A 55,947-nucleotide genomic window follows, 5' to 3' on the forward strand; every position below is an offset into this window, starting at 1 on the left:
CGCGCTGCTCGTCCTCACCTTCGTGCCGTTCCTCGGCTTCGGCATGCAGTCGTACGGCGGCGAGATGGCGCTGCGGGTCTTCATGTTCGCCCTGCCGGGCGCGGGCCTGCTCGCCGCCCTGGCGCTCTTCCCCCGCGCCGGTGTCACCGCCGAGGAGCGCGAGAAGGACCGGGTCAGTCTCGCCCCGGTGGCAGCGCTGATGGCGGGTCTGCTGCTCATCGGCGGCTTCCTGGTCGCCCGTTGGGGCAACGAGCCGTTCGAGCGGATCCGGCCCGGCGAGGTCGCCGCCATGGACTACGTGTACGCCCATGACGATCCGACCGTGCGGGTGCTGTGGCTGTCCAACGACACCGTGAACAACGTGACCCCCGCGATGCCGTGGGGTGCGAAGGACATGGAGAAGGTGTCGTACGTGCCGACGTTGGCGCCGCCGGACCCGGTGCTGGTGTCGGGCCTGGTCAAGGCGCTCAAGGACGCGGGCCCGAACTCGTATCTGATGGTGAACGTCAGCCAGGTCACCTATCTCCGGCTCGACGTGGGCTATTCGACGACGTGGGAGCCGCGGCTGCTGGACAACCTGGACCAGCGCAAGGAGCTCAAGCGGGTCTTCACCAACGCCGACGTGACCATGTACGCCCTGCGGGACCGGCCGGCGGGGAAGGTGCCGCAGCCCGATCCGGGTCCGATCGGACCGCAGATCACCTGGACGCCCTGGTCGGTGGTGGGGGCGCTGGCCGCGCTGGCGCTGATCCTGCTGCTGTCGGCGCGTGAGGTGGTCCGGGTCGCGACGCGGCCGGGGGTGCGTCAACTGCGGTGGCTCCAGAGCAGTTTCTGGTTCTCGCTGCCGCTGCTCGCGGTGTTCCTGGCGGCGCTGGTGCAGCGGTTCATGACGATGAAGTGAGGTCCTGCGGGGCCGAGTGGCTCAGCGGGTGAGCCACTTGACCTCGTAGGCCCGCATGTCGAACCGCTTGCCGTCGACGCTCGCGCTGATCGGCCGGTTCAGGGTGTTGACCACCAGGACCGTCCGCTCGGTGGCGAGGACCCGGACGTTGGGCACGTCGTCGGCGGCCACGGAGACGTTCCCGAAGGTGCTCCCCGATGCGAAGGCCTTGCCGAACCTGCTGACGAGCTCGAACATCGGCAGCTTCCGGCCGCCGCCGCTGCCGCTGGTCGGCGTCCACAGGCAGCCCGCGCAGTCCGTGCCGTGCTCGTTCTCCGGGTTCCAGTAGAACGCGGAGGTGGTACCGCCCTTGGCCAGCGCGATCATCCCGGCGGCCTGCACGGCGACCCGGCGGTCCTCGGACCAGCCCTCGCGCTCGTCCCTGCTGTCGGCGGGTTCGACGTAGTACTCGGCCCACCACAGCGGCAGGTTCCCGGTCCGCTGCCGCACCCACCGGCTCACCGCGGTGAACTTGTCGGTGGCCGCGAACTCGTTCGGCAGCATCTCGTCGTCGTTGGTGTAGCTGGAGCCGTCCACGACCACGAAGTCGGCGCCGGCCCTGTGCCGGTTCCAGTAGTCGAAGGCGTCGAGAATCCGCTGGTCCATCGCGCCCCAGGGACCCCTGAAGGTCGCGGAGGCGTCGGTGGAGCGCGGGTCGACACTGTCCATCACGAGATACGGGCCGCCGACCATGATGTCGGGGTTCACCTTCTTGAGCGCCTTGTAGACGAGGTTGTACAGCCGGGTGTACCCCTCGTAGTCCCAGCGGCCCTCGGCGTCGTTCCAGAAGCCCTTGAACTCGTTCCAGACGATGAAGTGCCGTACGTCCGGGTAGCGTTTGGCGACGGTCGCGGCGAGCGCCGCGTAGTCCTCGAAGTGCGCCGGGTCCGGGGCCTTCTCCAGCGACGCCTGGCTCCAGTCGGTGTTGCCGACGCCCGCCCTGCCGCCCTTCATCCAGTCCGGCGCACAGCACAGGGTGAGCGTCGGGGTGGAGCCGGAGGCGCGGACGAAGTCGACGCGCCGGTCCAGGTCCTCGAAGTCGTAACGTCCCTTCGCCGGCTCGGGGTTGTCGGCGCCCCAGCCCATGATGTGCTGGTTCTGCGGGATGCCGCCGGCGTCCCTGATCTCCTGCTCGACCCGTTCGGTGGCCGTGGAGCTGCCCTCGTCGGCACTGAACCGGGTGTGGGTGAGGCCCCAGCCGACGTCCGGGGTGTCGGCGTCGGGGGTGGTCGTCGGGGTGCCGTGCACCCGGTCGCCGTTGCGCGAGGTGCCGTCGGTGCCGGCGCCGCTGCCAGGAAGCGTGTTGAGGAGGGTCACGACCAGGGCCAGAGCCACCGCGCCCACGCCGAGCAGTGCGGTGAGCCGCCACCGCCGTGCCCCCGAATACCACCCATGACGTCCCATTGAGGACAACGGTATCCGCGAACACACCGGTGCGGGCAGACGCCGTGGACAAACAGATGAGCAACAGGACGTGGAGGACGGGACAACCGCGACACGACCGCCGCGCCCCGGAAACCGGGTGCGTGCGGGGGTCCCGTGCCGGATCATGGGCCGCATGTCCCCGAACCCACACGACGCGCTGCCGATCCGGCTCAACGTCGACGACAGCGACTCGCCGTCCGACGTCGTCGACGCGCTGTTCCTCGGCCGCTTCGCGACGGGCGAGCAGCCGTACTCCCACGCGGCCAACATCGACCGGGTCCGCAGCGGCGCCAACCTCCTGCCGGCGGGCGCGCGGGTGCTGCGCGTGGCCCGCGACGACGACCGCAGCGCCACGCTCGCCGAGGGCGACGGCTGGACGCTGCTGGTCTCCCGCTGGAACCGCGGCGCCGACGTCACCGTCACGGCGACCGACCCCGAGCTGGCCAAGACGATCCTCGCCCAGGCCACCGACGGCGCCGCCGACGAACCCGAACCCCAGCCGGAGAACGTGACCATGGGGTTCTGGTACGTCTCCCCCCGGCGCGGCCCGCACCGCACGACCCGGCAGATCGCGGCGGGCACCTGGGACGAGGTCCGGGAGAACTACACCGCGCCCGTCGCGGACGCGATGGACCGCCTGATGAAGACGACCCCGGAGGACATCGCGGGCCGGCTCCTGCTGCTCCACGGCCCGCCGGGCACCGGCAAGACCTCCGCCCTGCGCACCCTGGCCCGCTCCTGGCGGGACTGGTGCCAGGTGGACTGCGTCCTGGACCCGGAGCGGCTGTTCAACGACGTCGGCTATCTGATGGACATCGCGATCGGCGAGGACGACTCCACGGGCAAGGGCCGCTGGCGGCTGCTGCTCCTGGAGGACTGCGACGAACTGATCCGCGGCGAGGCCAAGCACACCGCGGGTCAGGCCCTTTCCCGGCTGCTCAACCTCACCGACGGCCTCCTCGGACAGGGCCGCAACGTTCTGGTGGGCGTGACGACCAACGAGGACCTGGAGCGCCTGCACCCCGCCGTGGTCCGCCCCGGCCGTTGCCTCGCCCGGATCGAGGTGGGCCCGCTGACCCGCCGGGAGGCGGTGGGCTGGCTCGGCACCGAGGAGGGCGTGGGCCGCGAGGGCGCGACCCTGGCGGAGCTGTACGCGCTGCGCCGGGGGACGTCGCCGACGGCAGTGCCGGAGCCCCGGCCGGGGGCGGACGCAGGGCTGTACCTGTAGTGCTTTGATGGATGCATGACCCTGTTCGTCGGCACTTCGGGGTGGCAGTACAAGGACTGGCGGGGCGTGCTCTACCCCGAGGGCGTGCCCGTGCGGCTCTGGCTGGAGGAGTACACCGGGCACTTCCCGACAGTCGAGATCAACAACGCGTTCTACCGGCTGCCGTCCCGGGAGACCTTCGAGGCGTGGCGGGCCCGGGTGCCGGACGACTTCGTCGTGGCGGTGAAGGCGAGCCGGTACCTGACCCACATCAAGCGCCTGAAGGACCCGGAGGAGCCGGTGCGGCGGCTGATGGGCCACGCGGAGGGACTGGGGTCCCGCCTGGGTCCGGTCCTCCTCCAGCTGCCTCCGACCCTGCGGGCCGACCCGGATCTGCTCGACGCCTGCCTCGCCTGCTTCCCGTCGTCGACGCGGGTCGCGGTGGAGCCACGCCACGAGTCCTGGTGGACGCCCCGGACCCGCGAGGTCCTGGAGAACCGCGGCGCGGCCCTGTGCTGGGCCGACGTACGGGCCCGTCCGGTGACCCCGCTGTGGCGCACCGCCGACTGGGGGTACGTCCGTTTCCACGAGGGCCGCGCGCAGGCGTGGCCGCACTACGGCAGACGGTCCCTGGAGACGTGGGCGCAGCGCATCGAGGAGACCTGGACCGGTGGCGAGGACGTGTACGCGTACTTCAACAACGACCCGAACGGGGCGGCCGTGAAGGACGCGATGACGTTCGAGTCCCTGCTCTGATCCTGGCGCGCCCGGATCGGCTCCCCCTCCGGCTCCCCCTTTCAGCTCCCCCCGTAACCCGCCCGCAGCGCGTCCCGTACTGCCGCCAGGGCGTCGCTCTCCGTGAGCCCCAGCCGCCGTACGCGCTCGACGTAGGCCTGAGCGGCCGACGCCGCCTCCCGCTCGGCGGCCGAGCCCGCCGCAGCGACGAACGTGCCGTTGCGCCCCCGCGTCTCGATCACCCCGTCGCTCTCGAGAGCCCGGTAGGCCTTGGCAACGGTGTTCGCGGCCAGCCCGAGCGACTCGGCGAGCCCCCGCACGGTCGGCAGCCGGTACCCCACCGGCAGCGCGCCCGCGCGCGCCTGCTCGGAGATCTGCACCCGTACCTGCTCGTACGGCGGTGCGCTGTCGTCGATGTGGATCTTCAAGGTCACCCGCCGATTGTCCCGTACGGGCCGGAAAATGAGAGGCATCCGGCAGGGCCCCGCACGTAACGTGCGCCTTCATGACCGTGATCGTGCGAGATCTGCGCCCCCAGGACCCGGGCGACGTCGAGAACTTCACCCGGGCCCGCCATCTGGCCCTGCCGCATGTGCTGTGGACGCCGGCCGGTGTCATCCACCGCACGCTCCACACCGACCCGGCCGCCCGCTACCGTTCCCTGGTCGCGGAAGAGGACGGCGAGGTGATCGGCACGGCCCAGCTCGGCCTCGCCGAGGACAGCCAGGAGCCCGGCCACGCGTACCTCAACATCTATGTACGCCCCGACCGCACCCGGCGCGGGGCCGGCGCCCTTCTCGTGCGGACCGCGGAGGACCACCTGACGGCCCACGGGGCGACCAAGCTGTACTCCTGGGTCCTCGACGAGCCGCAGAACCTCGCCTTCGCCCGGCGGCACGGCTACCGGCCCACCCGCCCCGCCCACTTCCTCCACCTGGACCTGGCGCACACCGCGCTGCCGCCGGTCCAGCCGCCGCCCCCGGGTGTCGAACTGCGCACCGCCGCCGACTTCGCGGACGACCCGCGCCCCTTCTACGAGCTGGACGCGGAGACCGCCGTGGACGAACCGAGCGACGGGGACGCCACGTTCATGGCGTACGACGCCTGGATCGAGGAGAACTGGAAGCACCCGCTCCTCGACCGTGACCTGACCACGATCGTCCTGGTCGACGGCCGCCCCGCCGCCTTCACCGCGGTCCACACCGACGGCACCGGACGCTACGCCACCGCGATGACCGGCACCGCCCGCGCCTTCCGCGGCCGCGGCCTCGCCAAGCTCGCCAAGAACGACTCCCTGCACCGCGCCCGCGCCGCCGGCTGCACGGAGGCCCTGACCGGCAACGACGCCGGCAACGAACCGATGCTCGCGATCAACAAGTGGTTCGGGTACGAGATCCGCGCCACGGAGGTACGTCATGTCCGCGAACTCAGCTGAGTCTCTCCGGCGGTTGGAAGTCGTCCTGGTCAAGGCCGGCCGCACGAAGATCCGTTACGAGGCCGAACTCCTCACCGACGACGGCACCCGTGTCACGGTCCGCGCTCCCTGGGCGGGAGAAGGCGTCCGCGACTTCGGCTTCGTCCGCTTCGAGCCCGGTGACGTCTTCACCGAGCACTACTGGCGGGACCGGTGGTACGCGGTGAAGGAGGTCCGATCGGGGGAGGGCACGCTGAAGGGCTGGTACTGCGACATCACCCGCCCGGCCGTCCCGAACGGGGCCGAACTGGTCGTAGAGGACCTCGACCTGGACCTGTGGGTCTCGGCCGACGGCAAGGAAGTGCTCCGCCTGGACGAGGACGAGTTCGAGGAGAGCGGCCTGGCGCAGACGGATCCCGAGGCCGCTTCAGCGGCATGGGCGGCTCTGAACGAACTGGAGCAACTGGCACACACCAGGGGCGCGGGGAACGGCGCGACAAGCCACAACGAATCCGCAGCCGACACACCACACTGGCTCCCGAGCTCTTAGTCGCCCCGCACCACCACCGCATACCGCTCGTCGTCCACGTCCTTCCCCCACAACAGGGAGTCCTCCGAGAGCCGCTCCACCCGAACACGCCCCCCGAGCGGCTCAGCCAACGCGCTGACGACCTCGGCGGATATCCCGAACGCCCCCCACACCCCCTCCACCAGCACCAACCGCCCACCCGGCCGCAACAACCCCCACCACCGCCGCAGCACCCGCCCGGGATCCGGCAGCGCCCACAGCACATGCCGTACGAGCACGACGTCGAACCGCTGCTCCCCCACCGGAGGCTGCACGGCGTCACCGACCAGGAACGCCGCGTCACGCCCCGCGAGCTTGGCGCGGGCGCGCTCCACCATGGCCGGAGACAGGTCCACCCCGGTCACCCGGTGCCCCTGCTCGGCCGCGAGGAGCGACAGGCTCCCGGTGCCGCATCCGAGGTCGAGGACGTCGGAAGCCCGCTCCGGGAGCCACTCCCGGAGCCGCCGAGCCCAGGCCCGCCGCACCTCGGGGTCGCGCAGTCCGTGGTCCGCCTCCTCGTCGAACGTCGCCGCCTCGGCGTTCCAGTCCACGCCCCCACCACCACTGTGTTCCGTCATGTCCCCCAGAGTGACACCCGCCACTGACACTCGAATCGTGACACCCGCCACTGACAGACCAGGAGCGATGAGGAACTCTCCCCGAAAGGGTCTACCTCCGTGAGAACGCGGAACTCGGTAGGCACTGAAGGAGGCAGTCATGCGCCGCACGACCGTGCAGAAGCCCCTGAAGAGGACTGACGCCCGCCGGATCCGCGAGGAGGCCGAGGAGCGCCCCGCGGGACGACCCGAGGTCCGCAAGGACATCGCCCGGACCTGGTGGCCCGACGGCTGACGGCGGCAGGCATGCTCCGTCTCAGACCAACCGCTTGCGGTAGTGGACGCGGTCGTAGGGCCCGTCCACTCGCCGTTCCACGACCTCATAACCGAACTTCGGGTAGATCTCCTGGTTCTCCCACATCTTCGCGTTGGTGCAGAGCCTGACCTCGGCCAGGCCCCGCGCACGCGCGTGTGCCTCGACGAACCGCAGCAGCCGTCCGCCCACGCCCTGTCCCTGGGCGTCGGGACGGACGGCGATGTTGTCGAGGTACAGATGGTCGGTGCGCTCCTGCACCACGACGAGCCCGACCACGGGAGCGCCGGTGACGTACACCTGCCCCGCTGCCACGTTCGCCGCGTGGTCCCGTCGCATGGGCTGCGGCACCAACCCGATGCGCTCGATGTAGTGCTCGTAGGCGGCGTCGGTGACGGCCTTCACGGCTGGTACGTCGGCCGGGCCGGCGGGCCTGATCTCGTCGTTCGTCATGCCCTGCACGCTAGCTACCTGATCTCAGTCTCAGCACTCCCTTAAGACAGCCATAAAGATCGTCAGCGGCCGTCACAAGCGGGGAATTCCAGGGTTTCTTTGATCCGGCATCCGTCAGTTCCGGTTCCGAGGAGATCCCCCATGCCCGCACGCCGCAAGGCCGCCACGGTCGCCGCCGTCGGCCTGGCCCCGCTCGCCCTGACCGCGCTGGCCGGTTCGCCCGCGGCCGCGCACGGCTCGATGGGCGGCCCGGTCAGCCGCGTCGCGCAGTGCTACGCGGAGGGCCCGGAGAGCCCGCGGTCGAGCGCGTGCCGGGCGGCGGTCGCGGCCGGCGGCACCCAGGCGCTGTACGACTGGAACGGCATCCGCATCGGCGACGCGAACGGACGGCACCAGGAGCTGATCCCGGACGGCAGGCTGTGCAGCGCGGGCAACGACGAGTTCAAGGGGCTGGACCTGGCCCGCGCCGACTGGCCGGCGACGAGCGTGCGCAGCGGTTCGTACACCTTCGAGTACCGCGTGACCGCCCCGCACAAGGGCACCTTCACGGTGTACCTCACCAAGCCCGGCTACGACCCCGCGCAGCCGCTGGCCTGGGACGACCTGGATCTGTCGCACCCGGTCGCGACGGCCACGGACCCGGTCGCGTCGGGCGGCTTCTACAGGTTCTCCGGGACGCTTCCGGAGCGCTCGGGCAAGCAGCTCCTGTACGCGGTCTGGCAGCGCTCGGACAGCCCGGAGGCGTTCTACTCCTGCTCGGACGTGACGTTCGGGGGTGACTCCGGTGCGGTGAAGGGCGCTTCGTCTCCGGAGCCGAGCGCCTCCGCGCCCTCCGACGAGCAGATCGAGGAAGGCACCGGCAGGTCGACGGTCGAGCATCACGGGCACGGTGACGACGACGCCGGTACCTCGGCGGAGCCGGTGGCCGAGACGGCGAGCACCGGCCCTGCCGAGGACGCCAAAGCCCCGCAGGCGGCGGGCACTTCGCGGCGTCTCGCCGAGACGGGTGGCGCCGGTCTCACGCCGTATCTCGCGATGGGCGGTGCCGCCACGCTCGCGGCCGGCGCGGCGATCGTGTTCGGGTCGGTGCGCAGGCGTGCCGTGAACGGGGTCGGACGGCAGGGCCGTTGACCGCATGAACTCCGGGGCCTGACCGGCGGCTCAGGCCGGACAGGCCCCGGCGACGCTCAACTCAGCGCCTCAACTCAGCGCCTCAACTCAGCGCTGACGCGCAGGTGGTGGGTGTGGCGTGGGCCGGGTCGAGGGCGTTGGCCACCTCGTGGAAGGCGATCCGGTCGAAGAGGCCGATGGCCACGTGCTCGGAGAGATCGAGCGGGCACAGGTCCTGGAGCAGGACGTTGTGGACGCCGGATCCGCTGAGGAACTGGCTCTGGTACGGCGTGACGACCTCGTCGTACTTGGTGGCGAGGACCGTGTACTTGACGCCGGGGACGGTGTCGCCGCCCGCGTTGAGCTTGGTGAGGAAGGGGGAGCCGACGACCTGGTCGGCGAGGGCGGGGGTGTTGGTGGTGAGGAGGTCCTTGATTCCCGGGAAGTAGGGCAGCAGGTCGGTCAGACCCGAGAGGGTGGTGCCGTGGTTGTCGGGGGCGATGCCGACGAGGGCGTTCACCTTGGCGGCTCCGCCGAGGAACTTGAGGTAGTAGCGGGGCATCAGGCCACCCTGCGAGTGGCCGACGAGGTCGGTCTCGGTCGTTCCAGTGGCGGCGAGGACCTTGTCGACGAAAGTCCTCAGCTGCTCGGCCGACTTGTCGATGGGGCCGAGGCCGTAGAAGAGGGACACTCCGGACAACTGGCCGTAGTCGAAGGAGAAGACGCAGTAGCCGCGGTCCTCCAGGTAGGGGGCCAGGGCCAGCCAGTTGTCGGTGGAGTTGGCGAAGGTGCCGTGCACGAGGACGACGGGGCGGGGGTGGGCGGCGGAGGGCTTGCAGGACCAGTCGTTCCAGCCGGAGGTCGGGGCGGTGGCCGCCTGGGCGGCTCCGGCGGCGGGGACGACGGCGACAGCGGCGGTCAGGAGGACGGCGGCGAGGGGTCTGAGCACTCGTTTCCAGGGCAGCATCGGGTGATCTCCTTGCGGCTCAAGGGAGGTGCGATGGCCGTACGCCCTGTGATCCGGATCACGAGGATGCTGTTCAATTTGAAAGTTACGGTTGAGTAGCGAACTTGTGAAGTTACGCGTCAGTAAAAACTTCCAGTGATAACCGCGCCGCGCGCGCCCCTACTGACGAACCGTCACCAGGCAGGCTTGATGGGGCCATTGGGAGCAATGCTCCCCAACCGCTCGCGCAACGCGTGCACTTCACCCTCGCCGAGCACATCGACCCACGTCCGCACGGCCTCCGCGGCAGCCTCTTCCGCCGCCCGGGTGCAGGCCCACCCCCGCTCGGTCAGCACCACGAGCCGGGCCCGGGCGTCCTCGGGGTGCGGCCGCCGCTCGGCGTACCCCTTGCGCACGATCTCGTCGACCAGCTGACTCGCCGCCTGCTTGGTCACCCCAAGATGCCCGGCGAGCTCGGTGACCGTGGCCCCGTCCGGCGCGAGCCTCGCGAACGCGAAACCCCAGGCGGGCCGCGCCTCGAAGCCCCGGGCGACCACGCCGTCGTTGATGCGCTGGGTCAGGTCACCGGCCGCGGCGAGCAGGGCGGCGGCCAGGGCGAGGGCTTCGGAGTTCTGCACCCAGGCATTGAAACACCCTTGACGGATTGGTCAAGCAGCTTGACGATGAGAGCACATAGTCAAGTTGCTTGACCATTTCCGACCGGAGGTCCCGCATGCCCGTCGTCCGCTCGTCCGAAGCCGTCACCCATGAGATCCACGGCGCCCGTTTCGTCTCGTACGCCACTCCCCTCAGCGGCGCCAAGGAGCTCTGCGCCTGGCGCGGTGAGATCCCGGCGGGGACGAAGGCACCGGCTCACACCGTCAACCGCGAGGAGATCTTCCATCTGCTCATCGGCGAACTCCTGGTCGCCCTCGACGGCGCCGTCCACCGGATCACCGCGGGCGACACGGTGATCGTCAATCCCGGGGTGACCTTCGCCGTCGAGAACCCCACCGATCACACCGCCCTCACCTGGGTCACCACCTCCATCGGCCTGGAGGCGGAACTGACGGACGGCACCCGCATCACTCCCCCGTGGGCCAACTGACCCCTACGCCGCCAGCGTCCCCGGCAGCACCGCCAGCGGTCCGAACTTCGCCCGGACGCGGTCCGCAGCCTCCTCGATACGGCGGAGCTTCTCGTCGGTGGGGTCGAAGGTGAGCTGGTGGGAGGCCTGTTCGGCGGGGTCCAGACCCTCGGCCCGCAGAGCGAGGGAACGCACCCGGGCGCGCTGGAGGCCCAGCGCCTCGTACATGCCGTAGGCCGCCCTGGTCAGGGCCGCAGAGTGGGCGGTGGGCTCGCCGAGGGTGCGGCTGCGGGTGGTCGCGGTGCGGTCGGCGTAGCGGACGGTGAGGGTCAGGGTGCGGCAGACCTTGTCGAGGGCGCGCAGCCTGGTGCCCAGTTCCTCGGCGGCGGAGAGCAGGGCGCGGCGGTGCCGGTCGGGATCCAACTCGTCTCGTTCGAAGGGGCGTTCGGTGGCGAGGGAGCGCGAGACGCCGTTCGGGACCACCCGGCCGCGGTCCACGCCGTTCGCCTTCTCGTGCAGCTCGCGGCCGGCCCTGGCGCCGACCAGGCGCTGGAGGGTGGCCGGCGGCGCGGCGGCGACCCGGTCCAGGGTGTCGAGGCCGTACTCGCACAGGACACGGGCGGTCGCGGTGCCGACGCCGGGGAGCGCGGCGACGGGCCGGTCGGCGAGGAAGTCCGCCACCGCGCCCTCGGGGACCACGCGGGTCAGCCCGGGCCGGGCGTCCTTCAGCGCCATGCGGGCCAGCATCGGTCCGGGTCCGGCGCCGATCGCGCAGTCCACCCCGTGCAGGGCGAGGGCGCGGACCCGGATCACCGAGGCCAGTTCGACGGCGCCACGCTTGAAGTACCGTTCGGCGCCCCGCAGATCGGCCAGCGCCCCGTCCGGCGGGAGCGCCTCGACGACCGGGGTGAACTCCTCGAGGAGGCCGAGCAGTTCGGGCAGGGCCGCCTCGCGCGTCGGCGGCAGCTGGAAACGTACGCAGAGGATGGTCATCCCGCACTCCCCGGGCTCTGGTGCCACAACTTCCTTACCTGTGAAGCCTCTTGACCCGCCGGCCGCAGATCGGCCCAGGGATGCAGTTCGTATCCCGTCGGCAGATGGATCCGCCGGCCGCCGGTCGGATCCCCGGAGCGCTTTTCCGGCGCGTCCCCGGCCGACCGCTCCTCCGGCCTGTCCCCGGCCCGCCGTCCCGCCGGGTCTCCGTTCTCGTCACCGGCCCCTTCCGAACCCGAACTCGGCGCCTCCCCCGGCACCGGGCCCCGCACCGGCTCCGCCAGCCGCGCCGCCACCGCGTCGAGGCCCTCCCCGTCCCGCAGTTCGACCAGTTCGGCGAGGTTCCAGGCCACCGCGCCCACCACGCTGAGGCTGCGCGGGCCGCGCCGCTGCACCACTCCGCGCACCAGCAGCAGCCAGGAGTGGAAGACGGTGTGCGCGCAGGCGTCGTGCGAGTCGTCGAAGAAGGCGAGGTCGACCAGGCCGGTGCCGTCGTCCAGGGTGGTGAAGATGACCCGCTTGCCGGACCGGATCGGCGGTGTCTGGGTGGCCACCTTGGCCCCCGCGACCAGCACGGTCTCCCCGTGCCGTGCCTCCCGCAGCCGCCGCGCGCCGACCACGCCCAACTCCCTCAGGAACTCCTGGTGGTCGTCCATCAGGTTGCGCGAGACGTCCATCGCCAGCACCCCCAGCTCGGCGCTGAGCCGCTCCACGGAGGACAGGTCCGGCAGCCCGGCCGGAGCGGTCCTGCGCCCGCCGGCCAGCGGGAGCTGACCCCCGCCCGCACCCCGGCCGCCCCGGTGCAGCTCGGTCAAGTGCAGTTGCAGATCACGCCGGTTGGCGCCGAAGGAGTCCAACCCACCGACCTGGGCGAGCCTTTGGGCCACCGGTCGGTTCGGCCGCGCCCGCTCCCAGAAGTCCAGCAGCGAGGCGTACGGCTGCCCCTCCGCGATCCGTGCGGCCTCGGCCTCGCTGATGCCATGCACGTCGGAGAGGGCGAGCCGCAGACCCCACACCGAGGGGTTATCAGACACCAGTTCGATACGATGTTCGACCCCCGACGCGTTCACGTCCAGCGGCAGGATCGGCACCCCGCGCCGCCGCGCGTCCGCCAGCAGCAGCCGCTTCGGGTACATCCCGGGGTCGTGGGTGAGCAGCCCGGCGTAGAAGGCGGCGGGATGGTGCGCCTTCAGCCACGCGGACTGGTACGTCGGTACGGCGAAGGCGACCGCGTGCGCCTTGCAGAAGCCGTACGACCCGAAGGCCTCGACGATCTCCCAGGCCCGCTGAATCGTTTCCGCGCTGTAGCCCTTCGCCGCCGCGTGCTGGGCGAACCAGAACCGGATCCGCCCCTGCGACTCCGGGTCGGACAGCCCGCGCCGGACCTGGTCCGCCTCGCCGCGCCCGCACCCGGTCATGATGTCGACGATGTCGATGATCTGCTCGTGGAAGACGACGACCCCGTACGTCTCCTCCAAGGGTCCCGCCAGATCCCGGTGCGGATACCGGACGGGCGCCCGCCCGTGCCGTGCCTCGATGAACGGCCGCACCATGTCGGCGGCGACCGGCCCCGGCCGGAACAGCGAGATGTCGACGACGAGGTCGTGGAAGGTGGCCGGCTGGAGCCGCCCGACCAGGTCCCGCTGCCCCGGCGACTCGATCTGGAAACACCCCAACGTCTCGGTGGAACGGATGAGTTGATACGTCGCCGGATCGCCCGGCGGCAGCGCGTCCAGGTCGATCCGCTCCCCTGTCCCCCGCTCCACCTCCGCGACCGCGTGCGCCATCGCCGACTGCATCCGCACCCCGAGCACGTCGAGCTTGAGCAGCCCGAGGTCCTCGACGTCCTCCTTGTCGAACTGCGACATGGGCAGCCCCTCCCCGCTGGTCGGCACGACCGGCGTACGCCTCAGCAGGGACGCGTCCGAGAGCAGCACCCCGCACGGGTGCATGGCGACCCCGCGCGGCAGCGCGTCGAGGGCCTCCACCAGCCCCCACAACCTGCCGTACCGCTCCTTCTCCCCCGCGAGCGCCTTGAGTTCGGGCAGCTCCTCCAGTGCCGCGCGGACGTCCCGCGCCCGGATGTGCGGGAAGGACTTGGCGATCCGGTCGATCTCGGCGGGATCCATGGACAGGGCCGCCCCCACGTCCCGGACGGCGTGCCGCACCCGGTACGTCTCCGGCATGGCAACGGTGGCGACCCGCTCACTGCCGAACCGCCCGATGATCGCCCGGTAGACCTCCAGCCGGCGCGCGGACTCCACGTCGATGTCGATGTCGGGCAGGGCGAGCCGGCGCTTGGACAGGAACCGCTCCATCAGCAGCCGGTGTTCGACGGGATCGGCGTGCGCGATCCCGAGGAGATGGTTGACCAGCGACCCCGCCCCGGAACCACGCGCGGCCACCCGGATCCCCATGCCCCTTACGTCGTCGACGACTTGAGCCACCGTCAGGAAGTAGGAGGCGAAGCCGTGGTGGGCGATGATGTCCAGTTCGTCGTGCATCCGCTCCCAGTACGCCGCCCTGCCCGCATACCCCTTCAGCACCATCCCGGCCGCCGCCCGGGAGGCCAGCGTCCGCTGTGCGGTACGGCGCCCGGCACCGACGAGATGCGGCTCGGGGAAGTGGACCGTGCCGATGCCGAGGTCGTCCTCGGGGTCGACGACACACTCGGCCGCGGTCGCCCGCGTCTGGTCCAGCAGCCGGTGCGCGGTGTCCCGCCGGAAGCCCGCCGCCTCCACGATCCGCTCGGCGGCCGCCAGCATGGCCCCGGCGTCCTTGAGCCAGGCCTCACCGGAGTCCAGTTCCTCGACCGCGCCGACGGGGACGAGCCGGCGGGCGGAGTCCAGCACGTCGGCGACCGGCCCGAGGCCCACGTCGGCATACCGCACGGCGTTGCTGAGCACGGGCCGGATCCGCTGTTCGGCGGCGAAGCCGACGGTACGGGCGGCCAGCCGCAGGGAGCCCGGGCCGGTGCCCTTCCTCCCGTGCCAGACGGCTTCGAGCCGCAGGGCGTCGCCGTACACCTCCCGCCAGGGCACGAGCAGCCGGGCGGCCCGGTCGGGACGGCCGGCGGCGAGAGCGCGGCCGACGTCGGAGGCGGGCCCGAGCAGCACGGTCAGCCCGTCCCCCCGGTTCTCCGCCCAGGGCAGCAGGGGCGGGCCCTCGGCCGCCCTGTCGGAGTGCGCCGCGGTGACGAGCCGGCACAGGTCGGCCCAGCCGTGGGCACCGTCCCGGGCGAGGAAGGTGACCCGGGGGGCCGACTCGTCGACGAAGGCGCCTCCGCGCACGGGAGCGCGGCGCCGCTCCCGCCGTACCGGCTCGACCTCCTCCACGGCCAGCTCCACCCCGAACAGCGGCCGCACCCCCGCCTTCGCACAGGCCTTGGCGAACCGGACCGACCCCGCGAGGGTGTCCCGGTCGGTGAGGGCGAGGGCGTCCATCCCCCGCTCGGAGGCGCGCTCGGCCAGGCGCTCGGGGTGCGAGGCGCCGTAGCGCACGGAGAACCCGGAAACGGTGTGCAGATGAGTGAAGCCGGACATCCACACCTCCCGTATCGAACATCAGTTCCCTATCGCCTCTCCTCCACCATAGACCAAAACTCGAACATGCGTACGACAGCAGTACGACCGCCTCCCACCTGCGGAAACGGTCGCGGGGCCGACTGCCGGGACCGGTCTAGAGGGGCCCGGCGGTGTCCGTCTCCGGGGGCTCCTCGGTGCCGTTCTCGGCCGCGACGGCAGGCTGACGGGAGGCGCTCGTCGTACGCTGCGCGGTCTCCAGCGCGTGCAGCCGGCGCTTGATGTCGCGCAGCTCGGTCAGCAGGGTGTCGGGGCGGTTGATCCTGGTCACGGATGCTCCTCTGGTTCAGGGGGGCCGGTTGGTTCAGGGGGTGCCGGTGGCGGGTGTCACGGTCAGCTGGACCTGTTCCTCGCCCGCGTCGTTGCCCGGAGTGACCTCGATCCCGGTGATGCGCACCCCGAAGCGGGTGCCCTCGGGAAAGAACACGTCCTTGATGACGACGAGGGCGTCGTCGCCGACCTGGTAGGACCCGAGCACCGGATCCAGGTCGGCGCGCACGGTCAGCTCGGGCAGGACGACGGGGGCCGAGACGGCGGCGAGGGCCGACCGGGCCTGGGAGTGCAGGAGGCCCGCGTCGGTGAGGTGGACGTAGGAGACCTCGGTCTCGGTGAGCGGGCGCCCGGTGTCGTGGCCGGGATCGGGATCGGCCTCGGCGACCGCGACGAGCTGGCCGTCCCCGCCCTGCTCCCCGAGGGCGAAGACCCGGGTCGCGGTGGAGGCGCCGTCGGCCGGCCAGGCGTAACCGATGAGGTTGGCGCCGTACTCCCACACGTGCGGGGTGCCCTGTCGGCCGAGCTGCGGGGTACCGACGCGGAGCCGGCGCATGGGACGGCCGTCGCTGCCGTACGCCATGTCGATGACGAAGTCGGGGCCGTGCTCCAGGCTGGCCAGCTCACGCAGGGCCTCGCCGGTGCTCTTGAGGTCGCTGCCGGGGTAGACGAGGGTGCGGGTGATGCCGGAGAGGGCGGTGGACTCGGGGCGGATCCCGATGTCGCCGTGGGCGTGCTCCTGGGCGAAGGCCACGAGGGCGCGGGCGATGTCGCTCTGGTCGCGGTCGGTGAAGGTGACCTCGGCGGAGGCCAGGTCAGCCCGGTCGAAGCCGGCGGGCAGGACGCGACGGTGGTCGAAATAGGAGAGGAATCCGGCCGCGCCGATCTCCAGGTGCTGGTCCGCGGAGGTGTACTTGACGGTCCACACCACCCCGCCCCACACCAGCACCCCGTCCCGCTCGACGTAGAGGGCCGCCCGTCCCGGTTCGGTGAGTTCGCGGGGCCGATGGACGGTGATCCTCGGGTCACCGAGGGGCAACCGGGCCCGGAACTCGCCGGCTTCGTTGAGCTCGGTGCTGAACGTGACGTCGTGCAGCGGGAGTTCGTCGGTGATGACGCCGGTGGCGAGGTCGGCGGTGTAGTAGGTGTAGCGGGTCGGTCGGGCGGCCACTAGCCCACCAGCCAGGTGGTGTCGAGGTAGATCAGCTGGCTGGCAGGCAACTGAGAACCCTGGGGGAACAGCACCACGGAACCGTCGGTGCGGAGCATGAGTTCAAGCCCTCGGGGCACCCCGCCGAGCGCCGTGAACCAGTGGTGTCCCGTGGTCGGTCGGAAGGCGGCGGGGACGGTGATGATCTGGGTGCCGTTCGTCGAGAGGGCGACCGTGGTCTGTAGGGCGCCGCGTAGGTGGACGACGGAACCGACCTGGCGTACGGACGGAGTCTCGTTGTTGTAGACGGTCCAGTTGGGCAGAAGCGAGAGCGTGACCCAGCCGGTGTCGTTGTTGACCGCCCGCCAGCCCGCCGTGCTGTCGTACCACTCCAGGTGGTTGGTGTCCCAGCGGTGGATGTACATGCCCGAGTACGGGTAGGTGGGCCGGCCGCCCTCGCCCCAGACCCGCAGGATGCCACCGGCCGCCGCGGTCCACGGGCGCAGGTCGTCGATGTCGGGGGCGGTGACGGACGAGGCGTTCTTCGCGACCCTGATCCGGGCGAGCGGGATGAAGTCACCGGTCACCGCGGGGTCGACGGGGGTGGCTGCGGCGGTTCCCTTCACCAGTTCCACGGTCATGCCGGTGGTGGCGTCGCCGTACTGCGCGTCGCGCTGCCGGGCCACCACCAGGTCGTTGCGCGGGTTGCTGGAGTCGGCCGGGTTGGTGCCGAGGACGTCGAGGGTCTTCTGCTGGCCGAGGGTGACGAGGTAGGCGCCGGTCGCGCTGGCCCGGGTCCCTTGGATCACGCCCTGGAAGGGGGCGACGGTGACCTTGCCGGAGACGGTGGCGGTGGCCTGGACCCGGCCGGGGTCCCCGGTGGCGGGCCGTATCCCGCTGCGGGCCTGCACCGGGCTCGGCCCGGGCGCGGCGAACACGCCCGTGGCCAGCCGGGCGTCCTCGGCGTCGACGACACCGCCGGAGATCCAGCCGGAGTCGCGTTCTGGTGTCGGCGTGCTCATGGGGATGCCTCTTCCGATCGGAGTGTCACGGGACGGGGAACGCGATCACGCGCAGGCCGGTGTAGAGCGCGGCGTCCGAGCCCACCCTGCAAGAACCGGTCGTCATGCCGCCGCCCCGGGCGACGTACTGCGTCAGCGTCAGCTGTGTCGCGGCGGGCAGCAGGTAGTGCCCCTGGGCGACGCTGGTGGTGATCCTCGAGGGGCCGCCGTGGAAACAGGCAAGGGACAGGGCCGTCCCGTCCGGCTTGCGCACCACGTGGTCCCACCGCTCGTCGGGGCCCGAGGTCACCGCGAACATCTGCCCTGTGATCAGCAGCATTCGGGGGTACGGCGCCGCGGGCACGGTGACCTGGTTGAAGGTGAGGCCGGTGGCTTCGGCCAAGCCGCCGATCTGCGGCCAGCCCGGGTCCGCCGGGCCGAAGAACTCCACCGCCCCCGCGGCCGCTGGGCGCCAGGCCGTGCCCGCACGGACCAGGTCGAGGCCGGTCTTGACGTCGTACAGCCGCTGTCCGGCGTAGCCGTTCGCCGGGAGCGACTCGTGGCTCTGCAACGGCAGTACTCCGCCCGTGGCCACGGTGAACACCCGCAGGTCCTTGATGTCCGCCTGGGTGATGGACCCCGCGTTGGGCCGCACGGTGATCTGGGCGAGCGGCAGGAAGTCGTCGGTGAGCCTCGGCGCGGCCGGAGTCGGCGCGGGCGCCCCGGCCTCCACCTGCACCACCATGCCGTCGCCGGCGTCGCCGTACTGCCGGTCGGTCTGCCGGGCCACGACGAGGGCGATCCGGGCGTAGGAGGAGTGGGCCGGGGCCGCGGTGAGCACGTCGAGGGTCTTCATCCGACCGAGCGTGATCAGATACGCGCCCGCGTACGACGCACGGGAGCCCTGCACGACACCCTGGAAGGGCTGGACCTTCACACTGCGCGAGGGGGTCGCCTCCGCCTCGACGCTGCCGGGGTTGCCGGGGCCGGGCTTGATGCCCGTGCGGGCCGCGATCGGGTTGGTGGAGTCGGTCGCCGCCGAAGCGAACACGCCGGTGGCGAGCCGCGCGTCATTGGCGTCGACGACACCGCCGGAGAGCCATCCGGAGTCACGCTCGAGGTCGGGGTCAGCCATGCGGGTGCGTTCCTTCTGTCGGCGGAGGGCGGGCGGGTTCAGAGCCAGGCGTCGCGCCATTCCGCGGTCAGCCGGGCGGCCGGTTCGTAGTCGCGGGCGCGGAAGAGCACGGGCGTCGCGCCCGGCCGGAGCGGGAACCAGTCCGAGTCGGGCAGCAGCGTGGCCCGTCGGGACGCCGTGCCCTGGAGCAGGACCGACCGCGCGTCGGTGTCGACGACCAGGAACTCACCTTCTTGGAGGGTGAGTTCGAAGGCGAGTTCCTCACCGGTCGCGGTGTTGCTGATCACCGGCTGGACGCAGGGCCCGCTGATCCGCCAGACCGGCCAGGTGGGGACGGTGCCCTTGTTCTCCAGGAGCAGTCGGCCACCGGAGGAACCGGACCCGAAGTCCAGGGGGAAGGAGAGCGGGAAGGAGACTCCGCCGCTGGAGGAGGGCAGTGGACAGGTGCTGGTGTTCAGCCCGTAGGAGTACCGCAGCGGGTCCGGCGCGGTCATGGTCAGGGAGAACTCGAAGACACCGGACTTGCGGTCGGCGATCTTCGTCTCGGCGGTGAGGCGGACCAACGCCCGCCGTACGCGGTGCGGTTCGGTGACGACGAGCGGCAACAGCGCGCTGCCGTCGGCGAGTACGGCGGCCAGCCGGTCCTTCGCCTCTTCGCGTACGGCGCGTTCCGGGGCGATGGCCAGGCCGTCCAGGGTGATCACGCGGGGGCCCCGGTAGGAGGGGGCGTCGAACGCGCCGTGCCGCTCGGGGCGGTCGGTCAGGGTGAGCCGGACGGGCGGGGTGGCGGCCCAGCCCTGTTCGCTGGTGACCCACCACTCGACGCCGTCGTCGTCGACGGTGTTCCCGGCCCAGCCGTCCACCTCGAACACCGGCTGCTGGAGCTGGCGGGCGCTCATCGCTTGGCCGCCCAGGCGAGTTCGCGGGCGGTGATCCGGCCGATCTCGTACTCGGACTGTCCGGGCCGGGGGTGCACGTTGACGGTGACGGGCCCGGTCGCCGGGGTGGCTGCCGTGCGGGCCGATGTCCCAGCCGCTGCTCCGGCGAGGCTGTAACCGGGTCCGACGACGCTCCGCGCGGTGGCGGTGGCAAGCCGTCCCGCAGCACTCGCGACCCTGTTTCCGGCCCCCTCCATACCGAGGGCGAGCCCTTCGCCGACGTCCCCGCCGAACCCCATCATCACCTTGGACGGGGAGGCGATGCCGAGGATGCTGCGGATGGGGCCGGGGATGGTGTTGACGATGAAGTTCTTCACGGTGTTGAGAAGGGCACCGGCGGAGTTCTTGATGCCGTTGATGAGGCCCTGGATCAGGTCACCGCCCAAGTGCATGAGTTTGTCGGGGAGTTCGGAGAAGAATCCCCAGATCTTCCCGGGCACTCCGCGCAGGAAGTCGACCACGGCGTTCCATTTGTCGACGATCCAGTCCCGCACCGACCCGACGGCGTCCTTGATCTTGTCCCAGTGTTTGACGATCGCGAGCACGGCGATCCCGACGGGGCCGGTGAGAATGGCGACGAGCAGGGGCCAGTTGGCCTTGAGCCAGTTGACGACGTTCTTCCCGGCGTCGATCAGCCAGTTGATGGCGACCGACGCCCCTTTCATGACGGTCCCCACCACCTGTCCGATGATCTTGAACGCCGCCTGCATGACGGCCTGCACGGTCTTGGACTCCATCGCCATGTCGATGAGCTTGGTGATGAGCGGCATGATGAGGGCGAGGATGGCGCCGAGGATGTTGGCCTTCATGGCGGTGTTGAGCCCGCGCTGGGCGGTGGTGGCGGTACGGAGCCCCTGACTGAACCGCGAGAACAGCCCACCCCCGGACGCGGCGCTCCGCCCGGCCCGCTGCACGTCGGCGGCGGCCCGGGTGGCGGCGGTACGCACCTGGTTCAGCCCGGCGCTCGCCTGAGTGGCCCCGGTCCGGAGCCGGCTGGTGGCGGTACTTGCCTGAGTGGCCGAGCTCCTGAACCGATCGACCGAACTGGTGGCCCCGGTGGCAGCGGTGCGCAGTCGACTTCCGGCCGCGCTGGTCTGGGTCATGGCGGTCCGGAAGCGGGTGAGCGCGCTCGTTGCCTGGACCAGTGCGGTTCTCATGGTCGACTCCTGTAGGGCGGGCGGGGCGGGGTGCTCATTTGTTCAACTGCCGGTCGATCCTGGCCATCTCTTCGGCGAGGGCCGCTGTTTGGGGAACCGCTCCCTTTACTACTCGGACAAAGTCAGAGATGGCCTTTCTGAGTTGCAACTCCTGCTGTTGCAACTGACGGAGACTTGGGACAGGTCCGACCTTTCCCCTCACCTTGGGAATATCATCGCGAGGGTTGCTTGAGCCATGTATTTTGTCGATCCGTCGATTGACCGATTTGAGGTCTGCCTTCTCATCGATTTCCGCCTGCATCTTGGAGAAATTCGGCAGCCCCGCGACGTCACGCTTCACCTTGTTCAGAGCATTCTGGGTTTCTCTGATTTTCGTCAGGAGGTTCTCGGGCTGAAGGTCGACAGTCCGATGATCGGCTTTCTTGAACCGGAGGACAAGATCCTGAAATATTTGATCATAGCGGTCCTGGAGGCCGAGTATCTTGATCGGGTCAAACGCGTTGAACTCGGCCTTGATTCCGTTGACCGCGAGATTGAGGCCGGCGACTTCAGTTTTGAGCCCGGTGATCGGCATGGGCGTAACCCATTCGGGCGTGATCGCCCGACGGACATGCGTGACGACGGCCTGGGCGAAGGAGGGCGATTCGATAAATTCCGGTAACCAGCTGGGGATTTGGGGATCGAGAAGCGAGGCCATGATTACTGTCCTGTCATCCTGGAGAACTCAGAAACGCCACGATCTCGACTGGGGTCGCTCCGCGTTCCTCCCCGGTGAACGTCAGGTCGCCCCCCGGAGCTGTAGCGGATACAGGGGTGGGGGCCGAGCCACCCCCCGGCCGCGGTACCGCCTCCGGATACTCCGCCGGTTCCGTGTCCTCGTCGCGGTGGACCGTTGCGAACATCCAGTTGGCGACCGCCAGATGGTCGACGACCGCCGCCAGCAGATGGTCCGTGACCGTCCACTCCGCCTGTTCGCCGTGGACCGCCCGGGCGAACGACGAGTCCGAGGGAAGGTGTTCGACCAGGACCCGAAGCCGGCGGGAGGAGAGCCGGCCCCGGTGCCAGTCGAGGAGGTCGACCCCGTAATGGCGGAGCAGATCCGCCTCCAGAGCCTCGGCGTGCTCGTCGACCAGCGCGCCGAGGCTCAGCCTTCCCCCAGCGACATGCCGGTGTCGTTGCCGTACGCCTCAAGGATCGCGGAGACGTCCTGCACACTCGTGTCGTACTTGCAGAACCGCTCGAACTGCTCCGCACCGAGCAGCAGCGCGAGCAGCCCGTCGATGTCGTTGTCGTCCAGCGCGGCGATCTGCTTGGCGATACTGCGCGGGAACTCGGTGGGCAGCCGGAACACATCCCCGTCCACCTCGAACTCCCAGTTCTTCCCGACCGCTTCGAGACGCTGGGCACGGGCGGCGTTGACGTTGAAGGGGGCCATGTCGGTGGAGCTCCTTGCTGAGAGAGGCGATTGAGACGAGAGAGGGTCAGGCCGCGCTGAAGCTCGGGTCCTTCATCAGGAAGGTCGCCAACGGAGCACCGTCCACCGTGGCCAGCGCGGTGAAGGTGACACCGAGCTTCACCGGAGCGGTACGGACGAGAGCGAGCTCCTCCGTCTCGGTCACCTGACCGCGGGCGACGATCAAGCGGTACTTGACCTCGTCGCCGTCCACGAACTCCAGCCCGAGCATCCGCTCGTCGAACTTCGGCTCGGCCGCCAGCTCGTACTTGTAGAGACCGGACCCGGTCGCCGTCTCCTTCACCTGCCCGCCGCCGAAGAAGAACGGCAGGGTGTCCTCGTTCAGCTGGAGCAGCTGGAACTTGAAGCTGAGATCGCGGTCGGAGTAGACGAACCTCGCCGAGCTGACGCTCTGCCAGGTGTCCACGGGGTCCAGCTTGTCCTTCTTGGAGATCTTGACCCCGTCGGTGGTGGTGTAGCCGAGGTCCTTCCACCCGGCACCCCACGCCGCGGCGGTGTCGGCGGGCGGCGCGGTCGCGAGCGGGGCGATGAGGACACGGCCATTGCCCGCGACCCGGATCTCCTTGGCGTTCGTTCCAGCCATCACTGCTCCTTGCTGGGAGATGGACATGACGTGCTGCTGTGGGAGTACGGCGAGGCCAGGCCGCCCGTGCGGCGAAGCGATGCCGGTGACAAGGCCGTTCACGCCGGTGATACGGCTGTTCAGGCCGGGCGGACCACCAGGCGGGTGGTCGAGACATAGCGGTTGGCACTGGCGTGCCGGTAGTCGGGCAGCCAGCGCGGCCCGTCCTCCTCGACGACGTCCACGACGGTCGCCCCGCCGTGCCGCACGCCTCGGAGCTGAAGCATCAGGGACCGGGCGACGAGGGAGACGGTGTGCGCCGACGCCTTGGAGGGGCCGTAGACCTCCAGGTCGACCAGCGGGTTGTCGAGCCGCGGGTCCTCCGCCCAGGCACCGCCCATCCGGGAGACCAGTACGGCGCGCTGCGAGCCGTCGAAGCCGGCGGGCGGCGCGACGTCGACGACTACGCCCGAAAGCTCGCTGCGGTCCTTGAGCAGGTCGACGACCAGCTGCTCCACGTCCGGGAAGGTGATGTACGGCTCACTCATCGGAGTCTTCGGCGTCCACGGCGCCTCCGGACTCCTCGACGGACTCCGCGGGCCGGGCGATGACACCGAGCAGTTCCCGCGCGGCGAGGTCGTCGACATCCACGACGTCACCGGGCTCGTGCCCGTTCCACCAATAGGTCAACTGGATCTTCTGCACAGCGTTTCCCCCGAAACATGAGGCTGTGAAGGCGCCTGAAGAGATCAACTTCCGTCGGTCAAAGGGAAGTTGATGCCCCAGGAACCGCAAATGTAACGGGCACCCCAAGCACAGCGTGAGCAACTTGCGGTCTCGAACGGATAACGATGACCGGAGGTGATGGCCAGGAGGCGATCGTGCGGGAGGACGAGAGGGGACAACAGCGGGAGACGCGAGAGCCCCGCCCCCACACACCCGGGGGACGGGGCTCCTCACACACCCGACCTGCCGTCAGCCGATCGACGTACCCGTCGCCGACAGCGCCTCCGTCACCGGCTGGAAGAACGTCTCGCCGCCGGAGGTGCAGTCACCGCTGCCGCCGGACGTCAGCCCGATCGCGCTGCTCCCCGAGAACAGCGAGCCCCCGCTGTCCCCCGGCTCGGCGCAGACATCGGTCTGGATCAGCCCGTTCACGATGTCGCCGTTGCCGTAGTTCACCGTCGCGTCCAGGCCGGTGACCTTCCCGGAGTGCACCTGGGTCGTGGACCCGCTCCGCGTCACCGACTGCCCGACCGTCGCCGACGCCGCCCCAGTGATCGCCTGCGCGGAGCCGTTGTAGAGGTCCACCTCACTGGGGTGATCGACGTTCGCGGTGTACTTCACCAGCCCGTAGTCGTTGCCGGGGAAGCTCGACGCCGCGTTGGTCCCGATCGTCTGGCCGCCGGCCGACCACGTAGGGATCGCCTCGGTGCAGTGCCCCGCGGTGAGGAAGTAGGGCTCCCCGCCCTTCACCACGTTGAAGCCCAGCGAGCACCGCCCACCGGACCCGTTGATCGCGTCGCCACCGGCGATGAAGGGCCTGAACTCTCCCTTCGTGCGCTGGAGTTGTGCCACCGTCCCCAACCCGTCGACCACCTTCGTGAGCTTGGCCCACTCGGCGGAGGACACCGTGCGGTCGGCCGTGACGACGACCTTGTTCGTCGTCGGGTCGGTGACCCAGGACGTCCCCGGGACGGTCGCGTCGCTCGCCAGCGTGGTGCGCGCGCTCTTCAGTTCGGCGAGCGAGTGGGACACGACTCTCGCCGAGGCCCCGGCCGCCGTCACGGTCCGCGCCGCGTCCTCGTCGAGCACGTTCACCACGAGAGTTCTGGTCTTCGCGTCGTAGAACGTCCCGGCCGCGTCCGCGCCGAGATCCGCCCCGAGGGTCGAGGCGAGCTTTCCGGCCGCGAGGGCTGAGAGGGTCTTGGCCTCGACCGGGGTCGTTGTCTCGCTGGCGTTCGCAGTCTGCAAGGTGACTCCCGCCGCGACCAGCGCGGCAACACCCGCACCCGTCACGACGATCCGCCGCCTGGGTATACGTCGGTGCTTCAACTCGGTTCCTCCGGTGGGGGGTCGGTCCGCGGCTTGTGGGGAGCTCACGGACCGGAAGGATGGCTGACGAGCGACCACTCTTCCGAAACCCACAGGGGGCGCACAAGGTTGACTTCCGGACGCGCGTAGAGCGCGACTCCACGCTCCCTCGGAGTTGACAGTGCACGATCATGCCAGGCGGGTTCACAGAGCAAACACAACCCCCGCGCGATTCATCACGCCCGCGTGAGGTCTAGTCCTGTCCTGAATCCGCCCCTCCGGAGACGACGTCCAACCGGGACGGAGGAGAGGCAAGTTGCTCCTGCATCGGTTGCTGGACCATCGGCACCACCGGTTGCTGAACCGACTGCCCCACCGGTTGCTGAACCGCCGGCACCACCGGTTGCTGAACCACCTGCTGCCCCTGCTGCGCCTTCTCCAGGAACCGCAGCAACTCCACCGGAAACGGCAGCACCAGCGTCGAGTTCTTCTCCGCCGCCACCGCCACCACCGTCTGCAACAGCCGCAGTTGCAGCGCGGCCGGCTGCTCGGACATCTCCTTGGCCGCCTCGGCCAGCTTCTTCGACGCCTGGAGCTCCGCGTCCGCGTTGATGACCCGGGCCCGCCGCTCCCGGTCCGCCTCGGCCTGCCGGGCCATGGACCGCTTCATCGTCTCGGGCAGGGACACGTCCTTGATCTCGACGCGGTCGATGGTCACCCCCCACTCGACCGCGGGACTGTCGATCATCAACTCCAGCCCCTGGTTGAGCTTCTCGCGGTCGGACAGCAGATCGTCCAGCTCGCTCTTGCCGATGATGGACCGCAAGGACGTCTGCGCCATCTGCGAGACCGCGAACCGGTAGTCCTCCACCCGCACGATCGCCTCGGCCGGCCCGGTCACCTTGAAGTAGACGACGGCGTCCACCCGCACGGTGACGTTGTCCCGGGTGATGCCCTCCTGCGCGGGCACCGGCATGGTCACGATCTGCATGTTGACCTTCCGGAGCTTGTCGACGCCCGGAACGATCATGGTGAACCCCGGCCCCCGCACCTCCGGCCGCAACCTGCCGAGGCGGAAGACCACGCCCCGTTCGTACTGCTTGACGACCCGCGCGGCCGCCATCGTGTACACCGCTCCGGCGGACACGAGCGCGACGCCCGCCGCCACCAGCTCCTCGACCATCGCGACCCCCAGGGTCCGAACCAGGCGCTCAAGGTGTGTACTTCGACGGTAACTCCGGCATGTACACAATGGGGAGACGGAGGACGCAGGTGACCCTAGGCACAAGGACACAGGACGGTCGCGGACTGACCGTCGAGGAGTACGGCGACCCGGACGGCACTCCGGTGGTCCTGCTGCACGGCACTCCCGGCGGCCGCTTCGGGGTCGTACCCGAGGACGTGCTGACGGCGCGCCCGCGCACCCGGTTCATCTCCTACGACCGCCCCGGCTACGGCGGGTCCGACCGGCAGCCGGGCCGACGCGTGGCCGACGCCGCCCGGGACGTACGGGACGTGGCCGACGCACTCGACCTGGGCTCCTTCTCGGTGCTCGGCCTCTTCGGCGGCGCCCCGCACGCCCTGGCCTGCGCCGCACTGCTGCCCTCCCGGGTCCGGCGGGCGGCCGCCCTGGCCTGTCCGGCGCCCCCGGACGCGCGGGACCTGAGCTGGTTCGACGGCATGGCCGACTCCGCCGTCGAGGAGTTCACCCTGGCCCTCACCGACCCGATCGCCTATGCCGACCGGCTCGCCTCCCGCGCCGCCGACATCCGCCGGGACCCCGCCCAGCGGCTCGTCGCACTGCGCGACGGGCTCACCGACTCCGACCGGCGGATCCTGTCCACCCCGGCGATCGGCGAGCCGTTGCTGCGGGGCTACCGCGAGGCGCTGCGGGATTCGCCGTACGGCTGGCTCGACGACACCCTCGCACTGCTCAGCAACTGGGGCTTCGACCCGGCGACCGTGACCAGGCCCGTCCTGCTGTGGCACGGAGCCGGGGACACCCTCTCCCCGGTCGGCCACTTCAAGTGGCTCGCGCATCACGTCCCGCGGGCCCGCCCCGTCCTGGCACAGGACGCCGGCCACTTCGGCGCCCTGGAGGCACTGCCCGCCGTACTGGACTGGCTCGCTCCGTCCGCCCCGTGACGGGACCGGACCCGGCAGCGAGCCCCCGCACGGCGCTCGCGTGCGGGGGCTCACCGGGTGTCGGCCGGGCTCCAGGGGTGCGAAAGGTCCCCGGGGGTTCCAGAACCTAGAAGACGCTGACGCCGTACGCGCTCAGTGCCTCGGTGACCGGCTGGAAGAAGGTCGTGCCGCCGGAGGAGCAGTTGCCGCTGCCGCCGGAGGTCAGACCGTAGGCGATACCGCTGTTCGAGTAGAGCGGGCCGCCGGAGTCGCCGGGCTCGGCGCAGACCGTGGTCTGGATCATGCCGTAGACGACGTCACCGCCGCCGTAGTTGACGGTCGCGTTCAGCGCGGTGACCCGGCCGCTGTGGATGCCGGTGGTGGAACCGCGCCGGTAGACCGTCGTGCCCACGGAGGGCGTGGCGGCGCTGGTGATGTCGACGCTGCCGACGGTGCCGGAGATCGACGAGACCGGGTAGCTCGACGAGTACTTGACGATGCCGTAGTCGTTCGTCGGGAAGCTGGACCCGGCCGTCGAACCCAGGGTGCTCGTGTGGCCCGAGTTCGACCACCAGGTGCCCGCGCCGTCGGTGCAGTGACCGGCGGTCAGGAAGTAGTAGGTGCTGCCGCTGCGGACGTTGAAGCCGAGGGAGCAGCGCCAGCTACTCGCATAGATGGCGTCGCCGCCGGAGATCAGCTTGTTGAACTTGCCCGGCGTCCGCTTGATCGTGAGCGCGTCGGCGTTGCTGCCGGCCTGCTCCTTGATCTTGGCGATCTCGGCCTGCGAGACCGTGCTGTCGACGGTGACGACGACACGGTTGCCGCTGACGGCCCAGGCGGTGCCGGGGATGTCCGCCTTGAGCACCGAGTTGCCGGCGCTCTTGAGCTCGGCGGTGCTGAACGGGGTCGCAGCGGTCGCGTTCGAGCTGGGGACCGCGATGGCGGCCGCGGCCACGAGGCCGGTGGTACCGGCGATCAGCCGGGTGCGTCTCGTGATGCCACTGCGGGGGGTGGTGCGCTTGATCCTCACGTTTCGTTCCCTCCCAGGGGAATTCGGGGGCCCGCGTGGGGTCGGGGCCCGTGAGGCGCAGTCGGAGGCATGTCCCGTCCGGGTTTCGAACACGTCGTGCCCCTGACAAGCGCTGAGGGGGAGTATTCGGCCGAACGACCGGTCGCCGCAAGGGCGCGTTTCGGCCGCGACTTTGACACACCTTTGCGATCCGGAGGGAACCTGGAGCACTCGGATCACGTCTGGCTCCCCCGCCGCGACGGCGACGCCCGGAGTCCTCCCCGGCGGCGGGAAAGGGCAGCTGAAGTGGTCGGCGAAGGCGCACGGCGGCAGGAGCGCCCGATGGAAGTAGATCGTCGTGCCGCCCTCGGCGTCCGGCGCGGCCGGGTACAGGAACCGGAATCGGTGACTCCCGCCCCTGCTCGTCGCATCGCCGAAAACCGCCCACGGCGAACCGTCGTGCGATCAGCCTGTCGACACGGGGGCGGGGAGCCCGAGGTGGGAGCGCAGGGTGGTGCCGCGGTACTCGGTGCGGAACGCGCCGCGCTCCTGGAGCAGCGGGACCACCCGGTCCACGAACTCGTCGAGTCCGCCCGGGGTCAGATGGGGGACGAGAATGAAGCCGTCGGCGGCCTCGCGCCGCACGTGCTCGTCGAGTTCGCGGGCGACGGCTTCCGGGGTGCCGGTGAAGAAGTGCCGGCCGCCCGCCTCGATCACGGTCTCCCGGATCGACAGCCCCTTCTCCTCGGACAGGGCCCGCCACTTCTCGGCGATCGCGACCGTGTCGCCGCGCCGGGTCCGCCCCTGGGTGAGCGCCGGATCGACCACCGGGCCGATGTCGGGGAGGGGGCCGTCCGGGTCGTAGGAGGACAGGTCGACACCCCAGATCTGCTCCAGGGTGAGGAGCGCGTTCTGCGGCGAGGTCTGCTGTCTGCGGATCTCTGCGGCGCGTTCCTGGGCCTCGGCCGCGGTGTCGCCGAGGACGACACCGACTCGGGGCATGATCTTCACGTCATCTCGCGCACGACCGTACTTGGCGAGCCGTCGCTTCACGTCGGTGCAGAAGGCGCGGCCGTCCTCCAGCGAGCTCTGCCACGTGCTGCGTCTTCCTGGCGGGTAACCCCCAGACCCCCAGCCGGAAAAGATCACGTCGGCGGCGGAGGCGGCGAACTCCCGTCCCTCTTCGGAGTCTCCGGACTGGATGACGACCGGGTGCCCCTGCGGCGAGCGCGGCAGGGTGAACTCGCCCGCGATGTCGAAGTGCCGCCCGCGGTGCGCGAACGGCCTCGGTATCCCGCCCGGCGTCCAGGAGTCCCACAACTCCCTTGCGATGTCGAGGAATTCGGCGGCCCGCGGGTAGCGCTCCGCCCGGTCCAGGTAGCCGCCGCGCCGGAAGTTCTCCCCGGTGAAGGCGTCGGAGGAGGTGACCACGTTCCACGCGGCCCGGCCGCCGCTGAGGTGGTCCAGGGTGGCGAACCTGCGGGCGAGTTCGTAGGGCTCGTTGAAGGTGGCGTCGACGGTGGCGGCAAGCCCGAGCCGTTCGGTGACGGCGGCCAGGGCGTTCAGGACGGTGATCGACTCGGGACGCCCGACCACGTCCAGGTCATGGATACGGCCCTTGTGTTCGCGCAGCCGCAGCCCCTCGGCAAGGAAGAAGAAGTCGAACAGCCCGCGCTCGGCGGTGCGGGCCAGGTGCGCGAAGGACGAGAACTCGATCTGGGACCGGGAGTCCGTATCGGCCCACACAGTGGTGGTGTTGACGCCCGGGAAGTGGGCCGCCAGGTGCATCTGCCTGCGGCTCACAACCCTCCCCCGGTCACGGCGTACTGGTTGGCGGGCCGGGCGAGGCCCAGGTGCTCCCTGAGCGTGCTGCCCGGGTAGAAGGTGCGGAACAGTCCGCGGTGCTGGAGCAGCGCCACCGTGCCGTTGACCAGCCGCTCCAGGTCGCGGAGCGGTTCGGCGGGGACGAGGTGGAAGCCGTCGACGACGCCTTCGCCGTGCCAGCCGGCGATCAGTTCCGCGAGGTCGACGGGGCCGCCCCGGTACAGGGGCCCCTGTGCGCTCTGCCGGGGGCCGCCCCCGCCGTGCCCCGGCTCCGCCGCGTGCTCACCGGCTCCGAGATCGACGAGCAGGCTCGCGAGGACCTTCAGCTGAGCGGGGTCACGGCCGTACTCGGCCGCCTGCGAGCGCAGTTGTGCGCGTACGTCGGCCGCCCGCCCGGCGCCGGTGACCCGCACCAGGGCCACGTCGGCGTACCGCGCGGCCGTCCGCCGGGCCTGGCCGTCGGTGGCGTCGACGACGCGGACGGGGTGGCCCTGCGGTGGCCGGGGCGCGATCGAGGGGCCCTTGACCGAGAAGGACGTGCCCCGGAAGTCGACGTGGTGGAGCTTGTCCCGGTCGATGAAGCGGCCGGTCGGCACGTCCCGTATCTCGGCGTCGTCCTCCCAGCTGTCCCACAACTTCGCTGCCACTTCGGCGACTTCACCGGCCTCCTGCCACAACGCGGCGGCGGCCGCCTGCCGGCGGCCGAAGAGGCGGGCCTCGCCCTCGGTGGTCGACACGTCGAGCCGCCAGCCGGCCCGGCCCCGGCTGACCCAGTCGAGGGTGGCGACGGCGGCCTGGACGTGGAAGGGCTCGGTGTGAGTGGTGGTGACGGTGGGCACCAGGCCGATCCGGCTGGTGGCGGGCGCGACGCGGGACAGCACGGCAAGCGCGTCGGGGCCGGGCCGGGCGAAGGTGTCGTCCAGCGTCACGAAGTCGAGCCCGCCGCGCTCGGCGAGCCGGGCGAGGGCGACGTGGGAGTCGGCGTCGTAGGCGGACTGCTGGTCCACGGCGACGGAGAGATGCAGCATCACAGCACCGCCTTCTTCTCACGGCCGGCGACCTCCGCGACCTCGGCGAGTTCGGCAAGTTCGGCGACCTCCGCGACCTCGGCGACCTCGGCGACCTCGGCAAGTTCGGCGACCTCCACGACCTCGGCGGCCTCCGCGACCTCGGCAAGTTCGGCGAGGAACAGCAGCGCGGCCCGGGCCGTCGCGTCGTTCTGCCGGAAGGCGGGCCCGCCGGTGCGGGGTCGGGTGAAGGCGCCGGCGGTACGGCCGTCGGTGTGCGGTCCGAGGGCGAAGCGCCGTGGGTGCGGTCGCCCTGACCGGTCCAGGAGCCGCCCGTCGGCCCGGTCCACCCGCAGCAGCCCGTCCGGGCTCTCGGCGACCCCCTCGGCGTGCAGCTCGCGCAGCAGCGGATCGAGGGCCCGCCGGACGGTGGGTTCGGGCAGCCGTGCCTCGACCAGTGCCCGGGCCTCGACCGAGGCCCCCGGCACGGACGGGCTCGACGCCCGGAACACCCCGTCCTCGGCGCGCACTTCCATGTCCGCGCCGACGAACCTGACCACCCCGGCCCGGGACAGCGCGAGCAGTTGCCGCAGCCGGGGCCCGGGCGGGCCGGACGCGAGATAGCTGAAGAAGCCGTGCCACCAGCCGCCGATGTCCCCGAGCTTCACCAACTGCCCGTAGACGGAGAGCAGTCCGAGGAAGACGGCCAGGTCCGGGCTGTGCGCGGGGTCGTGACGGCGGCTGAGATCCGCCTCGACGTACTCGCGCAGCCCCTCCTGGAGCTCCTCGTGCGACCCGAACCGCATGCCCTCCAGCGGGCGGTCGAGCCGGGCGAGGTCGAGCCGGTCGCCGGGGTCCGGCACGGCGGCGGCGACCAGCGCCCCGCGCTCGGCGGGATCCGCCACCGCGTAACTCTCCTCGAAGTCGGCCCAGGACATCGCGGTCCGCTCCGGGTGCACGGTGAACAGCCGGTGGTAGTGGGCGAACCCGAGCTCCTTCTCGACGAGGGGCCACACGTCCTCGCGACTGAGTCCGACAGCGGCTTCGCCGCGGGCGAAGCCCCCGGTCCGGGCCAGCAGCGCGTCGATCCGGTCCGGCCCCAGGAAGCGGGGCAGCGGCGGCTGGTCGCCGGTCCAGTCGTAGCCGATCTTCGAGTGGTACGGCACTCCGCGCCGCGATCCGACGTGGAGCACCGGCTCCCGGCCCGAGGGGACGTAGGTGTCCCCGTCGTACCGTCCGCCCCGGCCCTCGGTGAGCAGCACCATCAGGTCGACGAAGGCGAGCCCGAAGCCGCGGACCAGGACGGGTTCGCCGGGCGCGAGGGCGGACAGGTCGCTGTCGGCGGTGAAGTCGGGCGGCAGATGGACCAGGCCGTGGGTGCGGGCGTACTCGGCCAGGTCGCGCTGTTCCGTGTCGAGTTCGGCGTCGAGGTGGCCGAGCGCCAGGACGACCAGGTCGGCGAGGAGCGGGTGCGGCCGGCCCTCCAGCCAGACCTGCTGCCGACCCTCGCGGGGTCCGCTCACCCGCACGGCGCGCAGCGGGTGGTGGTGCACGGTGACGCCGTCCGGAAGCGCGGCCACCGCCCGTTCGTGGACCCAGCGCAGATAGGCGCCCTGGAGCTGCCGGTCGGCGAAGGTGCGGCCGTCGATGCCGGCCCACTCGTGCAGGGTGGGGCCGGGGTTCACGGGTCCTGCCATGTCCACGGTCTCGTCGGTGAACATGGTGACGTCCTCGGCGTGCGAGTTCATCCACAGCAGCGGGGACTGGGACGCGCGCCAGATGCGTCCGGCGCCGGGCGGATGCGGGTCCACGAGGTGCACGTCCAGGCCGTGGCCGTCGTACAGCTCGGGGGCGTTGGCGGCGATCCGCTCGATCAGACCGGTCCCCCGCGGACCGGCCCCGACGATCACCAGTGAGCGTCTCATCGGGTGCGCTCCCGCATGGCCCGCGGCAGCACGATCCGGCCGAGGCGGCGTCGGCGGACGATCGTCGGGGAATCCGCGTGCTCCGGTATGCCGGGCGGGGCGGGGTCGTGGGCGAGGGTGTCGATGGACATGCGAGGGCTCCGTGGCATCGAGTCGTGAACTCGGACGTTGCCTTCACACGTTGCGGCCGAGCCCCTCAGCAGGGCCGCCCTTCGAGACTACGGGGGCGTTTCCCCTTGCTGTCAAGGTCGTCCACACTGTGAGCCGTACATCTCAAGTCGGTTGACGACAAACCGCATGCCTGTTCCACTTACCCCATGCATCCACAGCAGTGGCTGGTCAAGCGCTCTCACATCGACCTCGGTCGCGTGTGGTCCTCCTCCTGTTGAGCTGACCCACTGCGCGCCCCCGTTCCGCGGGGCGCCTTTCGCGTTCTCCTCGCTTTTCCACGTTCTGCGCCTTCACACGAGCACCCTCCCCTCACCCAGCGCGCTTCCCCTCTCCTCGGGGCGGCGCGAAAAACCTGGACCGCGCCGGAAGCATGTCCGGCCGGTCACCGGGCAGCCGGATTCGAGATCTTCCCACCCCGGCAACAGAACTGACGATGCTTCAGACGACTCTCCGCCTCACCCGTTTGCCCCACCCGTCACCCATACGCCCCGAAGAATCATATTTCACTCACAGTCAGCAGCCGTATGGGAAACGACCCTTGGGGCACCCGGCCTCTCGACGTATTCCCTGTGCACCAGTACCGTCACAAACCCCCCGCGCGGCGGCTATCCACTTGGCGCGCGATCCGCATCATGGATGACCATAGGGATACATAAGCAAGACAGACCGCTGTGAGAGGAGGCGTCCATGGGATCGGTGCGCAAGGCGAGTGCCTGGCTGGGCCTCGTTGACGACAACGATGACGAGCGTTACTACGACGACGACGGCTACTCCGAAGGGACCGAGCCCGGGGATGCCTGGGTCACCGACCCACGGGTCAAGGTGGCCTCGGACGTCGCCGAGGAGAAGGGCCGCCGGATCGGCACGGTGACCCCCGACAGCTTCAGAGACGCCCGGGCCATCGGCGAGATGTTCCGCGACGGCGTCCCCGTCATCATGAACCTCACCGCGATGGAGGCCGGTGACGCCAAGCGCGTCGTCGACTTCGCGGCCGGGCTGATCTTCGGACTGCGCGGCTCCATCGAGCGGGTGTCCACCCGGGTGTTCCTGCTGACCCCCGCCAACACGGAGATCGTGAACGGCGACCCGGCACAGCACCGCACGGACGGCTTCTTCAACCAGAGCTGAGGCAGGGCCGCTCGTCGGCCCTGCCCCCGCGCATGCTCTACCGGAACGCGTCCAGTCCGGTGAGCGCCTTGCCCAGCACCAGCTGGTGCATCTCGACGGTGCCCTCGTACGTCAGCACCGACTCGAGGTTCGTCGCGTGCCGCATCACGGGGTATTCGAGGGAGATCCCGTTGGCACCGAGGATCGTCCGTGCCGTACGGCAGATCTCGATGGCCTCGCGGACGTTGTTGAGCTTGCCGAAGCTGACCTGCTCGGGACGCAGGCGGCCGGCGTCCATGCGGCGTCCCAGGTGGTGGGCGAGCAGGATCCCCTTGTGCAGTTCGACCGCCATGTCGGCGAGTTTGGCCTGGGTGAGCTGGAAGCCACCGATCGGCCGCCCGAACTGCTCGCGCGTCTTCGCGTAGTCGACGGCGGCCTCGAAACAGGACCGCGCCGCGCCCATCGACCCCCACACGATCCCGTACCGTGCGTGCGAGAGACAGCTCAGCGGCCCCTTGAGCCCGGCGACCTCCGGCAGCACCGCGTCGGCGGGCAGCCGTACGTCGTCCAGGACCAGCTCGCTGGTGACGCTGGCCCGCAGCGACCACTTGTGCTTGATCTCCGGCGCCGAGAAACCCTGCACGTCGGTCGGCACCACGAACCCGCGGATCCCGTTGTCGGTCTGCGCCCACACCACGGCGACCCCGGCGACCGAGCCGTTGGTGATCCACATCTTGCGCCCGTTCAGGACCCAGTCCGTGCCGTCCTTCTTGGCGTACGTCCGCATGGAGGCGGGGTCGGACCCGTGGTCCGGCTCGGTCAGCCCGAAGCAGCCGATGACCTCGCCGGCTGCCATGCGGGGCAGCCAGGTCTGCTTCTGCTCCTCGCTGCCGAAGCGGTGGATCGCGTACATGGCGAGGGAGCCCTGCACCGAGACGAGGGAGCGGATCCCGGAGTCGGCCGCCTCCAGCTCCAGACAGGCGAGCCCGTACTGCACGGCGGAGGCGCCGGCGCAGCCGTACCCGCTGAGCGACATTCCCAGCGCGCCGATCTCCCCGAGCTCACGGGCCAGTTCCCTGATCTCCGGCAGCTCGCCCTTCTCGTACCAGTCGGCGACACGCGGCAGGACGCGGTCGGCGGCCCAGGCCCGCACGGTCGCGCGGATCGCCAGGTCCTCCGGCTCCAGCAGGTCGTCGATGCCGAGCGGGTCGGCGGGGTCGAACGGGGGCATGGCACATCCTCCGGCGGGCGAGCGGGTGGGCGGGCAAGCGTGCGGCTCGAAACTAGCAGCGCTAATTAACGAAACTAGCAGCGCTAATTAACCTTCCTGGGCCGACGTTACAACGCGGGTCCACCGAGAGCCAGACGCCCGCCCCGCAGGACGCACGTCAGGCCGAGACGCGGGACTCCGCGACCTCACGGGGCGAGGGCAGCTCGACTGCCGTAGGCGTCTCACCGCACTGCATGGTGCGCGGCAGCCGCAGCGCCATCACCGCGCCCAGCACCAGCAACCCCGCACTGACCAGCAAGGTCACGTGCAGACCGTGCACGAAGGCGTCCCGGGCGGCGCGGCGCAGGGCGACCCCGGCGGATCCGCCGAGGCTGCCGGCGACGTCGTAGGCCTCACCGAGGGAGTGCCCGGCCGACCGGGACGCCGACTCGGGGACCCCGGGCACGCCCGAGAGACCGGGGGCGTAGGCCGCGTTCATCACGCTGCCGAGCAGGGCGATCCCGATGCCGGCGCCCAGTTGGTAGGAGGTCTCGCCGATCGCGGCGGCTCCGCCGGCCTGCTCGGGGGGTGCCTCGCTGAGCATCGACTCGTACGCCCCGAACAGCGTGGTCTCCAGGCCGAAGCCGAGCAGGACGAACCCGAACAGCAGCAGACCGGTGTTGTCGCTGTCGCCCATCGCGGTGAGCAGCAGGACGGCCACGGCGGTGAGACAGAACCCGGCGCTGACCATCCGGCGCGGACCGAACCGCCGCAGCAGACGCGCCCCGGCGAGCCCGGCCGCCATCGCGGCGACGGTGAGCGGCAGCAGTCGCAGACCGGTCTCCAGCGGGGAGAGGTCCAGGACCAGCTGGAGATACTGCGCCGCGATCAGTTCGAGGCCCACGAGGGCGAGCATGGCGAGGACGATGCAGCCGACGGAGGTGCTGAACGCGGGGCGCGCGAACATCCGCAGGTCCACCAGGGGGTGGGTGCGTCGCCGCTGCCGTCGTACGAACAGGACCATCAGCAGCGCGCCCACGATCAGCGGGACCGCGGTGAAGGCGTCGAGCTCACCGCCGCCGAGCCGCTTCACGCCGAGCACCAGGGCGAACAGGCCGGCGGCCGCCGTGAGGGCGCCGACCACGTCCCAGGGGCCGTCCACGCTGCCCTTCGACTCGGGCAGCAGCAGTCGGCCGACCGGCAGACTGACCAGCATCAGGGGGATGTTGACGAGGAAGACCGAGCCCCACCAGAAGTGCTCCAGCAGGAAGCCGCCGAGCAGCGGGCCGACCGCCGCGCCGACCGCGGCGACCGCGCTCCAGATGCCGATCGCGAGCGCCCGCTCACGCCGGTCGGGGAAGACCTGGCGCAGGATCGAGAGGGTCGCGGGCATGATCATCGCGCCGCCGACGCCGAGCAGGGCCCGCGCCAGGATCAGCACCTGGGCGCTGTCCGCGAGGGCGGCGACCGCGGAGGCGACACCGAAGAGGCCGTAGCCGAGCAGGAGGACGCGTCTGCGGCCCACACGGTCGCCGAGCGTGCCGAAGAGGATCAGCAGCGAGGCGCAGACGAGCGGATAGACGTCGACGATCCAGAGCAGTTCTATCGCGCCGGGCTTGAGGTCCTCGGTGACGGCGGGCACCGCCACATGCAGCACCGTCGCGTCGAGGGCGACCAGGAGCAGGCTGACGCAGAGGACGACCAGGACGACCCAGCGGTTTGCACCGGCCCCGGCCGCCCGACGGCGCAGCGCTGCGGCGGCCGTGGTCGTCCCGGACATGTACGTACCTCCCAGAAGTTCCCTCGCGTTCGGCGGGCACACGGGGTGGGGACTCCCCATGATCTCGGCCGGAGAGGAGCGGCTGTCTCCGGCCCGCGCAGCGAACGGCGGGTGACACGTCAGCGTACGCGAGTTCGCGCGTTCGCCCAGTGGTGGACCTCTCAGACATGGGACAGAACTCGTGTGGCGTACACCACTCCGGTTGTCTCCTCGCGCGCCCCTGGGGGCCGGGCGGTCCGGCGTGCGGTCGATAATCGGACCCGTGACCGATCTTGGAACGCGCCCCGGACGGGCCCTGCGCCGAGCCGCCCCGGCACTGCTCGGCTACGCGGCCGTCCGCGCCCTGGGCCTTCTCGCGCTGGCCCTGTGGAGCGCGGTGCGCGACAAGAGCGCGTACACCTTGCTGACGGCCCGGTGGGACGCGCTCTGGTACACCCGGGTCGCCGAACTGGGCTACGGCTACGAGGTGCGCCTGCCCAACGGGGACGTGCACTCCAACCTGGCCTTCTTCCCGCTGCTGCCCTGGCTGGAGCGGCTGCTGTCCGCGCTGACGCCTCTGTCGTACGCCGACGCGGGCTTCGTGGTCTCCCTGCTCGCCTCGCTCGCCGCGGCCTGGGGTGTCTTCGCGGTGACGGACCACGTGTACGGCGGCCGGGCCGGCGTCTGCGCGGTCCTGCTGTGGGCCGTCCTGCCCGTCGGGATCGTCCAGTCGATGGCGTACAGCGAGTCGCTGTTCACGGCACTGGCGGCGTGGTCGCTGTACGCGGTCCTGACGGGGCGGTGGGTGACGGCGGGCCTCCTGGCCTCCCTGGCAGGCCTGACCCGCCCGGTCGGACTGGCGGTGGTGGCGGCGGTGTGGGTGACGGGCGCCGCGGCCTTCCTGCGGGAGCGACGGGACGGGGGCGAGACCGCGGCGGTCACCTTCGAACGGGACCGGAGCGAGGCCTCGGCGGTCACCGGCGAACAGGACCGGAGCGACAAGCGGGCGGTCACCGGCGAACAGGACCGGAGCGAGAAAGCGGCGGTCACCGGCGAACAGGACCGAAGCCGGGCCGGGGGTCCCACCTCGGGGCGAAACCGAAGCGCGGCGGACACGGGCGGCGCCCGTGCGGTCGGACGCGCCCCCGAGGCCGGGACGGCGTCCCTGACCAGGCGCGCGCCGGGCCCCGAGCGCGCACTCGCCCCTTCACACTCCCCCGGCGTCGGAGTCGGCGTGGCCCTGGGCATGGCGCTGGCCCCCCTCGGCACCGCCGCCTACGTCCTGTGGGTCGGTCACCGCACCGGCAAGGGTCCCCTCGGCTACCTCGACGTCCAGGCCGGCTGGCGGAACGGGTTCGACGGCGGGTACGCGTTCGCCCGTTTCGTCGGCGACAAGTTCACGTCGTTCCCGTCGGCGCTCGCCGGAGCCGGACTGATCGTCGGGGTCGCGCTGATCATCTGGCTGTACGTGATCTGCGTGCGCCAGGGCCAGCCGCTGCCCCTGTTGGTGTACGCGGGGGTCGTCACGGCACTAGCCCTGTGCGCGTCGAGCTACTTCGGCTCGAAACCGCGCCTGCTGATGCCCGCCTTCCCCCTGCTGCTCCCCCTCGCCCTGGCCCTCGCCCGCGCGAGGACCCGCAGGTCAGCCGCGGTCGTGGCCGCCGTCGCCGTCGTGTCCGCCCTGTACGGCGCGTTCTGGCTGAACGGCTCAGGTCCGCCATGATCGACGGGTCGGCCCCCCGGGCGTCGATGAGCGGCCGGACAATTCCGCCCCATGATTCGGTGAACGAATTCATAAGGGCCATAAAACCGGAACCCAGAATGATCAAAGGAATTGAAGGGCGGAGCCGCCCACCTTTGCGGATTCGCTGGAAATAAACCCCCGCCTGAGAGGAATCCCACATCACATCGTCATCACAAAGCCGCTGATTCGACAGGGAACAGAGCTCACTCGCTGTAACGTCGATTGGGTGCGTACCGAACGAAACCCCACCCGTCTGGACCGGGTGTTCGCCAGACTGGACCGTGAGCCGGAACGGCCGGCCCACCTCAGCGTGCCGAGGGCGAGCCGTCACCGGACCGTCCTCGTGGTCGCGGCCCTGGCGTTCTACCTGGCGATCGTGTGGCTGGTGGTGACCACCTCGTGGCTGGTCCGCCTCGACTGGCAGGTCATGTTCTTCCGGCCGTACCAGCAGTGGGCGTCCATCCACTGGTTCGTCGACTACTACGTGGTGCTGGGCCAGCGCGGCCCGACCGCGGTGATGGTCGCGGCCTGGCTGGGCTGGCGTTCCTGGCGGCAGCACACCCTGCGCCCGCTGCTGACCCTCGGCACCTCGCTGCTGCTGCTGAACATCACGGTCGGCGCCGCCAAGTACGGCATGGGACGGCTCGGACCGCACTACGCCACCGTCATCGGCTCGAACGAGATGGGCATGGGCGGCGATATATTTCCCAGCGGCCACACCGCGAACGCCGTGGTGACCTGGGGAATCCTGGCCTACTTGGCCTCCACCCCGAGAGCCCGCCGCTGGCTGTCCGCGATCTCCGCGGTCACCTCGCTGGGCGTCGGCATGGCCACCGTCTACCTCGGTACGCACTGGCTGAGCGACGTCCTGCTGGGCTGGGTCGCGGGACTGCTGATCCTGCTGGCGCTCCCCTGGTTCGAGCCGCTGATCGCCCGCACCGAGGTCTACGCCTTCGACCTGCGCGACCGCTGGCGGGCCCGCGGCGGCGTCAGGGCCCCGGCCCCCGTCACCCCGGTCACGGCCCCCGCACCGGCCCGGCTCAAGCCACTCACCGCCCCGCAGAACGAGACCGCGGCCCGCGAGGCCGTCGCTCCGCCGCGCGGACCCAGGACACCGATCCATCTGTCCCCCGGCCCGCACACCAGCCGCTCGGAGCGCACCCCGGTCACCCCGGTCGGCAGCCGCCGTCCACCCCACTCCGACCGCCTCGTACGCGGCACCCCGTCCTCGGCCACCCGCCCGCTGACCGGCGGCTGACCGCCCCCTCCGCAGGTACGCACACCACCTCGCAAGCGGACCACGACGAAGGCCCCGGCTCCTGGAATGGAGCCGGGGCCTTCGTCGTCGTACCGGGCATCTCAGCCCTTCCAGGTACCGGGATCTCAGCCCTTCCAGGTACCCGGGGAGCTCAGCCCTTCCAGGTACCGGGATCTCAGCCCTTCCAGGCCCGCGCGACGAAGCCGTCCTTCACCTCGAAGTTCAGCCGGCCCGCGCGGTACTCCATCGTGATGATCGCCCCCGGCGGCAGCGACCGGACCGTCGGCCAGCCCCGCTCGCGCGCGATCCGCTCGGCGGCTGCGGAGTCGAGGCCGACGTAGGTGTCCGGGCTGTCGTCGGGTTCGGCGGACGGTGTGGGAATGGGTGCCATGGCGCCACGCTAGGCCCTGCCCGGTGACTGCGGAAGTCCGTACCCGGCCCCCCTCCTGTCACGCTTCTGTCACAGGATCAAGGTCCGCGTTTCCCTTGCGGTGCGTCACACGGACGGGCGTTTCCCTAGCCCTTCCGCGGGTATTCGAACGAAATTCCCGCGTGTCCCCCGACTTCCCCGAAAGGACTGTGAGAAGGCTGGGTGGAGAACAGCCGCGGCCCCTTTGCCCGCCTATACCGGACAGGGCCCGGGAAGCTGACGCCGCATAAGAAATACACGGTTCCGGCACAGAACCCCCTTACGCCCCCTGTCGCCGCGCACGACGGCGCGAGCATCATGGCGTGAGCCGAGCGAAGGGGCGAGCGATGGGGACGCAGACCGCGCAGGCGACGACAGGACCGGTGCGGACCAGGAGGCACAGGCGGCGCGGGCGGCTGGTCGTGGACTGGCTGACCACCACCGACCACAAGAAGATCGGCCACCTGTATCTGATCACGTCGTTCGCGTTCTTCCTGGTCGGCGGGATCATGGCCCTGCTGATGCGCGCCGAGCTCGCCCGCCCCGGGCTCCAGATCATGGACAACCAGCAGTACAACCAGCTGTTCACGATGCACGGCACGATCATGCTGCTGCTGTTCGCGACCCCGAGCTTCGCGGGCTTCGCCAACGAGCTGATGCCGCTCCAGATCGGCGCACCGGACGTGGCGTTCCCGCGGCTGAACATGCTGTCGTACTGGTTCTTCCTGTTCGGCGGCCTGATCGTGCTGGGTTCACTGCTCGTGCCGACCGGCCCCGCCGCCTTCGGCTGGTTCGCCTACGCGCCCCTGAACAACTCCGCGCACTCCCCCGGGGTCGGCCCCGACCTGTGGATCATGGGCCTGGCGCTGGCGGGCTTCGGCACGATCCTCGGGGCGGTCAACTTCATCACCACGATCATCGGGATGCGCGCGCCCGGCATGACGATGTTCCGGATGCCGATCTTCACCTGGAACACCCTGTTCACGTCGATCCTGATCCTGCTGGCGTTCCCGGTGCTCGCCGCCGCCCTGCTGGTCCTGGAGGCGGACCGGCGCTTCGGCTCGCAGGTCTTCGAGGCGGGCAACGGCGGGGCGCTGCTGTGGCAGCACCTGTTCTGGTTCTTCGGGCATCCCGAGGTGTACATCATCGCGCTGCCGTTCTTCGGGATCATCACGGAGATCATCCCGGTCTTCAGCCGCAAGCCGATCTTCGGCTATCTGACGCTGGTGGCGGCGACGATGTCGATCACCGGTCTGTCGATCGTGGTGTGGGCCCACCACATGTTCGTCACCGGCGCGGTGCTGCTGCCGTTCTTCTCGTTCATGAGCTTCCTGATCGCCGTGCCGACCGGGGTGAAGTTCTTCAACTGGACCGGAACCATGATCAAGGGCTCGCTGTCCTTCGAGACACCGATGCTGTGGGCCACGGGCTTCCTGGTGACGTTCCTGTTCGGCGGTCTGACCGGGGTGCTGCTGGCCTCGCCGCCGCTGGACTTCCACGTGTCGGACACCTACTTCGTGGTGGCGCACTTCCACTACGTCGTCTTCGGCACGGTCGTCTTCGCGATCTTCGCCGGCTTCTACTTCTGGTGGCCCAAGTTCACCGGGAAGCTGCTCGACGAACGGCTCGGCAAGATCCACTTCTGGACGCTGTTCGTGGGCTTCCACACCACGTTCCTGGTGCAGCACTGGCTGGGCGCGGAGGGCATGCCCCGCCGGTACGCGGACTATCTCGCCGCGGACGGCTTCACCGCCCTGAACACGGTCTCGACGATCGGCGCGTTCCTGCTCGGCATGTCGACGCTGCCGTTCCTCTACAACATCTGGAAGACCGCGAAGTACGGCGTGCCGGTCGAGGTGGACGACCCCTGGGGCTTCGGGCGCTCCCTGGAGTGGGCGACCTCCTGCCCGCCGCCGCGGCACAACTTCACGACGCTGCCGCGGATCCGTTCCGAGTCCCCCGCGTTCGACCTGCACCATCCGGAGTACGCGGCCCAGGCTCCGCAGCCGGAGCCGAAGAGCGAGCAAGCGAGCGAGCAAGCCGGTCACGAACCGTCCTGATCGCCTCGGTCAGCTCGGCGGGCTCCAGCACCTCGAACTCGAAGCCGGTCAGGACCACGTGGATCACCATGACGTCGAGACTGGAGGCCCCGGTGCGCAGTATGCAGCTGCCGGGCCCCTCCGCCTCCAGCACCCCGGCGCTCGGTGAGATCCGCTCGGCGGCCTCCTCGACGGGCACCAGCAGCCGTACGACCGCGTGGGAGGCGTACGCGCGCGTGGAGACGCCTCGCGAGACATAGGCGGCCAGGTCGTCGGCGGGCGGGGTGCGCGGGGTGAAACGGGGGCCGTGCGGCGGCTTCGGAGTGATCCGGTCGACGCGGAAGGTCCGCCAGTCGTCGCGGTCCAGGTCCCAGGCGACCAGGTACCAGCGCCGCTCGCTGCACACCAGGCGGTGCGGTTCGACGGTACGGCGGCTGACCGCACCCCCGTGGTCGCTGTACTCGAAGCGCAGGCGCTCGGCGTCCCGGCACAGGTGGGCGAGCTCGGTGAGGACGGCGGGGTCGACGGCGGAGGGCTGGGGGCCGCGCAGCATCGGCACGGTGAACGCGTTCAGGGCACCCACCCGGCGGCGCAGCCGGCCCGGCAGGACCTGCTCCAGCTTGGCGAGGGCCCGCACCGAGGTCTCGCCGATGCCCTCGATGCCCTGCCCGGCGGCGGTGCGCAGTCCGACGGCGACCGCGACGGCCTCGTCGTCGTCCAGGAGCAGCGGGGGCAGCTCGGCGCCCGCGCCCAGCTGGTAGCCGCCGCCGGTGCCGGGGCTGGCGTTGACGGGGTAGCCCAGCTCGCGCAGCCGGTCCACGTCCCGGCGCACGGTGCGCGGGGTGACGCCGAGGCGGGCGGCGAGGTCGGCGCCGGACCAGTCGCGGTGGGCCTGGAGGAGCGAGAGCAGGCGCAGCAGTCGTGCCGAGGTCTCCAACATGGAGCCGAGTCTGCCAGTCATCGCGGACAGTAGCTGTCCGCAAGTCTTCCTACCGTGGACTCATGGCAGACAACAGCGTGCACAGCCACCGGATCGACATCCCGCAGGCCCAGCTCGACGACCTGCACACCCGCCTGGACCTCACCCGCTGGCCGGACGAACTCCCGGACGCCGGCTGGGCGTACGGCGCCTCCCTGCCGTATCTCCGCGATCTCGCCGGGTACTGGCGGAACGCCTACGACTGGCGCAAGCACGAGGCCGCCCTCAACGAACTCCCGCAGTTCGTCACCGAGATCGACGGCGCCCGGGTGCACTTCCTGCACCTTCGCTCCGCCCGCCCGGACGCGCTCCCGCTGATCCTGACGCACGGCTGGCCTGGCTCGGTGGTGGAGTTCCTCGGGGTGATCGGCTCCCTGCGCGAGGACTTCCACCTCGTGATCCCGTCCATCCCGGGCTTCGGCTTCTCCGGGCCGACGCGCGAGGCGGGCTGGAACGTCAACCGGGTCGCCCGCGCCTGGGCGGAGCTGATGCGCAGGCTCGGCTACGAGCGGTACGGCGCCCACGGCGGCGACATGGGCGCGCTGATCTCCCCCGCGCTGGCCCGTGTCGCCCCCGAGTCCGTGGTCGGCGTCCATGTGAACGCCGCCTCGGTCGGCTTCATCCCGCTCGGCCCGGTCGACGAGGAGGCACGCCAGGGGCTGACCGACCGCGAGCTGAGGAGCCTCGCGAGCATCGCCGACTTCACCACGGACGGCTTCGGCTACAACGTCCTCCAGTCGACCCGACCGCAGACCCTGTCGTACGGCCTGACCGACTCGCCCGTCGGCCAACTGGCTTGGATCATGGAGAAGTTCCAGGCGTGGACGCACTCCTCGGCGACCCTGCCGGAGGACGCGATCGACCGGGACACCCTGCTCACCAACGTGATGCTGTACTGGCTGACCGGCACGGCCGGTTCTGCGGCCCGCATGTACTACGAGAACAGCCATGTGCCGGACTGGTTCCCGACGTCGAACTCCGGGGTGCCGACCGCGGTGGCCAACTTCGGCGAGGACGTGGCGATCCGCCGCTGGGCCGAGCAGGCCAACACCGTGGTCCGCTGGACGGAGTTCGACCGCGGCGGCCACTTCGCCGCCCTGGAGGTCCCGGAGTTGCTGTCCGGTGACGTCAGGGAGTTCTTCGGCGCACTGCGCTGAGGGACACCGACAGGTCACTGCCGGTAGGACAGTTGCGGAACGTCGAAGCAGGTGTCGTTCATGTCGCCCTGGGTGACCCAGCCGCGGCCGTCCTTCCAGCGGGCCACCGAGAGGCAGGTCTCGCGGTCCTCCGGCGGCTCGGAGAGGCGCTCGAACGTGACGGGGACGAGGAGGCCGTCCGCGGTGTAGCCCTGGCTGCGGTTCATGTACGCGTCGACACACGCGCGCGTGATGCCCTGCTCCGCGCACGACCTCGCCGCGTCGGTGAACCACATCGCGGCCGCCCAGCCCTCCAGTTGCCACTGGGAGTGCGTCCTGAGCCCCTTCGTGGCGTCCCTGAAGGCACGTACCGCCGCATTGCCGGTGTCCTCGAAGTTCCGGCTGGATCCGGTGGCCCAGAGGGAGTTGCGGCAGTGCGGGGCCTCCTTGTAGTCGTCCGGCACGGTGGAGGCCCAGTTCTGCACGTTGGTGACCTTGGCGGTGACCTCGACCCCGGCCCCGTCCATCGCCTCGCAGAGCTGGGCGTTGCCGTGGCTGTCGACGGCATCGAAGACCAGGTCGACGCCCTGCTCCTTGAGATCGGCCGCCACGGCACGGAAGTTGGGCAGCGCGAAGTCGACCTGCTCGGTGACCACCTTGTAGCCCTCGGCCCTCAGGCCCTGCTCGACGAGGTCGGCGTAGGCGGCGGAGGCGGCCTGGTTGTACGACACGACCGCGGCCGTACGGGCCCCGTGCTCGCGCTTGAAGTAGCGGTACACCTCGGTGCCGCCGTACTGCTTCCCGCCCCAGCCGGTGGTGCCGTCGCGGGGCGCGAGGCTGCCGTAGATGCCGTAGAGGTGCGGCCAGGTGTCGTAGGCGGCACCGATGGGCTGGCCGCCGATGTCGGGCACGCGCGCGTGGGAGACCCGGGAGGCACCCGCGTAGTCGAGGGCGGTGGTCGCGACCAGGGCGACCACCTTGTCCTCGTCGAGCAGCCGGTGCACGCAGGTGTTGTTGCCGACGCCGCTGCCGCCGTCGTCGCACTCGCGCACCTCGACCCGGCGTCCTCCGACGCCCCCGCGCGCGTTGAGCCGCTCGAAGTACGCCTTGGCCCCGTCGCGGGGGCCGGTGAAGGCGTCGCCGCCGACCGGGCTGGTGGCGCTGGTGACGATCCCGACCCGGATCGGCCCGGCTTCCTGGGCGGGGCCGGCGCGCTCCCGGTGCTCGAAATCGCTCTCCGGCAGCCGGCTGCCGCACGCCGTGCCCACCGCGAGCAGCAGCACCGCGAGGGCGGCCTCAGCAGCCCGGCAGCGCCGACGCCGTGGCATTGCCGCTCAACTGGACCAGCGCGCACAGGGTGTTGACCGACACCTTCCAGTGGCCGCCCTCCTCGACCGCCGTGCCGGAGGCGTCCGGAAGGGCCGTGGCGCCGTTCAGGAGCAGGGTGTACGTCACGGTCGCCTGGTCCGGTTTCGTGAACTGCACCTTGGTGACCTGCGCCTTCACCTGCCCGCCGCGCTGATCGCCGCTGAAGGCCTGGAGCACCGGGCCCATCTCGTCGCCGTTCTCGAGGACGGCCTGCTTGTCCTTGGTCGAGGTCTTCGGGTCGAAGAACTTCTGCCAGTTCGTCCTGATCTCGCGCCGGGCGGCCGCCGCGTCGGCGGGTCCGCCGGTCGACGGGGCCGCGGACGGTGTGCTCCGCTCCACCGAAGGCGTCGGGGGCGGGCTCTCGCTGCCGCCGCCGCTGTCGTCGCTGCACGCCGTGAGGGCCACGGCGAGGACGAATCCCGCCACCAGCCCCCGGCTGCCGTTCCCCCACGTGCGGTCGCTCCCGAGAACCATCTGGCTCACCACCGGGTGTCGGTCCGGGCCACGTGCGCCCAGTGCTTTCAGGGTCAGCTTCAAGAAGGCATAGTGCAAGCGATTGGTGGACTTGCACAGGGTCAGGCACGCGACATGTGGGAGCCAGAGATGCGGACAGCCCGACTGCGGACCGTGCACCCCGTCCTCTGGGCCGGCTGGGCCGCCCTCGCCGCGGGCGCGGTGCTCTGCGTCCTCGGCTGGTACGGCGTCTCGGGCGAGCGTTACGCCGAACGGCAGCTGCCCTACCTCGCCTCCTGCACGGTGCCCGGAGCCGCGCTGATCGTCGCCGCGGCCGTCCTCCTCACCCACGGCCGGGGCGCGCTCGCCGCCACGCGCGTGGAGGAGCTGTACGGCCTCCTGGTCGCCGCGGACCCCGGCCCCGCGGAGGACTCCGGTACGGCGGCCGGGGCGCCCCTCGCGGTGAGCGGGGACCTGCTGATGGTGCCCGGCGGCACGCTCTGGCACCGCGCGGACTGTCCGCTGGTCTCCGGGAAGGCGGAGGCGGTCCCGGTGGACGCCAAGCTCCTGGCGAGCGGGGAGCTGGGCCCCTGCCCGATCTGTGAGCCCGTCGAAGAGACCGACTGATGTCCTCGCTGACCTGGGACCTCACCCTGGCCGGTCTCTCGGTCGGCAGCGCGGCAGCGCTCACCGGGGTCGGCCTGATCGTGACGTACCGCGCGACCGGGGTGCTGAACTTCGCGCACGGGGCGATCGCGATGGTGTGCGCGTACGTGCTCCGGCAGTGCGTGGTGGAGTGGGGCCGGCCGCTGTGGGCCGGGGCGGCGCTGACCCTCCTGGTGCTGGCTCCGGCCCTGGGAGTGGTCCTTGAGCGTTTCGTCTTCCGGCCGCTGTCCGTCCTGGGCCGCGATCCCGCCCAGACCCTGGTGGCCTCCATCGGGGTGTTCGTGCTGCTGGTGGGCGGGGCCGCGCTGCTGTGGGGTCAGGGCGCCCGGGACGACGCCCCGGAGCTGGTGGCGGCCGACCCGTGGGGACAGTTGGCGATCGTCCTGGTCCTGGCCCTCGGGGTGGGCGCGGTGATCCGCTGGACGCGCTTCGGGCGGGAGCTGCGGGCGGTGGTGGACGACCGGCGGCTGGCCGTGCTCGGCGGGATCGACGCCGACCGGGTGGCGGCGGCCGGCTGGGCCTTCGGGTCGTTCACGGCGGGCCTGACGGGCGTGCTGCTGGCTCCCTACGTCCGCCTCGACCCGTACGGTCTGCCCCTGCTCGTCATGGAGGTGGTCGCGGTCGCGGTGGCGGCACGGATGCGGAGCCTGCCGGCGGCCGTCCTGGTGGCCCTGACGATCGGGGTCGCCCAGAGCCAGCTGACGAGGCTGCACCCGTCCGGCCGGGGCGCACCGCTGCTCCAGGCGGTCGGCGCGAACCTCTTCGTCGTGGCCCTGCTGATCGCGTCCCTGGTGCTCCCAGGCGTCGGCACCCGTGACGCGCTGCCGCGTACGGCCACCGCGCGTGTGCCCACGCCGCCGGGCGCGTGGATCGTGGCGACGGTGCTGTTCCTGCTCCCGCTGGGCTTCGCCGGCCCGGACCTGCACACGTCGGTCCAGGTCCCGGCGCTGGGTGTGGTGCTGCTCTCGCTGGTGGTGGTGACGGGCAGGGGCGGCCAGATCTCGCTCGGGCAGGCGGCCTACGCGGGTCTGGGAGCCCTGTTCACCGCGCTCCTCGCCGCGGGCCGTTTCCCGGGCCTGCCCCGGCTGCCGGAACTGGCGGCCCTCGCGCTCGCGGTGCTCCTGGTGGCTCCCCTGGGCCTCGTGACGGGGTGGCCGGCGATCACCCGCCGGGGCCTGGCGCTGGCCCTCGCGACCTTCGCGGTCGGCGTCGGCGTGAGCCGCTTCGTCTTCGCCCAGCCGTACGCCACGTCCGGCCTCACCCTGGACCGCCCCCGGGGCTTCGACGGCGACCGCGCGTACTACGTCCTGGAGCTGGCCCTGCTGACCCTGGCCCTGCTGGCGACCCGCGCCTTGCGCAGGGGCCGCACGGGACGCGCCCTGGCCTCCCTGCGCGACCACGAGCAGGGCGCGTCGGCGGCGGGCGTCCGGGTCCCCGCCCTGAAGCTGCTGGCCTTCGTGGCGGGCGCCGCCCTGGCCGCCCTGGGCGGCGGAATGCTCGCCATGGGCCTGCGCGCCTTCGACCCCGCCGCCTACGACCCCGTCCGCAGCCTCCTCTGGTTCGCCGCGGTGATGGTCCTGGGCGCCGACAGCACCCTGGGCGCACTGGCGGCGGCAGCCCTGCTGGTCGGCCTGGACGCGGGCGCACGGGGCGGGGTGGCGGCGGCCCTGATCGGTGTGCTGGCGGTCCTGGTGGGCCGCTTCCCCGGGGGCCCGTACGAGGCGCTCCGAACCCTGACGGACAGCCTGAAGCCACCCCGCGCGGCAGGGTTGACCCCACTGGGCTCCCGAGTGAGGCAACGCCTCAGGACGACACCCGGCGCACCTGCACAGGCCCCAGCAGGGACACCGGCACCAGGGCCCACCCCGGCACCGGCATCTGGACCGACTCCGGCACCCGCACCCGCACCCGCACCCGCAGGCGTACCCGCCCGGCCCCCCGACGCCACGCCTGCCCCCGACCACACCGCCGCACCCGCCGACGCCGCTGCACCCCCACAGGGGCCAGCACCCGACCACGATTCCCGCACGGGTGGTGCGGGTGGGCACACGAGAACGAACCCGGCCGAAGGCCGGGGAGTCCTCACCGCCCACGGCCTCCACGCCCGCTACGACGGCTTCACCGCCCTCGCCGGAGTCGACCTCACCCTCCCCCCAGGCAGAATCACCGCGATCATCGGCCCCAACGGAGCCGGAAAGAGCACCCTCTTCCACTGCCTGGCAGGAACACTCCGCCCCGCCCGAGGCCAAGTCCGCTACGACGGCAGGAACATCACCCCCCTGTCCCCCCACACCCGCGCCCGCCTGGGAATCGCCCGCACCTTCCAGCAACTCGCCGTCTTCCCCACCCTGACCGTCACCGAGAACGTCCGACTCGGCGCGGAACAGGGCCACATCAAAGACCCGTCGGCCACGGACCGCGCACTGAGACTCCTGCACCTCGACGGCCCCCTCCGAGACACCCCCGCCGCCGGCCTCCCCACCGGCACCCTCCGCCGGGTCGAACTCGCCAGAGCCCTCGCCGGCACCCCGAGCGTCCTCCTCCTCGACGAACCCGCCGCCGGCCTGGACACCGCCGAAGTGGCCGCCCTGGCCCGCGTCCTGAGCGCCCTGGCCGCCGACGGCGCGGCCCTCCTCGTCGTCGAGCACGACCTGGACCTGGTCGCCGGCCTCGCGGACGTGGTGCACGTGATGACCGCGGGCCGCATCATCGCCTCCGGACCCCCGGCCCACGTACTGGACACCCTCGACGCCGGGGAGACGGCCGTATGAACGGAATCTCCCTGCGCCACGCGCGCGTGCGCTACGGCCCCTTGGAGGCCCTGCACGGCATCACCCTCACCGCCTCCGCCCCCGGCCTCACCGTCCTGCTGGGCCGCAACGGTTCCGGCCGTACGACCACCCTGCGCGCCCTGGCCGGAACAGTGCCGCTCACCGACGGCCGCGTGGTGTGGGACGGCACCGACGTGACCCATGTGCCGGCATACGAGCGGGCCCGGCGCGGGCTGTGCCTGGTCCCCGAGCGCCAGGCGGTGTTCGGCTCGCTCACCGTCCGCGAGAACCTCGAACTCGCCGCGTCCGCCTATGACCTCGCCCTGGACGCCTACCCGCAGCTGGCCCCGCTGCTCACCCGCCGCGCCGACACCCTCTCCGGCGGCGAGCAGCGCATGCTCGCTCTTTCCCGTGCCCTCCTGGCACGCGCGCGCGTGGTCCTCGTCGACGAACCCGCGCAGGGCATGTCCCCGGCGGTCGCGGCCCGCACGTACGGCCTCCTCGCCGCGCTGGACGCGTGTGTGGTGGTGGCCGAGCAGCGGCTGCCGCCCGCGCTGCTCGACAGGCAGGCGATCGTGTACGAACTGCGGCGCGGCACGGTCGTGTTCGCCGGCGAGTCCGCTGAACTGCGGCCGAGGTGAAGGAGACGGAGACCCCGCATGCGCCCGGGGCCCCGCGCGGTCGAAGGGCGACCGGACGGGGCCCCGTGCCCGCGACGGGGGGATCTCAGATCTCGAGGCGCTGCCCGGGCACGATCAGATCGGGATCGGCACCGATGACGGCCTTGTTGAGGGCGTAGAGCCGCTGCCAGGTGGTCCCGTGCCGGGTGGCGACCTTGCTGAGCGTGTCGCCGGTGCGGACGGTGTAGTCGCCGCGGGACGCGCTGCGGTTGGTGTGGCCCTCCGAACGGACCGGCTTCTTCACCGGCTTGGCGGGAGCGGCCTTGGTCGAGGACGAGCTCTCCGCGGAGCCGGAGGAGGCGGCGGGCGCGCCGCCGTACGCCCCGGCCCGGGTCGAGCAGGTCGGCCAGGCGCCCCAACCCTGGGCACCCTGGACCTTGGTGGCCACCGCGATCTGCTGAGACCTGGTGGCCTGGTCGGCGGTGGGCGCGTAGGCCGTACCGCCGTACGCGCGCCAGGTGCCGGCGGAGAACTGGAGTCCTCCGTAGTAGCCGTTGCCGGTGTTGATGTGCCAGTTCCCGCCGCTCTCGCACTGGGCGATGCGGTCCCACACTCCGCCGTCCGCCGCCACGGAGTTGCCGGCCGCGGCCAGCAGTCCGAGGGGGGCGAGCAGGGCGGCCCCGGCGAGGGCCGCGGTGGTCCGGGTCTTACGAGCGCTGTCGCGCGTGGTATCGGCACATTCGGACATGTGATTCCCTCTCGAACAACCCGGGGTCCCCCAAGGCGGGGCGCGCTCCCGGCACAGGGGCCGGGTGGTCGCGCTCCGCCCCGTCCGCCGAAGGTGGTGCGAAGTGCTGGCTTGGTGCGTCGGCGGACGTTCCCGAGCGGTGCTCGCTGCACACGGCGGAGGAATGTAGAGAGCCTGTGGAGGCGACAGCAACCAACTCCACGTCGTAGCAGGTCAGTTGACGGTTACCGCGGGTATCGGCATTTTCCGGCCACCCACTTCATCAGTGGATTTCCTGATTTGTCGAACAGGGCCGTTGTCATTCTGTGACCCGGTTCACGCAACCAACTCCCTTGATCTCCCCTCCACTTGACGCTGAGTGCCTGATTCCGCACCCGTGGTGACCCTGCGCGCTGGATGGTTCGATTCCGTTCGCCCTGAAGCGTGACTCCGGCCACAGATCACCCGTTGTCTTCTTCATGAGCCCGGGACCCGCCCGAGCACCACATCCCGAGGGAGCCACCCGTGCCGCGCATGCTCGACGTCAGCGACGAGGTACGTGCCGAGATCGGCGACGAAGAAGCCGACCGGCTGCTCGCCGGCGAGAACGCCCCCGGCAGTTACGACTGCACGTCCTGCCGCACCCAGGGCGACTCCGAACAGGAGCGCACCAGCACCGTCCTGTTCATCGGCGACGAGACCGCCGTCCTGGCCTTCGCCCACGCCACCTGCCTGCCCTCCCAGGTCGTCCAGGTCACCGAGGAGCAGCTCCAGGGCGCGGTGAAGTCCATCACCGGCGACACCGTGGACCTCGACCCGGACAAGGTCGCACCCGAGCAGGCGGTGCTCGGGGTGACCAGCGGACTCGTCCTGATCGCCGGGGAGTTGCACCCGGCGCTGGTCGTGGAACCGACCGGGCCGATCGCGCGGCCGGGCGCGACGGGACTCGGCGACGACTTCCTGCCGCTGCTCATCGAGCAGGGGTTCATGCCGCTGACCACGATCGACTCGGTGCCGTCCGTGCTGCACGGCTGGTCGGTGCTGCTCGCGGTGGGCCAGCTGCACGCGGTGCTCCAGCCGTCGGCGAACGGCGGCCAGCCGGTGGCCTGGTGGCAGGCGCACCAGCCGCTCCAGGTCACCGAGAGCTGGCGGGCGGCCGCGAACAAGCACCAGCAAGTGCTGATGTTCGCCGCCCCGGTGGGCTCCATCGGCCGCCAGCCGCGCGAGGACCTGCTCCGGGACGCGCTCGACAAGGCCGCGGCCAACGGGAAACTGGTGGCCGCCGCGATGCCGCTGGCCGGGACGTGAGGGCGCCTGGCCGGGACGTGAGGATCCGCCTGGCCGGGGCGCGAAGGACCGACGGGCCAGGGCGTGCGGGTGCCCCCTGATCACGCACCCGCATCCCTGAAGTCCCGCGGTCGTTTGGACATACGTGCACCCATACGACGCTCCGCGCCGGTTTCCCGGCGGACCATCGGCCACGCCGATCTACGACGCGCTCTACTCCGAGTACGTCAAGACCTTCCGCTCGCTGCCGGGTGACCGCAGCGGCGAGGAGGAGCTGGGCTTCACCGCGTTCGGGAACACCCCGCACGCCTCGGGCTCGTTCAGCAGCTCGTACAGCGCCTACAGCGCGGGGGCGTTCAGCGCCCGCCAGCAGTCGCAGTGGCAGCGGGTGGGTCACATCGGGCAGCAGCACACCGGGATGCACCACGTCCCGGCGGCGCTGCCGCCCGGCCCGCGCAGAGGGATCTGAGGCATGAGTGAGGGGGCGGTCCCGGCTGGGACCGCCCCCTCACTCATGCCCGCGTCACTTCTTCTTGGTGTTCTTGGCGCCGCGCTTCTCGCGCACCCGCACCGAGATGTGGATCGGGGTGCCCTCGAAGCCGAACTCCTCGCGCAGCCGGCGCTCGATGAACCGCCGGTAGCCCGCCTCGATGAACCCGGAGGCGAAGAGTACGAACCGCGGCGGCTTGGTGCCGGCCTGGGTGCCGAAGAGGATGCGCGGCTGCTTGCCGCCCCGGATCGGGTGCGGGTGGGCGGCGACGAGCTCGCCGAGGAAGGCGTTGAGGCGACCGGTGGGGACCCGCGTCTCCCAGCCCGCCAGGGCCGTCTCGATCGCCGGGACCAGCTTCTCCATGTGCCGTCCGGTCTTCGCCGAGACGTTCACGCGCGGAGCCCAGGCGATCTGGCCGAGCTCGGTCTCGATCTCCCGCTCCAGGTAGTAGCGGCGCTCCTCGTCGAGGGTGTCCCACTTGTTGTAGGCGACGACGATGGCACGGCCCGCGTCCACGGCCATGGTGACGATCCGCTGGTCCTGCACCGAGATGGACTCGGAGCCGTCGATCAGGATGACCGCCACCTCGGCCTTCTCGACGGCGGCCGCGGTCCGCAGCGAGGCGTAGTAGTCGGCGCCCTGCTGGAGGTGGACCCGCTTGCGGATACCGGCGGTGTCGACGAACTTCCAGGTGACCCCGCCGAGTTCGATCAGCTCGTCGACCGGGTCACGGGTGGTGCCGGCCAGCTCGTTGACGACGACCCGCTCCTCGCCGGCCACCTTGTTCAGCAGCGAGGACTTGCCGACGTTCGGGCGGCCGATCAGCGCGATCCGGCGAGGGCCGCCGATCCCGGTGCCGCCGAAGGTCTGCTCGGGCGCCTCCGGCAGGGCCTCCAGGACCGCGTCCAGCATGTCGCCGGTGCCCCGGCCGTGCAGCGCGGACACGGGGTGCGGCTCGCCGAGACCCAGGGACCACAGGTAGGCCGCGTCGGACTCACCGCTCAGGCCGTCCACCTTGTTGGCGGCCAGCACCACGGGCTTGCCGGCCTTGCGCAGCAGTCGTACGACCGCCTCGTCGGTGTCGGTGGCGCCCACCTTGGCGTCGACGACGAACACGACGGCGTCGGCGGCCTCGATCGCGAACTCGGCCTGCGCGGCGACGGAGGCGTCGATGCCGAAGACGTCCTGCTCCCAGCCGCCGGTGTCGACGACCTTGAAGCGGCGCCCGGACCACTCGGCCTCGTAGGTCACGCGGTCGCGGGTGACACCGGGCTTGTCCTCGACGACCGCCTCGCGGCGCCCGATGATGCGGTTGACGAGTGTCGACTTGCCGACATTGGGGCGGCCGACGACGGCGAGCACGGGCAGCGGCCCGTGGCCGGCCGCCTCGATGGCACCCTCGACGTCCTCGACGTCGAAGCCCTCTTCCGCGGCGAGCTCCATGAACTCCGCGAACTCGGCATCGCCAAGCGCCCCGTGGTCGTGCTCCTCGCCCGAGCCCTCGGAGTGGATGTGGTCGTTCATGAAGTCCGTACCTCGTTCATCGTGGTGATCGGTGGATCCGCCGGCCCTTTCGCCGGTCGGATCCACTACTCAGTGTCGCCTAGCGCCCGGTGAGGCGCCTGGCGTTTTCCAGGTGACTGCTCAGCTGCTTCTGGATGCGCTCGGTCGCCTCGTCCAGCGCCCTGCGTGTGCGGCGTCCGCTGCCGTCGCCCGCGTCGAAGGGGTCGCCGAAGACGACGTCGACCCGGCTGCGCAGCGGAGGCAGCCCCTTTATCAACCGTCCGCGCTTCTCGGAGCTTCCCAGCACCGCGACCGGGACGATCGGCGCCCCGCTGCGCACGGCGAAGTAGGCGAGCCCGGCACGCAGCGCGGCGAAGTCGCCCTCGCCGCGGGTGCCCTCCGGGAAGATCCCGAGGACACCGCCGGCCGACAGGACGTCCAGGGCCTGGGTGATGGCCGTGCGGTCGGCGCCCGACCGGTCGACCTTGACCTGTCCGATGCCGAGCAGGAACGGATCCAGCGGCCCGACGAACGCCTCCTTCTTGATCAGGAAGTGCGTCGGCCGGGGCGCCACGCCCATGACCATCGGACCGTCGATGTTGTGGGAGTGGTTCACGGCGAGGATCGCGGGACCGGTCGCGGGCATCCGCCAGGCACCCAGCACCCGCGGCTTCCACAGCCCGTACATCAGGCCGACGCCGATCCGCCGCCCGACCTCGGCGCCCCTCTCCGAGGGAACGGCCTTCTCCGAAGAAGCCCTGCCCGACGAGTCCCCGCTCACTTCCCGGCCCGCTTCTCCTCGACGAGAGTCACGACACACTCGATGACCTGCGCGAGGGTGAGCTCGGTGGTGTCCACCTCGACCGCGTCGTCCGCCTTGGCGAGCGGCGAGGTCTTCCGGCTGGAGTCGGCCGCGTCCCGCTTGATCAGGGCCTCGCGGGTGGCCTGGACGTCGGCGCCCTTGAGCTCACCGCTGCGGCGCGCGGCGCGGGCCTCCGGCGAGGCGGTGAGGAAGATCTTGAGGTCGGCGTCAGGCAGCACGGTGGTGCCGATGTCCCGCCCCTCGACGACGATGCCCTTCTCCGCGGAGGTCGCGAGCGAGCGCTGGAGCTCGGTGATCCGGGCCCGCACCTCGGGCACCGCGCTCACGGCGCTGACCTTGGAGGTGACCTCCTGGGTGCGGATCGGACCGGCCACGTCCGTGCCGTCGACCGTGATCGTGGGGTTCTCCGGGTCGGTGCCGGAGACGATCTCCGCCTTGCCGGCCACGGCGGCGATCGCGGTCGGGTCGTCGATGTCGATGCCGTTGTT

At 71.1% G+C, this 55,947-nt stretch carries 54 protein-coding genes and 2 pseudogenes (2 of these 56 cut by a window edge); 19 read left to right on the top strand and 37 right to left on the bottom strand.

The features are described 5' to 3' along the window. Positions 1-901 carry the 3' end of a lipopolysaccharide biosynthesis protein gene (locus IF54_RS0124905; RefSeq protein ID WP_030322357.1) on the top strand. 2,930 nt of this gene lie to the left of the window's left edge, so the window shows 901 of its 3,831 coding nt (coding positions 2,931-3,831); its start codon lies beyond the left edge, outside the window; the stop codon is at positions 899-901. A 21-nt stretch (positions 902-922) separates the two neighbouring features. Here the strand turns inward: IF54_RS0124905 and IF54_RS0124910 are convergent, their stop codons facing one another. Continuing rightward, complete coding sequence (locus tag IF54_RS0124910) at positions 923-2,344, bottom strand: GH39 family glycosyl hydrolase (RefSeq protein ID WP_030322360.1); 1,422 nt, start codon at positions 2,342-2,344, stop codon at positions 923-925. Between the two features lie 154 nt (positions 2,345-2,498). Here IF54_RS0124910 and IF54_RS0124915 point away from each other — a divergent pair, with 154 nt between their 5' ends. Both IF54_RS0124915 and IF54_RS0124920 read left to right on the top strand, forming a co-directional pair. Beyond that, positions 2,499-3,593 carry a DUF5925 domain-containing protein gene (locus IF54_RS0124915; RefSeq protein WP_030322363.1) on the top strand — a complete coding sequence of 365 codons (1,095 nt, stop codon included), beginning with the start codon at positions 2,499-2,501 and terminating at the stop codon, positions 3,591-3,593. A 15-nt stretch (positions 3,594-3,608) separates the two neighbouring features. Then, entirely contained in the window at positions 3,609-4,328 is a 720-nt protein-coding gene (locus tag IF54_RS0124920) for a DUF72 domain-containing protein (RefSeq protein WP_030322365.1), read from the top strand. A 41-nt stretch (positions 4,329-4,369) separates the two neighbouring features. Here the strand turns inward: IF54_RS0124920 and IF54_RS0124925 are convergent, their stop codons facing one another. Further along, positions 4,370-4,741, bottom strand: a complete 372-nt coding sequence (locus tag IF54_RS0124925) for a GntR family transcriptional regulator (RefSeq protein WP_030322367.1) — start codon at positions 4,739-4,741, stop codon at positions 4,370-4,372. Between the two features lie 71 nt (positions 4,742-4,812). Here IF54_RS0124925 and IF54_RS0124930 point away from each other — a divergent pair, with 71 nt between their 5' ends. Together IF54_RS0124930 and IF54_RS0124935 are read left to right on the top strand one after the other, a co-directional pair. Continuing rightward, positions 4,813-5,742 carry a GNAT family N-acetyltransferase gene (locus IF54_RS0124930; RefSeq protein WP_030322369.1) on the top strand — a complete coding sequence of 310 codons (930 nt, stop codon included), beginning with the start codon at positions 4,813-4,815 and terminating at the stop codon, positions 5,740-5,742. Further along, complete coding sequence (locus tag IF54_RS0124935) at positions 5,723-6,271, top strand: DUF402 domain-containing protein (RefSeq protein ID WP_030322371.1); 549 nt, start codon at positions 5,723-5,725, stop codon at positions 6,269-6,271. Before IF54_RS0124930 ends, IF54_RS0124935 begins: the two co-directional genes overlap by 20 nt. On the opposite strand, the gene IF54_RS0124940 is transcribed toward IF54_RS0124935, so the two are convergent. Beyond that, entirely contained in the window at positions 6,268-6,867 is a 600-nt protein-coding gene (locus IF54_RS0124940; RefSeq protein WP_030322373.1) for a class I SAM-dependent methyltransferase, read from the bottom strand. The genes IF54_RS0124935 and IF54_RS0124940 overlap by 4 nt on opposite strands. Positions 6,868-7,006: 139 nt before the next feature. Here IF54_RS0124940 and IF54_RS43955 point away from each other — a divergent pair, with 139 nt between their 5' ends. Then, the gene (locus tag IF54_RS43955) at positions 7,007-7,141 is read left to right on the top strand and encodes a hypothetical protein (protein WP_020139373.1); all 135 of its coding nucleotides are present in this window, start codon (positions 7,007-7,009) and stop codon (positions 7,139-7,141) included. A gap of 21 nt (positions 7,142-7,162) precedes the next feature. On the opposite strand, the gene IF54_RS0124950 is transcribed toward IF54_RS43955, so the two are convergent. Then, a complete protein-coding gene (locus tag IF54_RS0124950; protein WP_030322374.1) occupies positions 7,163-7,612 on the bottom strand; it encodes a GNAT family N-acetyltransferase in 450 nt (149 codons plus the stop codon). A 141-nt stretch (positions 7,613-7,753) separates the two neighbouring features. On the opposite strand from IF54_RS0124950, the gene IF54_RS0124955 reads away from it, so the two are divergent. Beyond that, complete coding sequence (locus IF54_RS0124955) at positions 7,754-8,743, top strand: lytic polysaccharide monooxygenase auxiliary activity family 9 protein (protein ID WP_030322376.1); 990 nt, start codon at positions 7,754-7,756, stop codon at positions 8,741-8,743. 82 nt (positions 8,744-8,825) lie between these two features. Here the strand turns inward: IF54_RS0124955 and IF54_RS0124960 are convergent, their stop codons facing one another. Continuing rightward, positions 8,826-9,689, bottom strand: a complete 864-nt coding sequence (locus tag IF54_RS0124960) for an esterase/lipase family protein (protein ID WP_030322378.1) — start codon at positions 9,687-9,689, stop codon at positions 8,826-8,828. Positions 9,690-9,862: 173 nt separating this feature from the next. Beyond that, positions 9,863-10,306 carry a MarR family winged helix-turn-helix transcriptional regulator gene (locus IF54_RS0124965; RefSeq protein ID WP_030322381.1) on the bottom strand — a complete coding sequence of 148 codons (444 nt, stop codon included), beginning with the start codon at positions 10,304-10,306 and terminating at the stop codon, positions 9,863-9,865. A 95-nt stretch (positions 10,307-10,401) separates the two neighbouring features. Between IF54_RS0124965 and IF54_RS0124970 the strand changes: the two genes are divergently transcribed. Continuing rightward, positions 10,402-10,776, top strand: a complete 375-nt coding sequence (locus tag IF54_RS0124970; protein WP_030322383.1) for a cupin domain-containing protein — start codon at positions 10,402-10,404, stop codon at positions 10,774-10,776. A gap of 3 nt (positions 10,777-10,779) precedes the next feature. Here IF54_RS0124970 and IF54_RS0124975 read toward each other — a convergent pair whose 3' ends face one another. The 15 genes from IF54_RS0124975 to IF54_RS0125055 all read right to left on the bottom strand — a co-directional run bounded on the left by IF54_RS0124975 (position 10,780) and on the right by IF54_RS0125055 (position 26,233). After that, positions 10,780-11,748: a DNA polymerase Y family protein gene (locus IF54_RS0124975; protein WP_030322385.1), complete on the bottom strand. Its 969-nt coding sequence runs from the start codon at positions 11,746-11,748 to the stop codon at positions 10,780-10,782. After that, a complete protein-coding gene (locus IF54_RS0124980) occupies positions 11,745-15,290 on the bottom strand; it encodes a DNA polymerase III subunit alpha (RefSeq protein ID WP_030322388.1) in 3,546 nt (1,181 codons plus the stop codon). The genes IF54_RS0124975 and IF54_RS0124980 overlap by 4 nt, the downstream gene beginning before the upstream one ends. A 136-nt stretch (positions 15,291-15,426) precedes the next feature. After that, a complete protein-coding gene (locus tag IF54_RS43055) occupies positions 15,427-15,600 on the bottom strand; it encodes a hypothetical protein (protein ID WP_199821244.1) in 174 nt (57 codons plus the stop codon). 33 nt (positions 15,601-15,633) lie between these two features. Continuing rightward, entirely contained in the window at positions 15,634-16,770 is a 1,137-nt protein-coding gene (locus IF54_RS0124990) for a hypothetical protein (protein WP_030322390.1), read from the bottom strand. Next, positions 16,770-17,771, bottom strand: a complete 1,002-nt coding sequence (locus IF54_RS0124995; protein WP_030322392.1) for a hypothetical protein — start codon at positions 17,769-17,771, stop codon at positions 16,770-16,772. Before IF54_RS0124995 ends, IF54_RS0124990 begins: the two co-directional genes overlap by 1 nt. Before the next feature lie 25 nt (positions 17,772-17,796). Continuing rightward, entirely contained in the window at positions 17,797-18,885 is a 1,089-nt protein-coding gene (locus IF54_RS0125000; protein WP_030322394.1) for a hypothetical protein, read from the bottom strand. A 38-nt stretch (positions 18,886-18,923) separates the two neighbouring features. Beyond that, positions 18,924-19,784 carry a phage distal tail protein gene (locus IF54_RS0125005; protein ID WP_030322397.1) on the bottom strand — a complete coding sequence of 287 codons (861 nt, stop codon included), beginning with the start codon at positions 19,782-19,784 and terminating at the stop codon, positions 18,924-18,926. Beyond that, positions 19,781-20,980, bottom strand: coding sequence for a phage tail protein (locus tag IF54_RS0125010; protein WP_030322399.1), 1,200 nt, complete (start codon positions 20,978-20,980; stop codon positions 19,781-19,783). The genes IF54_RS0125005 and IF54_RS0125010 overlap by 4 nt, the downstream gene beginning before the upstream one ends. A 34-nt stretch (positions 20,981-21,014) precedes the next feature. Beyond that, positions 21,015-21,677 carry a hypothetical protein gene (locus IF54_RS42735; protein ID WP_159002180.1) on the bottom strand — a complete coding sequence of 221 codons (663 nt, stop codon included), beginning with the start codon at positions 21,675-21,677 and terminating at the stop codon, positions 21,015-21,017. A gap of 447 nt (positions 21,678-22,124) precedes the next feature. Then, a complete protein-coding gene (locus tag IF54_RS0125030; protein ID WP_020139388.1) occupies positions 22,125-22,415 on the bottom strand; it encodes a hypothetical protein in 291 nt (96 codons plus the stop codon). A gap of 46 nt (positions 22,416-22,461) precedes the next feature. Continuing rightward, entirely contained in the window at positions 22,462-23,037 is a 576-nt protein-coding gene (locus IF54_RS0125035) for a hypothetical protein (RefSeq protein ID WP_020139389.1), read from the bottom strand. A 119-nt stretch (positions 23,038-23,156) separates the two neighbouring features. Beyond that, entirely contained in the window at positions 23,157-23,564 is a 408-nt protein-coding gene (locus IF54_RS0125040; RefSeq protein WP_030322407.1) for a hypothetical protein, read from the bottom strand. Further along, the gene (locus IF54_RS43060) at positions 23,557-23,721 is read right to left on the bottom strand and encodes a hypothetical protein (protein WP_199821245.1); all 165 of its coding nucleotides are present in this window, start codon (positions 23,719-23,721) and stop codon (positions 23,557-23,559) included. The genes IF54_RS0125040 and IF54_RS43060 overlap by 8 nt, the downstream gene beginning before the upstream one ends. Before the next feature lie 270 nt (positions 23,722-23,991). Next, entirely contained in the window at positions 23,992-25,071 is a 1,080-nt protein-coding gene (locus IF54_RS0125050; RefSeq protein WP_078852096.1) for a S1 family peptidase, read from the bottom strand. A 232-nt stretch (positions 25,072-25,303) separates the two neighbouring features. Beyond that, positions 25,304-26,233 (bottom strand): slipin family protein, encoded by a 930-nt coding sequence (locus tag IF54_RS0125055; protein ID WP_030322413.1) that lies wholly within the window; start codon positions 26,231-26,233, stop codon positions 25,304-25,306. 89 nt (positions 26,234-26,322) lie between these two features. Between IF54_RS0125055 and IF54_RS0125060 the strand changes: the two genes are divergently transcribed. After that, a complete protein-coding gene (locus tag IF54_RS0125060; protein ID WP_030322415.1) occupies positions 26,323-27,195 on the top strand; it encodes an alpha/beta fold hydrolase in 873 nt (290 codons plus the stop codon). 106 nt (positions 27,196-27,301) lie between these two features. Here the strand turns inward: IF54_RS0125060 and IF54_RS0125065 are convergent, their stop codons facing one another. From IF54_RS0125065 to IF54_RS43960, 6 genes and pseudogenes are all read right to left on the bottom strand, one after another. Then, positions 27,302-28,204: a S1 family peptidase gene (locus IF54_RS0125065; RefSeq protein WP_030322418.1), complete on the bottom strand. Its 903-nt coding sequence runs from the start codon at positions 28,202-28,204 to the stop codon at positions 27,302-27,304. A gap of 237 nt (positions 28,205-28,441) precedes the next feature. Beyond that, a pseudogene (locus IF54_RS44200) lies at positions 28,442-28,627 on the bottom strand (DUF1684 domain-containing protein); the annotation flags it as partial. Between the two features lie 21 nt (positions 28,628-28,648). Then, positions 28,649-29,971, bottom strand: a complete 1,323-nt coding sequence (locus IF54_RS0125070) for an NtaA/DmoA family FMN-dependent monooxygenase (protein ID WP_030322421.1) — start codon at positions 29,969-29,971, stop codon at positions 28,649-28,651. Between the two features lie 11 nt (positions 29,972-29,982). After that, the gene (locus IF54_RS0125075) at positions 29,983-31,035 is read right to left on the bottom strand and encodes an LLM class flavin-dependent oxidoreductase (protein ID WP_030322423.1); all 1,053 of its coding nucleotides are present in this window, start codon (positions 31,033-31,035) and stop codon (positions 29,983-29,985) included. After that, a complete protein-coding gene (locus IF54_RS0125080) occupies positions 31,035-32,939 on the bottom strand; it encodes an FAD/NAD(P)-binding protein (RefSeq protein WP_234439053.1) in 1,905 nt (634 codons plus the stop codon). The genes IF54_RS0125075 and IF54_RS0125080 overlap by 1 nt, the downstream gene beginning before the upstream one ends. Then, positions 32,936-33,070 carry a hypothetical protein gene (locus IF54_RS43960; RefSeq protein WP_267884970.1) on the bottom strand — a complete coding sequence of 45 codons (135 nt, stop codon included), beginning with the start codon at positions 33,068-33,070 and terminating at the stop codon, positions 32,936-32,938. The genes IF54_RS0125080 and IF54_RS43960 overlap by 4 nt, the downstream gene beginning before the upstream one ends. Before the next feature lie 727 nt (positions 33,071-33,797). Between IF54_RS43960 and IF54_RS0125090 the strand changes: the two genes are divergently transcribed. Then, a complete protein-coding gene (locus IF54_RS0125090) occupies positions 33,798-34,238 on the top strand; it encodes a cell division protein SepF (RefSeq protein WP_020139399.1) in 441 nt (146 codons plus the stop codon). Between the two features lie 37 nt (positions 34,239-34,275). Here IF54_RS0125090 and IF54_RS0125095 read toward each other — a convergent pair whose 3' ends face one another. Then, a complete protein-coding gene (locus IF54_RS0125095) occupies positions 34,276-35,448 on the bottom strand; it encodes an acyl-CoA dehydrogenase family protein (RefSeq protein WP_030322429.1) in 1,173 nt (390 codons plus the stop codon). Positions 35,449-35,605: 157 nt separating this feature from the next. Continuing rightward, on the bottom strand, positions 35,606-37,207 hold the full coding sequence (locus IF54_RS0125100; protein ID WP_030322432.1) for an MFS transporter: 1,602 nt from the start codon (positions 37,205-37,207) through the stop codon (positions 35,606-35,608). A 262-nt stretch (positions 37,208-37,469) separates the two neighbouring features. Here IF54_RS0125100 and IF54_RS0125105 point away from each other — a divergent pair, with 262 nt between their 5' ends. Together IF54_RS0125105 and IF54_RS0125110 are read left to right on the top strand one after the other, a co-directional pair. Then, entirely contained in the window at positions 37,470-38,909 is a 1,440-nt protein-coding gene (locus IF54_RS0125105; RefSeq protein ID WP_030322435.1) for a mannosyltransferase family protein, read from the top strand. Between the two features lie 247 nt (positions 38,910-39,156). Beyond that, positions 39,157-40,188: a phosphatase PAP2 family protein gene (locus IF54_RS0125110; protein ID WP_030322437.1), complete on the top strand. Its 1,032-nt coding sequence runs from the start codon at positions 39,157-39,159 to the stop codon at positions 40,186-40,188. A 175-nt stretch (positions 40,189-40,363) separates the two neighbouring features. Here IF54_RS0125110 and IF54_RS0125115 read toward each other — a convergent pair whose 3' ends face one another. Then, positions 40,364-40,579 (bottom strand): I78 family peptidase inhibitor, encoded by a 216-nt coding sequence (locus tag IF54_RS0125115; protein WP_030322439.1) that lies wholly within the window; start codon positions 40,577-40,579, stop codon positions 40,364-40,366. Between the two features lie 365 nt (positions 40,580-40,944). On the opposite strand from IF54_RS0125115, the pseudogene ctaD reads away from it, so the two are divergent. Next, a pseudogene (gene ctaD, locus IF54_RS0125120) lies at positions 40,945-42,480 on the top strand (cytochrome c oxidase subunit I); the annotation flags it as partial. Positions 42,481-42,523: 43 nt separating this feature from the next. Here the strand turns inward: ctaD and IF54_RS41395 are convergent. Further along, on the bottom strand, positions 42,524-43,576 hold the full coding sequence (locus IF54_RS41395; RefSeq protein WP_030322445.1) for a helix-turn-helix transcriptional regulator: 1,053 nt from the start codon (positions 43,574-43,576) through the stop codon (positions 42,524-42,526). 62 nt (positions 43,577-43,638) lie between these two features. Here IF54_RS41395 and IF54_RS0125130 point away from each other — a divergent pair, with 62 nt between their 5' ends. Beyond that, a complete protein-coding gene (locus IF54_RS0125130; protein WP_030322446.1) occupies positions 43,639-44,772 on the top strand; it encodes an epoxide hydrolase family protein in 1,134 nt (377 codons plus the stop codon). A gap of 14 nt (positions 44,773-44,786) precedes the next feature. On the opposite strand, the gene IF54_RS0125135 is transcribed toward IF54_RS0125130, so the two are convergent. Together IF54_RS0125135 and IF54_RS0125140 are read right to left on the bottom strand one after the other, a co-directional pair. Beyond that, entirely contained in the window at positions 44,787-46,079 is a 1,293-nt protein-coding gene (locus IF54_RS0125135) for an ABC transporter substrate-binding protein (RefSeq protein WP_030322452.1), read from the bottom strand. After that, positions 46,048-46,593 (bottom strand): hypothetical protein, encoded by a 546-nt coding sequence (locus tag IF54_RS0125140; RefSeq protein ID WP_030322454.1) that lies wholly within the window; start codon positions 46,591-46,593, stop codon positions 46,048-46,050. Before IF54_RS0125140 ends, IF54_RS0125135 begins: the two co-directional genes overlap by 32 nt. Positions 46,594-46,722: 129 nt before the next feature. On the opposite strand from IF54_RS0125140, the gene IF54_RS0125145 reads away from it, so the two are divergent. Genes IF54_RS0125145 through IF54_RS0125155 form a run of 3 tightly spaced genes read left to right on the top strand, consistent with a single transcriptional unit; the run spans position 46,723 to position 50,650 of the window. After that, complete coding sequence (locus tag IF54_RS0125145) at positions 46,723-47,199, top strand: hypothetical protein (protein WP_030322456.1); 477 nt, start codon at positions 46,723-46,725, stop codon at positions 47,197-47,199. Further along, positions 47,199-50,009, top strand: a complete 2,811-nt coding sequence (locus IF54_RS0125150; RefSeq protein WP_030322458.1) for an ABC transporter permease subunit — start codon at positions 47,199-47,201, stop codon at positions 50,007-50,009. Before IF54_RS0125145 ends, IF54_RS0125150 begins: the two co-directional genes overlap by 1 nt. Next, positions 50,006-50,650 carry an ABC transporter ATP-binding protein gene (locus IF54_RS0125155; RefSeq protein ID WP_030322459.1) on the top strand — a complete coding sequence of 215 codons (645 nt, stop codon included), beginning with the start codon at positions 50,006-50,008 and terminating at the stop codon, positions 50,648-50,650. The genes IF54_RS0125150 and IF54_RS0125155 overlap by 4 nt, the downstream gene beginning before the upstream one ends. Before the next feature lie 85 nt (positions 50,651-50,735). Here IF54_RS0125155 and IF54_RS0125160 read toward each other — a convergent pair whose 3' ends face one another. Then, positions 50,736-51,377: a transglycosylase family protein gene (locus IF54_RS0125160; protein ID WP_030322461.1), complete on the bottom strand. Its 642-nt coding sequence runs from the start codon at positions 51,375-51,377 to the stop codon at positions 50,736-50,738. 504 nt (positions 51,378-51,881) lie between these two features. On the opposite strand from IF54_RS0125160, the gene IF54_RS0125165 reads away from it, so the two are divergent. Together IF54_RS0125165 and IF54_RS0125170 are read left to right on the top strand one after the other, a co-directional pair. Then, entirely contained in the window at positions 51,882-52,664 is a 783-nt protein-coding gene (locus IF54_RS0125165) for a hypothetical protein (RefSeq protein ID WP_030322463.1), read from the top strand. A 124-nt stretch (positions 52,665-52,788) separates the two neighbouring features. Continuing rightward, complete coding sequence (locus IF54_RS0125170; protein ID WP_020139415.1) at positions 52,789-53,112, top strand: hypothetical protein; 324 nt, start codon at positions 52,789-52,791, stop codon at positions 53,110-53,112. Between the two features lie 54 nt (positions 53,113-53,166). Here IF54_RS0125170 and der read toward each other — a convergent pair whose 3' ends face one another. The 3 genes from der to cmk all read right to left on the bottom strand — a co-directional run. Continuing rightward, entirely contained in the window at positions 53,167-54,657 is a 1,491-nt protein-coding gene (der, locus tag IF54_RS0125175; RefSeq protein ID WP_030322465.1) for a ribosome biogenesis GTPase Der, read from the bottom strand. 79 nt (positions 54,658-54,736) lie between these two features. Further along, positions 54,737-55,456, bottom strand: a complete 720-nt coding sequence (locus IF54_RS0125180; protein ID WP_420790555.1) for a lysophospholipid acyltransferase family protein — start codon at positions 55,454-55,456, stop codon at positions 54,737-54,739. Then, a protein-coding gene (cmk, locus tag IF54_RS0125185; RefSeq protein WP_030322470.1) for a (d)CMP kinase crosses the window boundary here: on the bottom strand, positions 55,414-55,947 show its 3' portion. 153 nt of this gene lie beyond the right edge of the window; the window shows 534 of its 687 coding nt (coding positions 154-687); its start codon lies beyond the right edge, outside the window; the stop codon is at positions 55,414-55,416. Before cmk ends, IF54_RS0125180 begins: the two co-directional genes overlap by 43 nt.

The sequence above is a fragment of the Streptomyces sp. NRRL B-3229 genome (genome assembly GCF_000719505.1).
Classification (GTDB): domain Bacteria; phylum Actinomycetota; class Actinomycetes; order Streptomycetales; family Streptomycetaceae; genus Streptomyces; species Streptomyces griseorubiginosus.

Bases quoted from the DNA above. Each gene is read 5' to 3' on its own strand.
- IF54_RS0124910 (WP_030322360.1), bottom strand. From the start codon at position 2,344: ATGGGACGTCATGGGTGGTATTCGGGGGCACGGCGGTGGCGGCTCACC.
- IF54_RS0124915 (WP_030322363.1), top strand. From the start codon at position 2,499: ATGTCCCCGAACCCACACGACGCGCTGCCGATCCGGCTCAACGTCGAC.
- IF54_RS0124920 (WP_030322365.1), top strand. From the start codon at position 3,609: ATGACCCTGTTCGTCGGCACTTCGGGGTGGCAGTACAAGGACTGGCGG.
- IF54_RS0124930 (WP_030322369.1), top strand. From the start codon at position 4,813: ATGACCGTGATCGTGCGAGATCTGCGCCCCCAGGACCCGGGCGACGTC.
- IF54_RS0124935 (WP_030322371.1), top strand. From the start codon at position 5,723: ATGTCCGCGAACTCAGCTGAGTCTCTCCGGCGGTTGGAAGTCGTCCTG.
- IF54_RS0124940 (WP_030322373.1), bottom strand. From the start codon at position 6,867: ATGACGGAACACAGTGGTGGTGGGGGCGTGGACTGGAACGCCGAGGCG.
- IF54_RS43955 (WP_020139373.1), top strand. From the start codon at position 7,007: ATGCGCCGCACGACCGTGCAGAAGCCCCTGAAGAGGACTGACGCCCGC.
- IF54_RS0124950 (WP_030322374.1), bottom strand. From the start codon at position 7,612: ATGACGAACGACGAGATCAGGCCCGCCGGCCCGGCCGACGTACCAGCC.
- IF54_RS0124955 (WP_030322376.1), top strand. From the start codon at position 7,754: ATGCCCGCACGCCGCAAGGCCGCCACGGTCGCCGCCGTCGGCCTGGCC.
- IF54_RS0124960 (WP_030322378.1), bottom strand. From the start codon at position 9,689: ATGCTGCCCTGGAAACGAGTGCTCAGACCCCTCGCCGCCGTCCTCCTG.
- IF54_RS0124970 (WP_030322383.1), top strand. From the start codon at position 10,402: ATGCCCGTCGTCCGCTCGTCCGAAGCCGTCACCCATGAGATCCACGGC.
- IF54_RS0124975 (WP_030322385.1), bottom strand. From the start codon at position 11,748: ATGACCATCCTCTGCGTACGTTTCCAGCTGCCGCCGACGCGCGAGGCG.
- IF54_RS0124980 (WP_030322388.1), bottom strand. From the start codon at position 15,290: ATGTCCGGCTTCACTCATCTGCACACCGTTTCCGGGTTCTCCGTGCGC.
- IF54_RS0124995 (WP_030322392.1), bottom strand. From the start codon at position 17,771: ATGAGCACGCCGACACCAGAACGCGACTCCGGCTGGATCTCCGGCGGT.
- IF54_RS0125000 (WP_030322394.1), bottom strand. From the start codon at position 18,885: ATGGCTGACCCCGACCTCGAGCGTGACTCCGGATGGCTCTCCGGCGGT.
- IF54_RS0125005 (WP_030322397.1), bottom strand. From the start codon at position 19,784: ATGAGCGCCCGCCAGCTCCAGCAGCCGGTGTTCGAGGTGGACGGCTGG.
- IF54_RS0125010 (WP_030322399.1), bottom strand. From the start codon at position 20,980: ATGAGAACCGCACTGGTCCAGGCAACGAGCGCGCTCACCCGCTTCCGG.
- IF54_RS42735 (WP_159002180.1), bottom strand. From the start codon at position 21,677: ATGGCCTCGCTTCTCGATCCCCAAATCCCCAGCTGGTTACCGGAATTT.
- IF54_RS0125030 (WP_020139388.1), bottom strand. From the start codon at position 22,415: ATGGCCCCCTTCAACGTCAACGCCGCCCGTGCCCAGCGTCTCGAAGCG.
- IF54_RS0125035 (WP_020139389.1), bottom strand. From the start codon at position 23,037: ATGGCTGGAACGAACGCCAAGGAGATCCGGGTCGCGGGCAATGGCCGT.
- IF54_RS0125040 (WP_030322407.1), bottom strand. From the start codon at position 23,564: ATGAGTGAGCCGTACATCACCTTCCCGGACGTGGAGCAGCTGGTCGTC.
- IF54_RS0125055 (WP_030322413.1), bottom strand. From the start codon at position 26,233: ATGGTCGAGGAGCTGGTGGCGGCGGGCGTCGCGCTCGTGTCCGCCGGA.
- IF54_RS0125070 (WP_030322421.1), bottom strand. From the start codon at position 29,971: ATGCACCTGGCGGCCCACTTCCCGGGCGTCAACACCACCACTGTGTGG.
- IF54_RS0125075 (WP_030322423.1), bottom strand. From the start codon at position 31,035: ATGCTGCATCTCTCCGTCGCCGTGGACCAGCAGTCCGCCTACGACGCC.
- IF54_RS0125080 (WP_234439053.1), bottom strand. From the start codon at position 32,939: ATGAGACGCTCACTGGTGATCGTCGGGGCCGGTCCGCGGGGGACCGGT.
- IF54_RS43960 (WP_267884970.1), bottom strand. From the start codon at position 33,070: ATGTCCATCGACACCCTCGCCCACGACCCCGCCCCGCCCGGCATACCG.
- IF54_RS0125090 (WP_020139399.1), top strand. From the start codon at position 33,798: ATGGGATCGGTGCGCAAGGCGAGTGCCTGGCTGGGCCTCGTTGACGAC.
- IF54_RS0125095 (WP_030322429.1), bottom strand. From the start codon at position 35,448: ATGCCCCCGTTCGACCCCGCCGACCCGCTCGGCATCGACGACCTGCTG.
- IF54_RS0125100 (WP_030322432.1), bottom strand. From the start codon at position 37,207: ATGTCCGGGACGACCACGGCCGCCGCAGCGCTGCGCCGTCGGGCGGCC.
- IF54_RS0125115 (WP_030322439.1), bottom strand. From the start codon at position 40,579: ATGGCACCCATTCCCACACCGTCCGCCGAACCCGACGACAGCCCGGAC.
- IF54_RS41395 (WP_030322445.1), bottom strand. From the start codon at position 43,576: ATGTTGGAGACCTCGGCACGACTGCTGCGCCTGCTCTCGCTCCTCCAG.
- IF54_RS0125130 (WP_030322446.1), top strand. From the start codon at position 43,639: ATGGCAGACAACAGCGTGCACAGCCACCGGATCGACATCCCGCAGGCC.
- IF54_RS0125135 (WP_030322452.1), bottom strand. From the start codon at position 46,079: ATGCCACGGCGTCGGCGCTGCCGGGCTGCTGAGGCCGCCCTCGCGGTG.
- IF54_RS0125140 (WP_030322454.1), bottom strand. From the start codon at position 46,593: ATGGTTCTCGGGAGCGACCGCACGTGGGGGAACGGCAGCCGGGGGCTG.
- IF54_RS0125145 (WP_030322456.1), top strand. From the start codon at position 46,723: ATGCGGACAGCCCGACTGCGGACCGTGCACCCCGTCCTCTGGGCCGGC.
- IF54_RS0125150 (WP_030322458.1), top strand. From the start codon at position 47,199: ATGTCCTCGCTGACCTGGGACCTCACCCTGGCCGGTCTCTCGGTCGGC.
- IF54_RS0125155 (WP_030322459.1), top strand. From the start codon at position 50,006: ATGAACGGAATCTCCCTGCGCCACGCGCGCGTGCGCTACGGCCCCTTG.
- IF54_RS0125160 (WP_030322461.1), bottom strand. From the start codon at position 51,377: ATGTCCGAATGTGCCGATACCACGCGCGACAGCGCTCGTAAGACCCGG.
- der (WP_030322465.1), bottom strand. From the start codon at position 54,657: ATGAACGACCACATCCACTCCGAGGGCTCGGGCGAGGAGCACGACCAC.